Origin of the sequence: Azospirillum sp. B21, assembly GCF_008364825.1 — a bacterium.
Classification (GTDB): domain Bacteria; phylum Pseudomonadota; class Alphaproteobacteria; order Azospirillales; family Azospirillaceae; genus Azospirillum.
In genome coordinates this window covers 1-57075 of the sequence record NZ_VTTO01000015.1, presented here as the reverse complement: position 1 = coordinate 57075, position 57075 = coordinate 1, and the positions used below count along the sequence as shown (strand labels likewise).

The window sequence follows — 57075 nt, the reverse complement described above, 5'->3', positions numbered from 1 at the left end:
CACCGGCAACGCGCTCGGCCTGTTCCTGCTGGGACCTCTGGCGCTGTTGTGGAAACGGCGCCATGAGGTGCTGGCCGCCGGGCCGAAACTGTTGGTGACGCTGGTGCTGGTGCCGCTCCCGGTCCTTCTGTCGACGGTGACGATTCCCCATGTGGCGATCCTGGCTTTCGCCGCGGCGCTGGTGGCAGCGGCACGCCATGGGCTGGCCGGCTCGGTGCTGGCGGTTCTGCTGCTGACCTTGACCACGGTGGGTACGGTGGCAACGAAGGCCGGTCCTTTCCCAAGCGACGAGGCCGGCCTGACCATGTTTGGCTTCTCGCTGGTCATCGTGGTTCTGGGATTGGCCTTTCATTTCGTCGGTATTGCCGTCGATGCCCTGGCTCACCAGCAAGCCAATCTGGAGCGGCTGGTCGCCGCCCGCACCCGCGCCCTGGAGCTCAAGAGCGCCGAACTGGCGGCGCTGGCCGGCCGCAAGACCGCGTTCCTCGGATGGCTCAGCCACGAGGTGCGCACGCCGTTGAACGCCGTGCTGGGCATGATCCGATTGGTGCGCCGGGATGGTCCCGGCCCCGATCAGGACCGCCGCCTGGGCATCGCCGAGACCGCCGGGCGGCACCTGATCCGGCTTCTCGACGATGTGCTGGAACTGTCGCGCCTGGAGGCAGGGGCCGTGACCCTGGCGCCGGAACCGGCCGACCCGCGCGCCTTGGCCGGAGAGGTGGCGGCGATCCTGCAGCCGGAAGCGGCGGCGAAGGGGCTGCGCCTGACCGTTGCGGCCGGTCCCGACCTGCGCTCCGCCTATCTCGTCGATCCGCTGCGGGTTCGGCAACTGCTGTTCAACCTGACCGCCAATGCGATCAAGTTCACGGAGTCCGGGATGATCATGGTGCGCGTCGACGCCGAACGGCGCCCCGACGGTCGAACCGGTCTGGTCCTGGAGGTCGAGGACACCGGCCCTGGTGTACCGGAACCCTTGCAGGGCAATATCTTCGACGCCTACGCCCGCGGCGAGGTGGGGGGAGGGCGGCCGGGTGGCGCCGGTCTGGGGCTCGCCATCGTGCGGGAGATCGTCGAACGGATGGAGGGAACGGTCACCGTCGGAAACGGCCGCCAAGGCGGGGCTCTGTTCCGCCTTTCCTTTCCGGCGGATGCCGCATCGGATGCCGTTGGGGAGCCGGTCCCGATCCGTTCCACGGTCGCCGGGCCCGGCCCGCTGCCGCCGCTGGACATCCTGCTTGCCGAGGACGGACCGGAGAACCGGCTGCTCATTCTGGAATGGCTCGAACCCGCCGGCCATCGGGTGACCTGCGTCGCCAGCGGCGAGGAGGCGGTGCGCGCTGTGGCGGAACGGTCCTTCGACGTGATCCTGATGGACATCCGGCTGGAGGGAATGGATGGCCTGGATGCCACCCGGCGCATCCGCGCCTTGCCGGGCATCGGAGCCCTGACTCCGGTCATCGCCCTGACCGCCAACGCCAGCCGGCGGGACCGCGATGCGTACATGGCCGCGGGCATCGATGAGGTTCTGACCAAGCCCATCGATCCTGATGCCCTGTCGATGGCCCTCGCCCGTCACGCACCGTCATGCGACATGACGGGATCCTCTCCGCCCCAGTCCTCGCCGGCTGCTGCAAGTGTGGAGCGGTTGGATCCCCTCTTCACAGGCGTTGCGCGGGAACTGGAGGGCAGCTTGGATCATGCGTGGGCGGTGGGGAACCGTGAAATGGTCGGACGCATCGCCCACAGGCTGCACGGTTCCGCCGCCACATACGGATATTGGAGCGTGGCCGCCGCAGCCGCGGCTTTGGAAAGGGACGTGGAGTCGGGGGCCGAAGACGTCCAGGTGGCCGACGGGGTGGCGGCGCTCCGTGAAACCCTGCGATCGATTTCCGGGAGATCGATTTCCGGGTAAAGCGGTTCGTTCAACCGATATGCGTATGGGCGCCGATCGGGCTCGAATTTCCTATTACGCGCTCGTAGGCGATGCGAGGACGAATCTCCGACGGACTGATGAAGCAGATGGGCTTGAAGGGAGCGATGCGTGGCAAGGCGGTGCGCACCACGATCAGCGACCGGGCGGCGACCCAGGGCTTCGTCTACATGGCCTTCGTCTTCGACGCCTTCGCGCGCCGCAATCTGGGCTGACGGGTGTCCAGCACAGCCCAGGTTGATTTCGTGCCGGATGCTCTGGAGCAGGCTCTTCACGACCGCCGGCCGGCCAAAGGCAGCGGCCTCATCCACCACTCGGATCGTGGGTCGCAAAATGTCGCTATTCGGTACACAGAGCGCCTGACCGATGCCGGTGTGGAGCCCACCGAAGCGTCGGCGATTCCTGCGACAACGCCTTGGCCGAGACCATCAACGGCCTCTACAAGACCGAGGTGATCCGGCGCCGCGGGCCATGGCGCACCCTGGAGGCCATCGAGTTCGCCACCCTGGGGTAGGTCGACTGGCTCAAACCACCGGCGCCTGCTCGAACTCATCGGCCATATCCCTCCCGCCGAGGCCGAAGCGCGCCACTATGCCCAAGCTGAGGATGTCGCCATGGCGACAAGGGATACGATAGCGCCGCTGTCCGCCGGAAGATCGACTTTGCCCCGTGTCGCCTCCAGGCCCATACCCTTCATCAGGCGGGCCACCGGTGCAGCGTGCCACGTCGATGTCCTCTCGCCGCAACCGCCGCCACACTTTGCATACCCCATAAACCTGGAAGTTTGCGTCCCGGACCCATCAACCGCGCAGCTTGGCGCCATCCATCTACGCGCCTCCAGACCGTCCGGGCATCGATCCCAAGAATGGCATTTCATCGCACATATACGCCTTGAAACGTGTAACAATTCATCACGCAATCGCTCTTGACTCAACAAAATAGCATAGATACCCTTTTTACGCGTAAAAATTTCGAGGTCAAAAATGCAATCTGATCCGTTTGCCACTTTGATCAATCAAATATTGCAAGGCCTGACTCAACAGCTGAATGGGGAGATCGGACCTGCCATCCGGTCGGCCGGGTATGATCCTTACAACAACGTGGCCTCCGGGTCTGCCAGCATCGGGATCGGCAGCGCTTCCTATTCTGTCAGTGACCTTACAGGTGTATCGTCTTTGCAGATCACGGACTTGGTGGCGACCAACATCACCGCCTCCGGGACCAACATCAGCGGTCAGGTGAATTTCCAAGCCGTGCTGAACAGCCCTTTGTGCACGACATTGGGCGGCAGCGTTGAGGTATGGCCGATCGACATCGGCGTGTCGGGCAACATCCGGATCACCGGCTGTTCCATTTCCGGTTCCGCCCAGCTCAATGCCAGCATCAGCAACAATCAACTCTGCCTCAATTCGATCAGCAACCTGAGCGCGTCCTTCAATTACAGCGATGCGTCGATCTGGATCAACGACCTGGGTGTGCTGAATTACCTGCTGTCGCCGTTGGAGAGCCTGATCCTCGACGCCGCGAAGGGTGCGATCCGCAGCCTGATCTCCTCCCAGATCGACAGCATCGTCGCTCAGCAGATCGGCCAGCGCCTGCCGCAGTGCGCGTCGCTGGGATGAGGCTGCGGATCGAGCCCCTGGTCCGGACCGCGCAGCGGATTGGTCCCCTGCACCCGGTTGCGGGAACGGCACCCGCACGGGATGGACGGCAGCTCGAAGTCGCGCTGGAGCGGCAAAGCCGTGGCAACTGGTGCTGGTCCGCCGTCACCTGCGCGGTCGCCGCCCACTACGGCGACCGCTCCTGGACACAGGAACGGCTGGCTTGGCGCATCCTGGCGATCGACGATGTGCGGCCGGACCAGGAGCCGCCGCGGGCCCTGCTGGAAGACGAGAAGTACAACCAGCAGGCAGCCCTGGAGCGCACGCTCCGCTATGTCAACTGCCTGGCCGGCTGGAGCAGCGGCCGCCCGCCGTTCCGACGTCTTATGCGCGAACTGGACGAGGGCCGTCCCGTCGCCGTGGCCATCCGCTGGCGCTCCGGGCAGCAGCATTACGTGCTCGTGGACGGCTACCACCGCGCCGAGCGCGCGATCACCGTCGCGGATCCCCAGCGCGGGCGAAGCGAAGTGTCCTTCGACGACTTCCCGCTCCGGTACCGGGATGGCGGCGATTGGACGGAAACCTATTGGACACGCAGTCCTTACCAGATGCCGCACCAGGAAGGGGAGCTTCACGATGAGTAGCTACGACATCGCACTGGTGTTGGACGCTGGCACCCTGAACACGGGGATGTCACAGCTGTTCGCCAACAGCAGCGCCCAGAAAACCCTGTTTCAGGGAACGGAACCGGTCGGCCAGCAGGGCGTCACCAGCATCGGCTGGCAGATCGACGCCGCACCGCAGTTCGTCATGTCGCCGCCGACGGCGAACCAATGGAACGACCCGAACACCTTCACCCCATCGGGGCAGAAGCCGGCGAATCCGACCGACCAGATGTTCCAGGTGACCCTGTCGTCGGTCTCCACCACCATCAACATGCAACAGGGCTCGCCCGTCCCGCTGACCTTCAACATGACGGTGTTCGCCCAGGTGGGCATCGCCAATGGCCAGGTGCAGCTCAGCAACGTGGCCGTGCTCCCCACCAACCCCACGGCCGTGCAGCAGCTTTTTCTCGAGCTGGCCGCGGGCATCGTCTACAGCAAGGTGCAGGCCCTGCTGCAGGGCTACCAGATCCCGTCGAGCATCCCGGTGGAGGGACAGAGCTTCACCCCGCCGGTGATGTCGGTGACGAACGGATACCTGGTCCTGGCCAGCAACCTGGTTGCCAACGGCACGCCGGACATCACCGGCGTCCAGTGGCCGCAGCAACCGCTGGGCGTGCTGATCGGACGCAGCCTGCTGTCGGCGCTCCTTGCCCAATACAACAGCGCGATCCAGCAGGATCTGAGCAACGCCACGGTCAACGTCAGCAACAGCAACTGGACGGGCAGCTACTCGCTGTCCGGCGGCATCACCAACGCCAGCGTCGCCGTCGCCTCCACCCTGCCCAACGTGAACGTGACGGCGACCTTCTCCGCCACGGCCGACGTCGGCGTGTCCTGGTGGCTGGTGCCGGGCGCCTGCGCCCTGGAAGCCGCCTCCAACCTCCTCTGACGACGGGAATGCCTCCATGGTTGATTTCGCGCAAGCCACATTCTCGACCACCCCGACTCCCCTGACCATCACGGTGGCCCCCACCGTGTCGGGCTCGAACACGGTGCAGCTCCAGCTGCAGCCGCTGCCCAGCTTTCAGATCAACTACGCGCCGTCGGGCAGCGGCTGGCAGAAGTTCAACGCCTCGGTCCTGGAGAACGCGGCGGACACGATCATCGCCGTGCTCACCCCCTTCATCTCGTCCGCCGTCCAGACGGCGGCGCAGAAGCAGTTGAACGAGAAAGCTTCGTTCACCGTGCCGAACATCCCGATCAGCTTCGATGGGATCAACCTGCAGCTGGCGCCATCGAACCTCACCATTTCGACCGCGGACGCCGACCACGTCCTGGTCACGGCAACCGTCAACATCAGCTGACCGCGCGGCGCCAGACCGCATCAAGCAATCCGAATCGGAGAGACGTTCATGAACGCTGACATGCGTGCCCTCGATGCCGGCTGGGATCGGGTGGGCGGTTCCCCCCTGCGTGCCATGCTGCCCAACGGGATCACCCTTGACGACATACCGGCGCTGCCGCTGGCGCGCGCGGCGGACATGCCGGCCCATGCCGGCTTCCCTCGCGGCTCGCTGGGCGTGCAACTGGCCGGGCTGCGGCTGGAACTGGCGGACAGCGCCATATCGGCGCAACGCAGCCATGATTCCCAGGGTCGTGACGTGTTGGAGATCCGCATCCAGGACATCCGACTGCGCGGCCGGCAGACCCTGCAGGGCACGCAGATCTGGGAATCCGGGCTGGATGGCGCCGGCACCGGCCTGCCGCTGAACACGCGGCGGCGCGGCGGCGCCGACCAGGACGCGCACCCCACCTGGATCGCCACCGCCAACGAGCAGCGCGCGGCCCTGCAGAACGTGCCGGGCGGCAACGGCGCCACCCTGCTGTCCACCTATTCCAACCACCGCGCCGCCTTCAACGACGTGTTCACGGACCCGACCGCCTATGCCTTTCAGGCCAACTGGGGCACGCCGGCGATCTCGGACATGGCGAACGACACCAACACCGCCCTGACCAGCGGCGGTCAGGTGAACGACCCCACCAAGACCTACGGGACGACCACCTACAACGGCAATGCGCAGAACCAGCAGCTGGCCCTGATGACCACGCTGGCCGCCATGGCCGGCGTCGCCGATCCGAACAACCCCACGGACCCTACCAACCCCTACAACCAGGCGGCCGCGGCGACGCTGACCTTCTCCAGCAGCATCCTGGGAAACACCCAGACGCAGAAGATCGCAGACGTGCCGTCCATGGACAAGCAGGGCGTCTATAGCCTGGTGCAGAACGGCACGCCGGCCCAGGCGCATTCGGTGGACGACGTGCACGCCCTGCTCAACGGCAATCCCATCGGTGGACGCGACTCCGAGGGCAAGAGCTGGACCATGTGCCTGGGCGAAGACGAGCGGGCCTTCGTCCGCCAGATGCAGGCGGACATCTCCGAGCATATCGCCCGCTTGGCCGCCCAGAAGCCCGTCGATCTGGTCTCCGGGCACCTGGAGGCCGAGCTGGCCTGCTACGTCTACCTGCAGTTCGGCACGCGGGAGGACGGTACGCCCTGCCTGCTGGACGGGCGGGTGGAGCTGGACGGCTTCGACCTGGACATCGACGACGGCGGCTGGGACGCCGCGCTGGGCACCAGCCTGGCGCAGGACGCCCGCGAGGCGCTTGGCGAGGCGCGCTTCGTCAAGAGCCTGCTGCACGACCGCATCGCCGACGCCCTGGAACGCGCCCTCGTGCAGCCGATCTCCAAGGCCGTGCTGGGCAGCAAGTCGTGAGGATCGCCTCGGGGGCCCGCGACCCGGTCGGCACCATCCTGCAGGACCTGATGGCTGCCGACATGGCAGGGTTCGAGCGCGAGCTGTCCGCCGCGCTCAAACCCCAGGAGGGCTATCTGTCCGATGCCGAGATGGCGCTGTACCAGGGCGGGAAGAAGCTCCGCCCGCTGATGCTGCTGCTCACGGCGAGGCTGTTCCAGGCGGAGGGGCCGCTGCCGGTGAAGGTGCTGCGCGCCTCCGCCTCGCTGGAGATGCTGCATGTCGCGACCCTGATCCACGACGATATCGTCGACCACGCCTCGTTGCGGCGGGGCCAGCACAGTGTCAATGCCGCCCGCGGCACCGAGATGGCCATCCTGATCGGCGACATGCAGTTCCTGCAGGCGGTGCGCTGCTTCGTCGACGCCATCGAGGACCAGGAGGACATGCAGCTGGTCAAATGGGTGCTCGATTCCGCCTTCGACATCTGCCGCGGCGAAATCGACGAGATGACCACGCAGCCCTTCTGGCATCCCGACTCCCTGCTCAGCCGCTACCTGACGACCATCGACCGCAAGACGGCGGTGCTGTTCGGCTTGGCCTGCGAGTCCGGCGCGGCCCTGATGCGGGCGCGCACGTCCGAGCTGCGCCGCCTCGGTTCGTTCGGGCGGTACATGGGGCGTGCGTTCCAGATGATGGACGACATCTTCGACCTCGCCCATTCCGACGAGGAGGCCGGCAAGCGCAAGGGGATCGACCTGCACCAGCGGCGCATCACCCTGCCCATCATCCACGCCATGCGGCTGTTCGGCGACATGCATCCCATGGTGCGCTATCTGCGCAGCCAGGACACGCCGCCCACCGAGCAGATCAACGCCTGGGTGGACGAAATCCGCCGCTCGGACGCCTTCACCCTTGCCTACGCCCAAGCGCGCGACACCGCCCTCCAGGCGGTGCAGTTCCTGGAGGGCCTGCCGGCGGGGCCGCACCTGAAGGCGCTGCGCGACATCACCATGCATGCGGTCAACCGACCCTACTGACCTTCGCCCCTGGAGGACGTCATGGGCTTGTATCTGTTCAACTTCGTCTACAACACCTTGATGCAGAAGGCGAACGACAACTCGCCCGGCAACGGCCTGTTCCTGCCCCAAGCCCTCGCGGGAATGAATGGGCCCGGCAACCAGCCCTATCTGCCATTGCAGCAGAACCTCTGGACCCTGAACAACATCGGCGGCGCGGCCGACATCTCCAACGACCTCGCCACCAGCTGGTTCAACGCTTTCTTCCCGGCCTTGGTGCAGTTGAGCCGCAAGACGCCATCCGGCGCCATCACGCAACAGATGATCGACGCCGCGGGCTCGGCCGTCACCTACATCACCCAAAACCGGCTGAACGTGGTGCCGCTGCCCAATACGGGCCCGAACCTGGTCGCCACGAACATCGAAATCCAGGGCTTGGCGAACATCAAGATCAGCGGACAGCCGCCGCTGGTCACCTCGAACAACCAGGGCTACCAGGCACAGATCGCCCTCGGCCTGAACGCCTACCCCTACAATGGCGCCAGCTGGTCGCAGCCCCTGGCCCTGTCCGGGTCCGAGCAGGGCACCGACACCAATAGCGGCTCCGCCTTCCAGGGGTTGGGCTTCGTCCTGACCCAGACGCTCTGTTTCGCAGACAAGTCCGGCAACGTGGTGGCGCTCCCGCCCAGCCTGGGGCTGACGCCGTCCGCGGCGAACCCGAACGGCTTCGATTGCAGCGCCTCCGGCATCGCGCTGCTGACGCTGACGAACGCCCAGGCGGTGGCCAACGGCACGGTCACCGTCGCTTCCCCGCCGGCACTGCAATTCGCGCTCAACTCCCTCAACCTGGCGGCGGTGCAGGGGTCGGTCCCGACCTTCTCCCTGCAGAATCTGGACTACCAGAGCCTGTCGCCCATCCCCTTCCCGCAGGCAATTTCCGCAAAGGCCTTCTATCGGCCCTGGACCGCGTTCTTCCAGCAACTCATCGCCACGAACGACGCGGCGCAGATGCTGACGAGCCAGATCAACGGCGCGCTGATGTCCCCGGGCAACATGGCGCAGGTCGCGAGCCTGCTCACCAGCCAGATCACCAGCGCCCTCGACACCATCTTCGGCAGTACCCAGGTCGCCGACAGCACGGTGGACACGGACGCCAACGACGTCGACAAGTACATCTTCAACCGGGCCCGCGGCGCGCTGAACGACCCCAGCGGCTATGTCTATGTCCCCACCGTGATCCTGGGCTCCAAGTCGCCGCAGCTGGACCCCCTCACGGCGACGAATCTGTCCATCGACGGCCCGTTCAGCACGTCCGTCCTGGGCCAGTCGGTCCAACTGAGCAACATCTCCTTGGCCAATCTGGTGATCAGCGGCCTGTCCAACGTGATCGCCCCGCCGAACAGCACCATCTTCGGCGCCAACCAGCAGGCCACGGCGACCCTGCTGCTGGGCGAAGTCCCGGCGGGGACCAAGGTGAACGTGAACGGCCAGCAGGTTACCGTGCCGCCGCCGCCGGTGACGGCCACGACGCCGTTCAGCCTCAACATCCAGGTGAACCAGAACCAGCCGATCCCGATCAGCGGCACGCTGAACCTCAGTCTGGTCAACACCAGCGGCACGCTCGGTGTGACGACCACGCTCTACTCCGACGGCGACAACCCCCAGCAACTGTCGCTGACCTACACGCAGGTCACCCTGGTGGCGGGCTCCGGCGACGTGACCCTGACCATATCGCTGCCTTCGGAAGATCAGCAGTACCAAATCTTCATCAATGCCTTCCTGGGGCAGGACGCGCTGATCCAGGCCATCATCGGCGCCATCAACGACTACATCGGCCAGAACCTGGGCCAGATCAGTCAGGCCGCGACGCAGTTCGCGCAGAACGCGCTGAACAACCTGGGGAAGTGAGACCATGGCCTCGAACATCTACACGACCCTGCAAGGCCTGCTTCACACCAGCGCCGGCACCCAGGCCCTCCAACTTGCCTATGATCAGTTCCCCGGCCCGGTCCAGACCGCGATCGGCGACTACCTGAACGGCATCACGTTGCAACTGGGCAGCGAGGCGACCCTGAAGGTGGATCCGTCCACCCGGCAGCTCGAACTGCAGGCCCTGGTCGGGACCGCCAGCATCGACCTGCAGGCCACGGCCAGCGGAGCCACCCTGACGCTGGCCAGCACGAAGTACAGCGGCGCCCAGGTGGTGCTGACCTTCAGCGACGTGGACGGGGGCGTGGCGCTGAACCTCGACGCCACCATGGGGAACAGCCTGCAATGGCCGTTGCAGGCCGCTTGGCCGCAGCTTCTGGACTGGGCGCCGGCGAACCAGGCGGCCCTGGCGAACGGCCAACTCCACCTGACCTACGGCAGCGGAAACCTGGACTTCGTCGGCCAGGGCTCGCTGGCCTATGGAGGCCAGAGCTTCGCCGACGCCGAGTTGCGCGTGCAGTACGAGGGCGGCCAGACCGGCGTGCTGGTGGGCGTCGTCGTCCCGCAATGGTCCCCCGGCTCCGTCTGGCCGGCCCTCTCCTCCGTTTCCTTCAGCAACAGCGGGTTGGTCGTGTCCACGGTGGCCGGCAAGTCCACCAGCCTGTCGTCGCTGGGCCTGCTGGACGTGAAGTCCGTTCCGGCCCTGGGGGCGGACTTCGACATCGCCCCCGGATTCCTGTTCTTCACCTCGCTGAAGCTGACCGACAGCCTCAAGGCCATCGCCGGCTTCATGGGCGACGTGTCGCAGCTCGACCTGTTCGCCGCCTATGCCCAGGGGACCGGGGCGACCACGGTGAAGGCGGTGCTGAACGACAGCTTCAGCGCCATGAACAACGGCATCTTCCAGTTCGATGGCTTCACCCTGGAATGGAGCGACCCGGCCCAGGGCAACAGCAGCATCAGCGCCACCGCCGCCGGCACGTTCCACCCCGACGCGGGCACGGCCATCGACCTTTCCCTGACCGGCAGCATCGTGCCGGCCGAGGGCGATTTGAACCTGACCGTCAGCCTGACGAACTGGGCCAAGCCCTTCGGCCTGGAGACGCTGACCATCGTCGAGCTGGACGGTAGCGTCACCGTCGGCGCAGAGGCCGCCGGCGTCACCCTGTCCGCGGAAGGCGACCTGAAGCTGCAGAACCCGAACGCGCCGCAGTACGAGTTCGAGGTCGGCTTCGAGGTCGAGGTGGTCGATTTCGAGGTTCCGAACGGGATCGCGGTCTGGACCAAGGCGGACCAGGACCCGATGACACTGTCCAATGTCCTCGAGGCTGCATTCGCGCTGGACTTCTCCCCCGCCACCCTGCAGGCCCAGGGCGAACCGGAAGTGGCCGACGTGGTGGCCTTCCTGGACGAGGTGATCAGCATCACCCAGTTCACCTTCTGGTTCGTCGAGGGCGCCCAGCTCAAGAAGATCGGCGACCGTGGGCCCTTCCCGGCGGGCTTCGGCCTCCAGGCCCAGTTCACGCTCCTCGGGCAGGAGAACGTCCTGGTCTCGGCGACCCTGGCCGAGCAGGCGAACCCCAAGGCCGGGTTCTCCGGCTACGTCATCCTGCAGCAGCCGGTCTCCTGGGGGTCGGTGTTCATGCTGTCGGGCTGGGACCCCACGGCCCAGAAGCCGACCAGCCAGGGGCCGGAACTGGCCATCGCGGCCACCCCGGCGGGCATCGTGGTGCCGGGCGTCAACAACGGCCAGCCGGTCCGCTTCTACTCGTCCATGTACCTGAAGTTCCTGGACGTGGTGGAGGACCACCTCTACGCCCTTGCCACCACCGACAACCAGTTCCAGCTGGACTATGCGGTGCAGGAGGGCAATCCCGCCGGCGGCTGCGGCACCTGGAGCGGGGACAGCATCACCTTCCTGCTCAACCCCAGCCAGTACCAGCTGGGCGCTTCCTTCGGCTTCAACTTCGGTTGGCAGAACCTGACCTGGGACGGCATCACCCTGTGGGGTGTCACCCTGGTGCCCAAGGTGGCGCTGCCGAACTTCAGCGTCGCGGCCGGATTGGCCTTCCAGGCGTCGAAGCAGAGCCTCGTGGTGAACGGGTACTTCGACTTCGACCTGCTGGGCCTCTCCTTGGCCCTGGGCAGCCAGGCGTCCCCCGTGTCCCTGGTGAACGTCGACGTGCAGGGGGTCATCGACAGCTTGAAGGACGTGGCCGGCCACGTCCTCGACACCGTCAAGCAGGAAGCATCGGCCCTGATGCAGGCGGCACTTGCCGACCTGGATGCCTTCCTCGCCTGGGCCAAGAGCCAGTGGCAGAACCTCGTCGACGGCCTGAAGCTGGTCGGCCAGATCCTGCAGAACCAGTTCAAGCAACTGGGTAAGGACTTGGCGCAGCTCCTTCAGGGGCTGGGCGCGGCTGCGGCCTATGTTCAGCAGGCGATGGTCGCCTTGGGCTACAAGCTGGAGGAGGTGGCCGGCTGGCTGGGCGACCTGTTCGGTTGCCCGATCTCCAAGGCGGCCGGGGCGCTTCCCTGACCATCCGCCTCAATCCGGCCGCGCGCGCCGGCATTCCTTCAGGGATTTGCCGGCGCTGGGGCAGGTGGGTAGGTTGCCTGCCCCGGGGGTCAATTCGGCCGGGCAAACCGTCTGGTCTTGCCCGGGCGTGTTGCCCGGCGTGTTGCAAGGAGGGGAGGGGACTGTAACTGTCATCGGCGTCACCGCGCCGATCAGCGTTCCAGTCATTCTGGATTCCAGTGCCGTTCCGATCAGATCCCGATAGGCGGAGAGTACCGGCTCGTCCGTCTTACGGGATCTGAAGGAGAAGCTCGTCGGCGATGATCGCGCCGCTCGCCTGCATCAGATAAAGCCCGATGTGGTGGGAGACCATCTGCGGGTGGGCCGCGGTGTCGGGCAGGCCGAGGCCGCGGGCCGTGGCGGGCGGCAGGTCGTAGGTGGCGCATCCCGGCTCATACACGACGATCTCGCGCAGCGGCCCGGTCATGCCGTGGTTGCGCGCCGACAGCAGGGCCTGCACCGCCTGGAGCACGCAGATGTCGGTGCAGATGCCGTCCACCACCAGCGTCTCGATGCCGTTTTCGGCGATCCAGTCGAACAGCTGGTTCCGACCGGTCGCGAGGTCGGTCGTCCCGACCACGCCGTTGATGCAGTCCTTGCGCATCAGCGTGACGCCGGGGGCGCCGTCCAGCCAGGATAGCTCCTCGACCAGATCCTCTTCGCCGGTGCCGGCTTCGCAGTGGGGCGGGTAGGGATACTCGGGCTTGCCCGGTTCATGGGTGTCCAGGAACACCGCGATGGGGTGGCCGGCCTCGATGAACAGCCGGTTGGTGCGGTCGATCTCGGCGATCATGCGGGTGACCTGGGCGTTGGCCGATGGCGGCGCCAGATTGCCGCCGCCGATGGCGGCGAACCCCTTCACCGGATCGACGTCGAGCTTTCCAACCCGCTTGCCGGCCAGCGCCACGGTGGTCGTGCGCACCGGCAGTGCGGCGGCGATGGCCTCCAGCGCGGCGGCCGGGCTGATGTTGGATTCGGTCATGATGCGTCTCCTCAGGTTCAGACCAGCACGGGCACGTTCGCGACCCCCTCGGTGCCGAAGATCGCACGGTAGCGGGCGACCTCGAAGGCCGGCCCGGTGGCCTTCTCGTAATTGTCGCTGAGCTTCACGGCCCCCTTCCAGGCGCCGTCCACCTCGACCGCGGTCACTTTGCAGACGAGGCTCAGCGGATCGAGCCCTTGCCCGTTGCGCGGGTGGCAGCCCCGGAAGTCCGAAGTCAACAGGGTGCCCCAGCCGTAGCCGTCGCGGATCCGGCCTCCGAAGGTCCGGTGAAGCCGCTGGATGTCCTCGACGTCCAGCCCGTCGCTGAACAGCAGGCGCTTCTCCCGCGGATCGCGGCCATGCCGCTCCAGCCAGGCGATGTATTCCTCGCCCGCGGCCACCGGCTCCTTGCTGTCCACCCGCATGCCGGTCCAGTCCGCCACCCGGTCCGGCGCGCTTCTGAGGAACTGGGTCGATCCGAAGGTGTCGGGCAGGAACACCAGCATCGCGCCGCCATAGGTCTCTTGCCATAGCCGCAGGACCTCGTACTGTGCGGCGCGCAGCTCGTCTTCGGTCCGCGCCAGCGCTGCGACCGTCGTCGGCAGCTCGTGCGCGTTGGTGCCGATGGCCTCCAGATCGTGCTTCATGGCGAGGTGGGTGTTAGAGGTGCCGATGAAGCGCGGGCCGAGTTCGGCCGCCATCGTCTCCACGACATATTCCTGCCAGAGGAAGCTGTGCCGCCGCCGCGTGCCGAAATCCGAGAGGCTGAGGTCGTCGAGCGGGCGCAGCCGTTCGATCTTGTCCCAGAGGCGGACCTTGGCGCGGGCGTAGAGGATGTCCAGTTCGGTTTCCGTCATGCTCGCCAGCGCGGCGCGCGTCTTCAGTTCGTTGATGATGCTGAGCGCGTAGATCTCCCACATCGTCGTCATCGCCCACGACCCCTCGAAGTCCAGGCGCCATTGGCCGTCCTCCTCCGACAGCCGGTAGTCGGGCAATGCAAACTCATCGGCGAGCCATGCGACGAACTCCGGCCGGAAGATTCCGCGCTGGCCGTAGAAGGTGTTGCCCTGGAGCCAGACCGCTTCGGACCGCTTCAGGCGCAACGAGCGCACATTGTCGAGCTGGCGGCGCAGCTCGGCCTCGTCGATGATCCGGGCGAGCTTCACCGATCCGGTGCGGTTGATCAGGCTGAAGCGGACCTTCACGTCGCGGAAATGCCGCCAGATGAACTGCAGCATCGCCAGCTTGTACCAGTCGGTGTCGAGCAGCGAGCGGACGATGAAGTCGGTGGCGAAATTGTGGTTGTGGGCGCGGCTGCTGAAATTGACGAGCATGGCTGAAACCTTCTGTTCTCGCTGACCGGGGCGTGGCCCATGATGGTTGGCGACCGGCTGTCGCACAGGATCGTTCTCGTCGCCGGCGGATACCGGTGCCGTCCCCGTGTTCCCGGTCAGGCGTCGGCCTGAGCGATCAGCGTCTGGATGATGTGGAAGTGGTCCTCGAACATCCGCTCCGGGTCGATTTCCGCGATCGGCATCCAACGGGCCGATTTTGCATCGTCACCGCCACGCACCTTGGGGAAGCCTTCGTCGGTGGCCTTGAGCTGGATGAGGAAGGCCTGGGTCACCGTGCGCCCGCGCGACGAACGGTAGGGGTGATCGAAGGTCTGGCTGGCGCGGATGCCGCCCTCCAGGAAGCCCGCCGGAATCTTGAGCTTCGTCTCTTCCCGCAACTCCCGGATCATGGCGTCCTTGATCCGCTCATGCTGACCGACGAAGCCGCCGGGCAGGGCCAGCAGGCCGCGTCCGGGCAGGCCCCGGCGCTCGACCAGCAGGACGTGCCCGGACAGGACCACCACGGCATCGGCCGTCAAAAAGGTCGGAGGGTAGGGAGCGTTGGCCCAACCCGACTTGTATTTGGCGATGTAGGCGCTTTCCTCGGCCATCCGCTTGTACTCGTCGGTGCGCGCGAACTCCGCCATGAAGGTGGCGACATTCGCGGGCAGCGCCTCTTTCCATGCCTCCAGCGCCGCCGCCGCGTCGGCGAAATAGGCATCGCGGATGGGCGTGGCAGAAATCCCCCGGCAGTTCATGCATTCCACGGAGCCCCATTGCGGGAACATGCGCAGATAGTAGCTGCTGTGGTCCTTCGAATGGCCGATCAGGCCGACCCTGGGGGCCGAGCCGTCGGCAGGCCGGTGGTGCTGCACGACGACGCCATGCACCGCGCCCTGGACATCGCGGATCCATTCCAAGTCGTTGTAGCGGTCGATGAGGGGAAGCACCGTGATGCGCTCGCACTCTTCCGGTGTGAAGGCACCCGTAATGCAGGAGCGCACCTCTTCGAAGCGGAAGGGATTGCGGTGGCTGCGCGCCTGACGCGACGATCCGACCAGTACGATCAGATGCCGCCCCAGCGACAAGGCCCGCTGCATGACGGCGAGATGGCCGAGATGGAAAGGGCGGAAGCGGCCGACAAAGACCAGGAAATCAAACTTCAGGGCTCCGGACTCGCGTCCGGTGATGGTGATGGGTTGCATGCTCAGCAAGCTCCTTGCTGAAAGAACGCCGCAGTCTATCTGCGGCACACTGACGATACGGCCGAGGAAGACGTTTCTCAAGCCCTGGATATGCTCTTTGGGAGCAATACTGTTGACGGCGCTGCGCAGCCGGGATTCAGAGGTCGCCTGCGCTGAGGATACGGAACCAGGCGGCATAGGGTGTCGTCCGGATCATGTGACGGTTCAGATCCGGCGCACCATCGGACCACCAGACAGGTCCCCGCTCGCCGAGAGCCTGTTTGGCCTGATCGACGGCGGCGTGGGCCGCCGCTTCCGCGCTGCGGTCGGCAGCACGTCTAGCAGCCGCCACGGCCCGGCGCGCCCGCATCAGATCGGCGATAAGGCCGGCGCGGGCCTCGTCGGACAAGGCCGGGTTGGCCGCACGCCACAGACGTCCGCGCACCACGATGTAGCGGCCATCGGGGGTGGTGAGCGGGCTGGGCTTGGTGGACAAGTGAAATCTCCGACGCGTCTGCTGCGTGAACAGCGCGGGCGTCGAAACGGCCCAAAACCGGCCGGCGCATCAATCCGCGGCCCGGTCATCTCTGCTTCCGCCCGGCGATGCACCCACCGCGTCGGCATCTTGTCCAGATGCCGGCTGATCGCCGGTGTTCTCAAGCAGATTGGCTCCCATCCTGCCCATGAAGGCGAGCCGGCGGTCGAATTTCGTCTCCATTACGATGCAGGAGGTGGTGCGGACGACGCCCTTGATCATGTTGATCCGCGTCAGTTCGGTGTTCAGCTTCTCCAGTGTTTCCGTGGCGACATGGATGACGAAATCCCAATCGCCGGAAATGGCGTACACTGCCTGCACCGCCTCCATCGTCCGCATCTGGGCGATGACGTCGGAATAGGTCTTGTTGTTGCAGACCGCCATGGTGAAGCAGTTCACCGTGTAGATCAGCTTGCTGTGGTTGATGCGGACCGAATAGCCCTCGATCACGCCGGCGCTTTCCAACCGTTGGATGCGCTCCTGCAGGGCGGTCCGCGACACGCCGATCTTGCGGGCGAGCGCGGAGGTCGGCTCCCGCGCGTTCTTCTGCAACAGGGCGAGGAGTTGCTTGTCCTTGTCCGTCAGGCGGAAACCCTGTTCGTTGCCCGGCCCAGACATGCCCTCATCCCCTCGCATCGGTGGCCGATCCCTCAAGAGCCGTGGCGCCGGGATCGCGACTCCTGCCAGAAGTCCATCAGGCGCAGTCCCGCATAGACCAGTTCCGCGGCAGGGGGGCCGAAGATACCGCCATTCCAGGTCAAACCGTAAGGGGCGAAAAACCGAATCCGATCGCTTTCGCCGGTGATCGCCTCGGCGACGACGCGCCCGCCGATCGGCGCCGTATTCATGCCGTGCCCGCCGAAGGATGAGCAGCTCCACAACCCTTCTTCAACCTTGGCGATATGCGGCATCTTGTGGCGCGCGTACCCCATCAAGCCCGACCATGCCTTTTCGATCCGCACATCGGCAAGGCCGGGGAAGACCCCGCTGATGTCCCGGCGCAACAGGGCGGCCAAGCGTTTTTCGTCCTGTTCGTAGCGGGTGGTGATCCGTCCGCCCCACAGCAGCCGGTCGCCGTCGACGATGCGGTAATAGTCGGAGGACCGACGGTCGTCGCCGACCGCGTCGGTGGTCGCGACGAAATCCGCCAGCCGGTCGCCCAGCCGCTCGGTCAGCACGACATAGGTGGCGATCGGCAGGAACGCCCGGCGCAGCGGACCGAACTCCGGCCCGCCGTAACCGCCGCCGCACATCACCACATCGTGGCACATGACCGAGCCGTCCACCGTATCCACCCGCCAGCGGCCGCCGGGGCCGGGCGTGTCGGTGCGGCTCATGCCGATCATGGTTGTGTCCTCGAACAGGCGCCCTCCGGCGCCCACGATCAGGTCTGCTAGGCCGAGGCAATAGTTCAGCGGGTGGAAATGGAAGCCGACCGGGTCGCGCAGGGCCTGGAAATAGATGTCGCTCTTCAGCAGGCCGCGCAGTGTCGGGCGGTCGATGTAGGTGAATTCGTAGCCGTAGGTCCGCGCCATGTGGTCGTGGTGGCGCTGCAGCTGGTCCGCCGCTTCGTAGCGGGTGACGCCGAGCTTCCCCGTGGTCGGGTTGCAGCCGGGCAGGGAATGGCCGTTGATGGTGTCGCGGACGATCTCCACGCCTTCCACCGAAAGGCCGAACAGCGCGCGGGCATGATCCCGGCCGCAGCGGGCCTCGATGTTCCGCAGACCCTCCGACCAGCCCTGCAGGACGAAGCCGCCGTTGCGGCCGGATGCTCCCCAACCGATCCGCTGCGCCTCCAGCAGCGCGACCGAACGGCCGCGCCGGATCAGTTCCCAGGCCGTGGACAGTCCGGCCAGTCCGCCGCCGATCACGCAGACGTCGGCCGTCACCGTACCGCGCAGGGAGGCATGGTCGGCCGCCGGACGACGGGTGGCGCTGTAATAGGTGTTCGGGTAGTCACGCATGCCGGGTTGGTTCCGTTTGCCGGATCGGTGTCGGGTTTTCGGGAGGCCGGCCGCCGGGAATGCCGGGGCGGCCGACCTCCAGCGGCGTCATTTGGCGACGGTGTAGTCGATGCCGTACCATTTCTCCGACAGCGACTTCAGCGTGCCGTCCGCCTTCAGGGCGGCCACGATCTCCGTCAGCTTGGCGTTCAGCTCCGCGTCACCCTTGTCGATGGCGATGGCCAGCGGCTCGTGATAGGCCGGTTTGTCGTTGATGGCGCGGATCGGATAGCCGCGCTTTACCGCCGCCTCGACGGTCGGCAGGGCGGAGACGATGGCGTCCACCCGCACGCCGTCGCCTAGCCGCAGGTCGTCCAGCGGCCCGACGCTGTCGCCGTAGGTCTTGACGCTGCCGGGCTTCACGTCGGCCGTGAAGTCGGGGACGCCGACGGCGTCGATCTTCAGCTTTCCGTTGATGTAATCCTCGGAGGTCGTGCCGCCTTCGACCCCGACGGTCTTGCCGTTCAGCGCCGCGCGGCTGTCCAGCTTCGATGTCTTGTGAACGGCGAAGACATAGGGCGTGTAGTAATAGATCGCCGGGAAGTCGAGAACACGGGTCCGCCCGGTCGTCGGCGTCATCGAACCGACGGAGACGTCCCAGCGGCCGTTCCAGTTGCCGGCGGTGATGATGCCCCATTCCGGCGTGATGAAGCGGGCCTTGGCGCCCAGCCGCTTGGCGATCTCCTTGGCCACCTCGACGTCGAAACCGTCAAGCTGGTTGTCCTTGTTCATGAAGGATTGCGGCGGCCAGTTGGCGGCGGTCGCCACCACCATCTCCTTTTTCTGCGTGATGCGGTCCAGCGTGGCGCCTGCAGTGGCGGCACCGGTGGAAATCGCGAGTGCGCCGATGGCGGCGGCGCCGAGGCACAGGGATTTGAGCAGGCTCATGGACGGTCTCCTGACGTGAGGGGAAGCCTTGGCGTTCGGACGATGTGATTTCTTGGGATGAGAGCGGACCGGCTCAGTGGCGGTGGCCGCGCGCCAGACGGCGCTCCAGCCGGGCCTGCAGCTGCTCCAGGACGATGGAGATCAGCCAATAGAGGGCGGCGGCGGTGATCAGCATTTCCAGGTGGCGGAACTCGTCGCGGCCCTGGGTGCGGGCGAGGAACATCAATTCCCACACGCCGATCACCGAGACGAGCGAGCTGTCCTTCAGCATGGCGATGAACTGGTTGCCGGTCGGCGGGATGATCAGGCGCAGGGATTGCGGCAGGATGATCAGCACCAGCGTGTGCATCGGCCCGAAGCCCAGCGCGCGCGCGGCCTCCCACTGGCCCTTGGGGATGCTCATGATGCCCGCGCGGAAGATCTCCGTCATATAGGCGCCGTAGCACAGCGACAGCGCCGCCACGCCGGCCGGAATCGCCCCGATGACGTAGCCGAGCTGCGGAATGCCGAGATAGATCAGGTAGATCTGGATCAGCAGCGGCACGCCGCGGAAGAAGGACGTGTAGAAGGACGAGATAGCGATGGCGAAGCCATTGTCCGACAGCCTGGCGATGGCGCCGACCATGGCCAGCACGAAGGCGATGGCGATGGAAATCGCCGAGATGTACAGCGTCGTGGCGACGCCCTGGGTGATCAGGAACGACAGCTTGCCCAGGATGAAGCTGTAGGACAGGTCGAAACTGTAGAAGAAGACCAGGAACAGGCTGAGCACTTCCAGCCAGACGGCGGCGACCTGCAGCCGAAGGCTGAGCCGGCCGAGAAGATGGACGTTCAGCGTGAGGATCAGCGCAAGGCCGAGAGCGGCCCAGACGGTCACCAGCGCTTCGCCGCCCGGCAGGGCCGCGGTGACCGGCGCGAAGGCGGCGGCAAGGCCGGTGTGCCCGATGCCGCCAAGGATGCCGGCCGCTGTGATGGCGAGCGCCAGCACGCCCAGGAACCACGCCTTGTTCGTCAATCTGTCCCGGCGCACATGGTCATGGTACATGCCTGCGTCTTTCCCTTCCGTGCGTTTCACCCACAGTCCGTCCATCAGCCTGTACCGGCTGTGCGGCGGGCGGTATCCGGCAATCCGCCGGCTTTGGCGGTAAATTGCGGAAAACTGCCGGGTGAGACCCTGCGTTACGACGGCTGGACCCGCCGGATTGAGGGCGGTGGGGCGAGCGGGCGTGCCGCATCCTAGCCCTGCCGACAGCCAATTCGAGGGGGCCCGCATTGAATGTGCCGCTCCCCTGTTGAGGCTATGGCGCCCTTGCCAACCGCACTCACCGGAATCAGCAGTCAGGAGCACCAGCATGTCCAAGGAAGCATTGAAGGATCTCCTCATCGAGGAGCTTCAGGACGCATACAGTTCCGAGACCCAGATCCTCGAGGCGCTGCCCGCGATGGCGGAAGCGGCCTCGTCTCCTCAGTTGAAGCAGGCGTTCCAGACCCATCTCCAGGAGACCGATGGGCAGGTCAAGCGGCTGGAGCGAATCTTCCAGATCCTCCAGGCCGATCCGGCGGGCAACACCTGCGAAGCGACCCAGGGTCTGATCGAGGAAGCCGAGGAGATTATGGACCAGGGCCTTTCGCCGGAGGTTCTCGATGTCGCCCTGATCATGGCCGCCCAAAAGGTTGAGCATTACGAGATTGCCAGCTACGGCTCCCTCAGGACTTTGGCGGAGACGTGCGGAATGACGGACATCGCCAAGCTGCTCGATGAGACTCTCAGCGAGGAGAAGGCGACGGACGAGAAGCTGACCCAGCTTGCCGAGGGCGAGGTCAATCAGCGCGCCTTCAAGGCGGCCTGACCAGTGTGGGTGGCGGCCGTGCCCGATGCGCGGCCGCCGCTTGCTTCGATTGCCCCGCATGCGATAAACCGGGCATGATCGCGTTTTGGAACTTCGGCAGCTTCACCGACTTGGAAAAGGACTTGGAAAAGGACGTGGCGCTTCTCATGACCGACCTGCATCGACGGCTCGTCGTCAGCCAGCGTCCTGCGAGGATCGAGACGACGCGGGCGCAAACACCTTGCTGACGGGACTGCCGGATTTCGCAGCCCAGGGGGCCGCTGTCGCCGCCTTCATCGAAACGCATGCGGACTGGGCGGAAGCCATCATCTTCCTGATGGCGTTTGCAGAGGGGCTGACGCTCGTCGGGCTTCTCATTCCCGGCGTCGTCATGCTGACCGCGGCCGGCGCGCTCGTAGGCGCGGGCGTTCTCGATTTCTGGTCGGTCTATCTGGCGATCACGGGTGGTGCCATCCTGGGGGACGCGACCTCCTATTGGCTGGGCCGCCGCTATGGCGAGCGCATGTTCCGGATATGGCCGTTAAGCAGGCAGCCCGAACTGCGCCGCCGTGGCGAAACCTTCTTCCAGCGCCATGGAAGCAAGAGCGTGTTCCTGGCGCGCTTCATCGGCCCGTTGCGCGCGGTGGTGCCGACGACGGCCGGCATGATGGCGATGCCCCATCGGAAATTTCAGACCTTCAACGTCCTGTCGGCGGTGATCTGGGCTCCGCTGCTGATGTCGCCGGGCCATCTTGCCTGGACCGGCTATGACCTGAGCGGAATAGGCATCCGCACCGCACCGCCCGCTGACGGCGCTGCGGGACAGGGCGCGGCAAAATCCTGTGCGCCCGCTCCACCCGTCGCCGGGCTGCCGGAAAGAGCGGGCTGTTGAGCCCCGTCCTCGGCCTCATGACGACGTCCGTCCGGCCCACTCCGCCGGGCTTCCTGACGCAGGGTAAGCCCTAATCGCGCACACCGGGGGCGTGGGCTACTTTGGCGTGTCCCGCCGTTCCTGGGGATGTTCGGCAAGTGTGTCCGTAGCTTGTTGAAGGTCCCTTAAACGGCGGGGCGCCCTCGTGATCATTTGATGCTGCCTTTTGTGGCGCTGCCGGCAGCCGCAAGTCCAACGGTTCCTGTCCGATGGATCTGGTAAAGGCGCGCATTGACGATTAGCTTGTCAAACAAATGGTCGAAGAGCGTCCCGGTGGCCGATGGCCGCGGGCGTGTTGAAAGGGACGGGCCATGTCGAAAGCGATGCGCATCCATCAGGGAGGCTTCGGCCGCGTCGCCCTGCTGGACATGGACAATGCGCTGATTCACCACGCGCATCCCCATTGCCATGTGCTGATCAAGGCGTCCGGCGCCGACACGCGCTTTGCGGTGGGGGACCGGCTCTACCCGCTTCGCGACGACACCGCGGTGCTGGTCAACAGCTGGGAGGCCCATTCCTACGCCCATCAGCCGGGCGCCCCGCGCACCGTGATCCTGGCGCTGTACATCGAGCCGCGCTGGCTCGGCGCCATGCAGCGGGAACTCAACGCCAGCGGCAATCCCGGCTTCTTCGCGCAGTCCTGCGGCGAGCTGACGCCGTACATCCGCCGGCTGGCCGACCGTATGGCGGCGGAACTGCTGTATGACGACCCGTCGGGCGAACGGATGGAGGAGGCGCTGTTCGACCTGATGATCGCCATCATCGACCGCTTCTCCGAATGGCGGAGGCTGGGCGGCGCGCGCTGTGCCGCCCCGGCGGCCGGCGACTTTCGCATCCGTCAGGCCATCCGTTTCATGCGGGGGACCCTGGGCGAGGACTTCGACGCCGGCCGGGTTGCCGCCGCCGCCGGACTGTCGCGCGCCCACATGTTCCGGCTGTTCCAGCAGACGATGGCGATCACCCCGGCGCTCTATTTCAACGTCCTGCGGATGGAGGCGGCGATCGACGCCATGGCCGCCGGGCTGGAAAGCGCGACCGAGGTGTCCGGCCGGCTCGGCTTCTCGGCGCCCAGCCATTTCAGCCGCTTCTTCCGCAACCACCAGGGCGTGACGCCCACCGAATACCGCCGTGTCGTCAATCTGGTGGACCGACCCGCCGGGAGGCCGCCCGAGGCCGGGCATGCGTGAAAATGAGACGTGCGAAAATGAGACGCGCGAAAATGAGACTCTAGGGTAAATCGCGACACTCCACGGTAAAAGCTTTGCTTGGCGAACGGTCTAGTCTCCTCCGGTAACGGGAGGATGACGATGACCGCCACGCAGACCGCCACGCGGACCATTGAACTTGAAGGCGATCCGGCGCAGTCCGCGGCGGCCCCGTTCGTCGGCCGCGCGATGCCGCGGGTGGAGGATGCGGCGCTGCTGACCGGCGTCGCCCGCTATGCCGACGATCTGCCGGTGAAGCCCGGCACCCTGCACGCGGCGATCCTGCGTTCGCCCCACGCCCATGCCGATCTGCTGGGCATCGACACAGCCGCCGCCCTGACGGTTCCCGGCGTCGCCGCCGTGGTGACCGGGGCGGACGCCAAGCGCCTTGCCAGCGCCTTCCTAGTCGGCATCCGTGCGCCGATGGAGCATTGGTGCCTCGCCATCGACCGCGTGCGCCATGTCGGCGAACCGGTGGCGGTGGTGCTGGCCGACAGCCGCTATCAGGCCGAGGACGCGCTCGACCGGATCGAGGTGCGCTATCGCCCGTTGCCGCCTGTGACCTCGATCACCCAGGCGCTGGAGGAGGGATCGGAGCCGCTGCATCCGGCGGTCGGCTCCAACCTCGTCAACAGCCGCAGCTTCCGTTACGGCAATCCCGAGGCCGCCTTCGCCCGTGCCGCCCGCACCGTGTCGGTCGAGGTCGAGTATCCCCGCAATTCCTGCACCCCGATGGAATGCTTCGTCGTGCTGGCCGACTACGACGCCGCCGAGGATTCCTACGAGGTGCTGTCGAACTTCTCCGGCCCCTTCGCCGTCCATCCGGTGATGGCCCGTGCGCTGAACGTGCCGGGATCGCGGCTGCGGCTGAAGACGCCACCCCATTCCGGCGGCAGCTTCGGCAACAAGCAGGCGGTGTTCCCCTATGTCGTGCTGATGGGGCTGTGCGCCCGCGTCGCCGGGCGTCCGGTCAAATGGGTGGAGGATCGGCTGGAGCATCTGATGGCCGCCACCTCCGCCACCGCGCGCCGCATGCGCATCGACGCGGCGGTTGAGCCGGACGGCCGGGTGCTGGCTCTGCGGATGGAGCAGACCGAGGATTGCGGCGCCTATCTGCGGGCGCCGGAACCGGCCTCGCTCTACCGCAACCACGGCAACCTGACCGGCGCCTACGATATTCCCGATCTGGCGGTGACCAACCGCATCGTCGTCACCAACAAGACGCCGACCGGCCTCAACCGCGGCTTCGGCGGCGGGCAGCTCTATTACGGGCTGGAGCGGCTGATGAACCGGGTGGCGGCGGAGCTGGGGCTCGATCCGCTGGACATCATCCGCCGCAATTTGGTGGCGGCCGAGGCCATGCCCTACCGCACCGCGTCGGGCGGGACGCTCGACAGCGGCGACTACCGTGCGACGCTGGAACAGGCGGTGCGCGAGGGTGCGCTCGACGCGCTGAAGGCGCGGCGCGACGCGCTGCGGGCGGAGGGGCGGCTCTATGGCATCGGCTACGCCGCGGTGGTCGAGCCGTCGATCTCCAACATGGGCTACATCACCACCGTCCTGACCGCCGAGGAGCGGCGCAAGGCCGGGCCGAAGAACGGCGCGCAGGCGACCGCCAGCGTCGCGGTCGATCCCACCGGCGGCGTGTCGGTGACGGTGGCCTCCGCCCCGCAGGGGCAGGGGCACCGCACCGTGCTGGCCCAGGTGGTCGCCGACGTTTTCGGCCTGCGCTTCGAGGACATCCGGGTCAACACCGACCTCGACACCGGCAAGGATGCTTGGTCGATCGCGTCGGGCAACTATTCCAGCCGCTTCGCCGGGGCGGTGGCGGGTGCGGCGCAGGTGGCGGCGACCCGGCTGCGCGGCCGCATGGCGGCGCTGGTCGCCGGGCAGCTCAACTGCCGGGCCGACGATGTGCGGTTTGCTGCCGGCAAGGTGTTCTCCGACGCCAATCCCGACAACAGCCTGTCCTTCTCCCGCGTCGCCGCCGCCGGCCATTGGGCGCCAGGCATGTTGCCGGACGGGCAGGAGGCGGCTCTGCGCGAGACCGCCTTCTGGACACCGGAGCCGCTGAAGGCGCCGACCGATGCCGACCACATCAACAGTTCCGCCTGCTACGGCTTCATCTTCGATTTCTGCGGGGTCGAGATCGACCGGACGACGGGGGCGCTGCGGATCGACCGTTACGTCACCATGCACGACGCCGGCAGGCTGCTGAACCCGCTGCTGGTGGAGGGCCAGATTCTGGGCGGCTTCGCCCATGCCGTCGGCACTGCGCTTTACGAAGAGTACGCCTACGGCGACGATGGCCGGTTCCTGTCCGGCACCTTCGCCGATTATCTGGTGCCGACCGCCTGCGAGGTGCCGGTCCCCGTCATCCTCCATCGCGAAAGCCCGTCGCCGGTGACGCCGCTCGGCGCCAAGGGGGTGGGGGAGGGCAACTGCATGAGCACCCCGGTCTGCCTCGCCAACGCGGTGGCGGACGCCCTGTCCGGCATAGCTGTTGATGAGGTGCCGTCCTTGCCGATCACCCCGGCCAAGCTGGCGGCGCTGATCCATCCGCCGGAGCCGCCGCGTCCGGCCTCTACCGCCGGTTCCGGAGAAAATCCGCCGCCGATCACCACTCCGGCCGGGCGCGGCCTGACCGGTGAAGGCAGCCGCGAAGTGCCGGCCACGCCGGAACAGGTCTGGGCCATTCTGCTCGATCCCATGGAGTTGGCGGCGCTGCTGCCCGGCTGCGAGGCGTTGGAGCTCGTCGGTCCCAACGCCTACCGGGCGGAGGTGGTGGTCGGAATCGGACCAGTGCGCGGCCGTTATACCGCGGAGGTCGCCTTGTCCGACCTCGACCCGCCCAACGCGCTGACCCTGACCGGCAGCGGCACCAGCGCGCTGGGATCGGGCAGCGGCACGGGACATGTCACGCTGGAACGCACGCCCACCGGCACGCGCGTCACCTACCGCTACGGCGCGTCGGTCGGCGGCAAGGTCGCCGCGGTCGGCGGACGGATGCTCGACAGCGCGTCGCGCCTGCTGATCGGCCAGTTCTTCGAAAAGCTGGTCGCCCGTGCCGGCGGCGCTGCTGCCCCGGCCGAACGCCCGTCACTTCTGGCGCGTCTGCTGCGCCTTCTGGGGGTCGCCCGATGAAACCCGCGTCTTTCGACTATCTGCGGCCGGCGACCGTCGCCGACGCGCTGGCAGCGCTGGCGGCGGGGGGCGAGGACGCCCGCGTGATTGCCGGCGGCCAGTCGCTGATGCCGATGCTGAACATGCGGCTGGTCCAGCCGCGCCTGCTGATCGACCTCGGCCGGCTGGAGGAACTGCGCATGCTGCGGGCCGAGGACGGCTGGCTGACCGTCGGCGCCGCCGTTACCCAGGCCGAGGTGCTGGCCCGCCCGACCCTGGCGCAGGAGGTGCCGCTGCTGGCCGCCGCCCTGCCGTGGGTCGGCCATTTCCAGACCCGCAACCGCGGCACGCTCTGCGGCTCCGTCGCCCATGCCGATCCCAGCGCCGAGACGCCGCTCTGTCTGATTGCCACGGGTGGCGAGGTGGTGCTGCGCAACCTGCGCCGCCGCCGGACCGTCGCCGCCGCCGATTTCTTCCTGGGGCCGCTGACCACGGTGAAGGCGGTGGACGAGATCGTCGAATGCGTCCGCTTTCCGCTTGCCCGGCCGGGCAGCGGCCACGCCTTCCGCGAGCAGTCGATGCGGCACGGCGATTTCGCCATCACCGCCTGCGCTGCCACCGTGGATGGACAGTCCGCCAGCCTCGCCGTCGGAGGGGTGGCTGACCGGCCGGCCCTGCGGTCCTGGCCGCTGGTTGCCGGCGGTCTGCCACCGGATCTCGACGAGGCGCTGAACGCCTTCGCCTGGGATCTCGGCGGCGACGACGACCAGCATGCCACCGCGCGCTACCGCCGCGACCTCGTCCGCCGGATCGGCCGCACCGTCCTTGAGGAAGCCCTGTCATGCCGCCGCTGAACTCCACATCGCCGCTGACGGCGGAGACGCGCCACGCCGTCTCCATCGTCCTGAACGGCACGCCGCGCACCGGCCATGCACATCCGCGCCTGCTGCTGAGCGATTTCCTGCGCCACGAGTTGGGCGCCCACGGCACCCGCGTCGGCTGCGAGCATGGCGTCTGCGGCGCCTGTACCGTCCGCATCGACGGCGTGGCCGCCCGCGCCTGCCTGATGCTGGCGGTGCAGGCCGATGGCCGCCGTATCGACACCGTCGAAGGGCTGGCGCAGGCCAACGAGGGGCGGATGACCGCGCTTCAGGAGGCGTTCCGCCGGCACCACGCCCTGCAATGCGGCTTCTGCACGGCCGGCATCCTGATGTCGCTGACCGACTACCTGGGCCGCAATCCCAAGCCAACCGAAGAGGAGCTACGCGACATGCTGAGCGGCCATCTTTGCCGCTGCACCGGCTATGCCGGCATCGTCCGCGCCGTGATGGACGTTACCGGCCGGACGATGAAGGAGGCCGCCCATGTTTGACCTCGGCCGCAGCATCCTGGCCAGCGCGGAGCGCAGCCCCGACGCGCTCGCTATCGTCGACGGCGACCTGCGGCTGACCTACGCGCAATGGCTGGAGCGCATCCGCCGGCTGGTCGGCGCCTTCGACCGGCTCGGCCTGCATCCCGGCGACCGCATCGCCACCGCGTTGCAGAACAGCTGGGAGATGGCGACCCTCCATTGGGCCTGCCAGCTGGCCGGCATCGCGGTCGTGCCGCTGAACTGGCGGGTGAAGGCCGACGAGCTGGACTATTGCCTGCCCAACGCCGACGTGCGCGTCCTGTTCTATCAGGAGGTATCGGCCGACGCCGTCCGGGACTCCGCCGCGGCGCGGGTACTGCCCCGCATTGCTGTTGGAAGTGGCGACGACGCCGACCACCGCTTCGTCGACCTGCTGGAAAGCGAGCCGGCTCAAGCGCACCCCCGCGCCACCGCCGAGGATGTCTCGCTGTTCCTCTACACCTCCGGCACCACCGGCAAGCCCAAGGGCGTGCCTCGCCGCCACCGGACGGAGCGCGCCGCCGCCGTCGCCCATGTCGCGCAGAACTGCTACTGCCGGGGCGAGCGCACGCTGGGGGTGATGCCGCTCTACCACACGATGGGGGTACGGTCCCTGCTGGCGATGGCGCTGATCGACGGCTGTTTCGTCTGCCTGCCGCGCTTCGATACGGCCCGCGCGCTGGAGCTGATCGCGGCGGAACGCCTGACCTGCCTCTATCTCGTGCCGACGCTGTACCACGACCTGCTGGCCGATCCGAATTTCGCGCAAACCGACGTGTCTTCGGTGCGCAAGCTGGGCTTTGCCGGGGCGTCGATGACCGACGGCCTGCTGAAGCGGCTGGACGCCGCCTTCCGGCCCGAGCTGTTCGTCAACCATTACGGTTCGTCCGAGATCTACACCTTCACCATCGACCAGAACGCGCCGGCCAAGCCGGGGTCTGCCGGCAAGGCGGCGCTGAACCAGCGCATCCGCATCGTCCGCCTCGGCAGTTTCGATCCCGACGAGCGGGCCGCCGTCGGGGAGGAGGGGCAGATCGCCGCCGATCTGTCCGGCGACGAAGCGTTCGAAGGCTATTGGAAGCGGCCGGACGCCGATGCCAAGGCGCTGCATGCCGGCTGGTACTTCACCGGCGACATCGGCTTCCTCGACGCCGACGGCGACCTCTTCGTCACCGGCCGGGTCGACGACATGATCATCACCGGCGGCGAGAACGTCTCGCCGGTCGAGATCGAAAGCGTGCTGTCGCTGCATGACGGCGTGCTGGAGGTCGCGGTCGCGGGCCTGCCCGACGAGCGCTGGGGTCAGCGGGTCGTCGCCTTCGTCAAGCGCGCCCGCGGTGTCGAGGAGGCGGATCTCGACGACCATTGCCGCACCTCCGGCCTCGCCAACTTCAAACGCCCGCGCGAGTACGTCTTCCTCGACGAAATCCCGAAATCGCCGGTCGGCAAAATCCTGCGCCGCAAGCTCCAGGCCGGCGAATTCGCGCTCGAACAAAGCTCAACCGAAAACAGCCCAACCGAACACAGCCCGGCCGCCTCCTGAACCCGGTCCCATCCATGGAGTTTCCAATCGTGACCCCCTACCGTTTCGACAGCACCGACCGCCTGCTCGCCAACCTCGACGGTTTCCGCGTGGAGATCGATGAGGCGAAGGAGCGCGCCGACATCGTGCTGCATCGTCCGCCCTTCAACATCGTCAGCATGCTCCAGCGCGACCAGTTCGCCGCCGTGTTCGCGGCGCTCGACCGTGATCACAGGGTGCGGGTGATCGTCCTGCGCGCCGAGGGAGAGAATTTCTCATCCGGCGGCAACATCGCCGGCTTCATGGAGATGCCGGCGGAACATGTGTCCGAACTGGCCGTCAACATCGCCGCCCCCGAACGCTGCCGCAAGCCGGTGATCGCCCAGGTCCGCGGCTATTGCTTCGGCGTCGGCTTCGAGCTGTCGCTGGCCTGCGATTTCCGCATCGCGTCGGAAACCGCGCAGTTCGCCCTGCCGGAGATGCGCATCGGCATGATCCCCGGTTCCGGCGGGTCGGCCCGCCTGCTGCACATGATCGGCATCTGCCGCACCAAGGACATGGTGATGCGGGCGAGGCGCATCTCCGGCCGTCAGGCCGCCGACTGGGGCTTCGTCACCGACTGCGTCGCCGACGCCGAACTGGAAGCGACGGTCGCCGCACTGGTCGACGAGCTGCGCGGCTTCTCGCCGCTGGCCCAGCGCACGATCAAGGGCGTGCTGAACAGCGGCAACAACGTCTCGGTCGACGGCGCCATCGAGATCGAGGGGCAGGCCTACGGCCGCCTGCGCGGTTCGGAGGACTTCAAGGAGGGCGTCGCCTCCTTCCACGAGAAGCGCAAGCCCGTCTTCAAGGGGATCTGACCGACGCTTCCAAGCACGGGCAACAAAGCACGGACACCATAGGGAGGAACCAAAAATCATGACCAAGACAACGCTTCTCGGCACCGCCGCGCTCGTCCTGCTAGGACTCGCCGGCGGCGCGTCCGCCGCCGATCCGATCCGCATCGGGGTGGTGACCCCGCTATCGGGCACTTATGCGCCGATCGGCCAGCAGGTCCGCTGGGGGCTGGAGTTGGCGACGAAGGAGGTCAACGCCGCCGGCGGCATCATGGGGCGTCAGATCGAGCTGCTGTTCGAGGACGAGGAGGCCAATCCCGCCGTCGCCACCCAGAAGGCGGAGAAGCTGTTCCAGGTCAACAAGGTCGATTTCCTGACCGGCACGGTCAATTCCGGCTCCACCCTGGCGGTCGGGCAGTTGGCGGAGCGCAATGGCCGGCTGATTGCCACCACCGTCTCCTTCTCCGACGCAATCACCACCGACAAATGCTCGCCCAACGTCTTCCGTGTGAATGCGCGGGCGGGGCAGCAGTCGGCGGCGCTGGCGGAATGGCTGGCCAAGGACAAGCCGAAGGCCAAGGTCTATTATCTCGGCCCCGACTACGAAATGGGCCGCTCGACCGTCGCGGCCTTCAAGGCGGCGGCGGAGAAGACCGGCGCGCAATCGACCGGCGAGGTGTTCGCGCCGCTCGGCAGCAAGGATTACTCGCAGTATTTCGGCCAGCTCCGCGCCGCGCGGCCCAGCGTGCTCTACACCTCCACCGCCGGCAACGACACCGTGCGCCTGCTGACGCAGATGAGCGAATACGGGCTGCTGCGCAACCTGACCATCGTCGGCGCGTCGGGCACCGTGACCGCCCAGAACATCGGCGCTATCGGCAAGGCGGCCGACGGCTTCGTCACCGGCGTCGGCTATTCGGCGGAACTCGACACGCCCGAGAACAAGGCCTTCGTCGCCGCCTTCCGCAAGGCCTACGACACCGCACCCGACCTCTACGGCGCCGACAGCTACGGCCTGATCGGCTTCTTCAAGGCCGCGGTGGAGAAGGCCGGCGGCACCGACACCGACCCGCTGCGCAAGGCGATGGAGGGCCTGAGCTGGAACACGCCGCAGGGCACCAAGACCATGCGGGCCGGCGACCATCAGGCGGTCCAGGACATGTATGCCGTGCGCATCGCGGCGGACGGCGGCAGCAACCGCTTCGATGTGGTCGGCACCGTTCCGGGCGACGCGGCCATCGGGCCGGACCAGTGCACCCGCTTCTGAGGAACCGCTTCCAGGGAGCCGACGGCCATGGCCGAACTCATCGACTATCTGCAATTCGTCCTGGCACCGCAGGCGCTGAACGGTCTCTCGCTCGGGGTTGCCGTCGTCCTGATGGCGCTGGGACTGACCATCATCTTCGGGCTGCTGGACGTCATCAACATGGCCCATGGCGAGTTCTACGCCATGGGCGCCTTCCTGGCGCTGACCCTGGCCGGGCTGGGGGTGGGCTTCTGGGCGCTGCTGGTGCTGGTGCCGCTGCTGATGCTGCCCATCGGCTGGCTGGCCGAGCGCTGGCTGATCGAGCGGGTCTTCCACAGTCGCGACCGCCACATCCTGACTCTGCTGCTGACCTTCGGGCTGGGGATGATCCTGGAGGATGTGCTGAAGCTGGTCTACGGCCCCAACACCCTGCGGCCCGACAACCCGATCGAGGGCGGCACCGAGATCCTCGGCATGTTCCTGCCGAACTACCGCCTGTTCCTGATCGGCTTCGGCCTTGCGCTGATCGCTGTGGTCTGGCTGGTGGTCTTCCGCACCGGGCTGGGCGCCATGGTGCGGGCGGCCGCCTTCGACAAGGACATGGCCTCGTCGCTGGGCGTGCCGGTGCGCCGGGTCTATGCCGGCACCTTTGCCTTCGGCGTCGCCCTTGCCGCGCTGTCCGGCGTGCTGCTGGCGCCGATCTACTCCGTGTTCCCCACCATGGGGCGCGACTTCATCCTGATGGCCTTCACGGTGGTGATCGTCGGCGGCATGGGCTCGATCCAAGGGGCGGTGATCGCCGGCCTGCTGCTGACTCAGGTGCAGGCGCTGTCCAGCCTCTACATCTCGCCGGTCTGGTCGGACCCGCTGGTGTTTGGGATCATGGTGCTGGTGCTGATGGTCCGGCCGCAGGGCCTGTTCGGGAGGCTTGGACATGCATGAGGCCACCACGTTGCGCACCCTGTCCGACCCCGGCCGCGCCGGGCCGGCTTCCCGGCTTTCCCGTCTGGCTCCGGTCCATTGGCTGGCGCTGGCCTTCCTGGCGGTGGCATTGGGCTTCGCCGCCGTCGCCTGGGCGACCGGCAACGGCTTCTACCTGCGTCTGGCGACCGAGGCGCTGATCTTCGCCGGGCTGGCGATGAGCGTCGACCTGCTGCTGGGCTATACCGGCCTGCTGTCGCTGGGGCAGGCGCTGTATTTCGGGCTGGGGGCCTATGTCTCCGCACTCGTCCTGCGCGACGTTTCTCCCAGCTTCTGGCTGGCGATGGGGGCGGCCCTGCTGTCGGGCGTCCTGGCGGGCCTGATCGGCGGCGTCATCGCCAACCGGGTGAAGGGCGTCTATTTCGCCCTCATCACCTTCGGGCTGGCCCAGGTCGCGGCCAAGTCCGTCTACAACACCCATGCGCTGGGCGCCTCGGACGGGCTGATCGGCATCCCGCAGATCCAGGTCGGCTTCGGACCGTTCAGCCTCGACACCGCCGACCCGCTGTCCTTCTTCCTGCTGGTGCTGGCCCTGACCGTCGCGGCTTATGCCGGACTGGCCTATCTGATGGACGCGCCCTTCGGCCGGACCCTGGCCGCCATCCGCGCCAACGAGAGGCGCGTGCCGTTCCTGGGATTCAACGCCTGGCGCTACAAGTTGGCGGTCTATGTGCTGGCCGCCTGCGTCGCGGCGCTGGCGGGGGCGCTCTACCCGATGCTGCGCGGCTTCGTCTCGCCGGAACTGATGTTCTTCGAGACCTCCGGCAATGCCGTCATCACCGTCATCGTCGGCGGCGTCGGCACGCTGGTCGGGCCGGTGGTGGGCAGCCTGCTGCTGACCGCCCTGCGCTCCGTCGTCGGTTCCTGGACCGAGCATCACCTGATCGTCGTGGGGGTCATCTTCATGCTGTCCGTCATTTTCCTGCGCAAAGGGTTGGTCGGCGCCCTGCTGGCCCGCCTCAGCCGCCGCAATGGGCAGGGGAGGTCGACGCCATGATGGCATCCCCCCTCAAGACCGCGGCGGCCGGTGCGCGCGGAGCGTGCGCGCTGGGCGTGCACGGCCTGTCGGTGAATTTCGGCGGGCTCCAGGCGGTGGCGGGCGTCGGCTTCGAGGCAGCCGCCGGACGGATCACCTCGGTCATCGGTCCCAACGGGGCGGGCAAGAGCACGTTGTTCAACCTGATCAGCGGCGCCATCCGCCCCACCGGCGGCCGGGTGACGCTGGACGGCGCCGACGTCACCGGGTACTCGCCCGACCGGCTGCTCGCCGCCGGGCTGGCCCGGTCCTTCCAGATCACCAACCTGTTCTTCGAACTGCCGGTCCTGGAAAACCTGCGGATCGCGGCACAGGTGTTGGAACGGCCCTGGCACGCGCTGCGTCCGGTCGGCCACAGCCGCCGGGCGCTGTCCAAGGCGGAAGCGCTGCTGGAACGGTTCGGCCTGTCGGCGAAGGCGGGGGAGCTTGCCGGCAACCTGTCGCACGGCGAGCAGCGGCGGCTGGAGATCGCGGTGGCGCTGGCCGCCGAACCGCGGGTGCTGCTGCTGGACGAGCCGACCCAGGGCATGAGCCACGGCGACACGGCCGACACCGGCGCCCTGATCCGCTCGCTGGCCGGCGACCTGACCGTGCTGCTGATCGAACACGATATCGGGCTGGTGATGAGCCTGTCGGACCATGTCGTCGTGATGGCCCAGGGCCGGAAGATCGCCGAGGGACCGCCGGCCGCGGTGCGCGCCGATCCCGCCGTACAGGCCGCCTATTTCGGACACGGGTGAAACCCATGCTTTCCATCGAGAATCTGCACGCGCATTACGGCCTCAGCCACGTCCTGCAAGGGGTGTCCCTGCAGGCCGGTCCAGGCGAGGTGGTCGGGCTGTTCGGCCGCAACGGCGTCGGCAAGACCACCATCCTGAAGTCCATCGCCGGCTGGGTGCCGGCCAGTTCCGGGACGATCCGGTTCGGCGGCGCTGATCTGGCCGGGCAGACCCCCGACGCGATCGCCCGCCTTGGGCTCGGGCTGGTGCCGGAGGATCGCCGCATCTTCCCCGGTCTCAGCGTCGAGGAGAATTTGCGGCTGGGGCTGCACCAATGTCCCGGCCGCGCCCGTCAGGACAACGAGCGGGCGATCGGACAGGCCTTCGCCCGCTTTCCGCGGCTGGCCGAACGGCGGCGGCAGCTCGGCACCACGCTGTCCGGCGGCGAACAGCAGATGCTGGCGATGGCCCGCGTGATGGTGGGCACCGCCAAGCTGCTGCTGATCGACGAGCCGACGGAAGGTCTGGCCCCGATGATCGTCGACGAGATCTTCGGGATCATCACGGAGCTGAAGCGGGCGGGACTGACCATCCTGCTGGTGGAGCAGAACATCCACCGTGCGCTGGACGTCGCTGACCGGTTCTACGCGGTGGAACGGGGACGCATCACGCTTCAGGGCGAAGCGGCCTCGTCCGCCGACCGTGCCCGGTTGATGGAGATGGTTGCCGTATGATCCGCTCGCCGATGGTCATCAGGTGCGATCAGCGGCGGTCGAAGTTGCGATCTACGCTGACATAGCTGTATGGCGCCTGGACGTAGTTCAAAACGCCACCGGTGTCGACATAGGGGGACAGGAGTTTGGTCAGATTGAGCCCGACACCGATGTAGAAGTGCCGTTCGCGTCGGTCGGAGGCAGCCGTGCCGGAATAGCTGTCATAGTTGCGGGCGTAGTAGCCGACGTGGAGTTCCAGATGGCGCAGCAGCGGGTCGGTGACCGCTTCGAACCCATCGGCCTTGACGGCGATAAGGTACTTCAGGCGCTGGTAGTCGGTGGTTACGTCGAACTGCCGCTTGCCGCGGGGGAATGGATCGTATTCGGCGCGGAAGTCGAATTTCCGTTTGATCTCGGGATACTCCCACAATGCATAGCCGAGCGCCGCCCCGGCCGTGTTGAACAGCATGTCCTGGTAGGAGAAGCCGTAATCGTCGCTGAAAGCGTCTCCGATCTCGATCGCCGTCATGACGCCGAGGGACGAGAAGGCTCCGTAGCGGGCCGCGTCCGTCCGTCCATAGCCGAACCGCTCGTAGCTGTGGGCGAACAGGTGGCTCAGCGCATAGCCCGACCAGGCATGGCCCAGCTTGTCGGCGCCGCCCTCGCCGGTGGTGCGGCCGAACCAACCCTCATCCTGAAATCTGGGACCGCCCGAGCCCCAATCCCATGACCATGTGCCCCAGCCCAATGCCACCGCGCCGACCCCCAGGTTCAACCAGAGAGCCTTGTCCGCGCGGGTCATTTCCGCAGACGAAGCCCATCCGGATTGGCAAACGAGGACAAGCGCGAATAGAAATCGAGCCAGATGTCTCATTCCGCCTCACACGAAAAGAGGGCCGAGTTCCGGGAGCGGCTCAAAGAGGATTGCCGCGGAAGCCGGATGTTTGATCCTGGCGGCCGCGGCATCGATTATAACAGGATTGTCTGAATGTCCCTGGCGGGCCAATGCTCATTTGTGTCCGGATTGGCGCGAAAAGAGGCATCACTTAGTACAGTGTATTCCGAGATGCCTCATTAGGGATGGTGTGCAGCGCACCGGCACCGGCGTCTGCCGTTGAGCCAAATCCGCAGGATTCAGACCCCCAGCAGCTTGGTGAGGGCGGGGACCGTAAGGACGGCGGTGTAGTAGCCCATGAACTGGACCCCGGTGTTGAAGCCCAGCGTCCGGTAGAGCAGCCCGCCCACCAGACCGATCGCCAGGATCACCAGCAGGCCCATCAGCCCGCCTTCCCACACGCCGATGACGAGGATCAGGCCGGAGAAGGTGGCGATGATCGCCTCGTGGCTCAGCCGGCGGGCAACCAGGGCCGCGGCACTGCGGGCATAATTCATCGCGAAGGGGTAGGAGACCAGCGCAGCCAGGACGACCGCCAGCAGGCCGTAGCCTAGGAATTCCCAACTGGTCATCAGGTTGTGCAGGTTGTTGACCTGCCCGGTCGCGGCATCGACGGTGAAACGTGGCGGCGCGTTGAACAGGGGCGCGGCAGGGCCGGCGGCGACGGGACTCAGCGGCAGGCCGAAGGCGATCAGCGGGATCAGCGCCTCGGCGATGTAGGTCGATTCCGTGACGCCGTTGCGCGCGGTCAGCACCGTCGTCATGCGATGGTAGACATGGCGGACGCGCGAGCCCACCACCTCGCCGAGCAGAACGGTCATGGCGACCGGGCTGAACACGAAGGTGGCGCTGGAGACGGCGGCGGTGCCCAGCGTCCAGCGCAGTTGGGAGGCATCCAGAACCTTGAAGGGGTTCGGGAAATAGCCGCCCCAACTCTTGACGTCGGGAGCGAGCGCGAAGCTGCGCACCTTGTCGCGGGCGATCCGCTTGCGGTCGACCGGCGACAGCACGGAGAAGAGGTCGGCCACCAGCGGACCGATGGCGATGCCCAGGAAATAGCTGATGCTCAGCTTCACGCCGAACTTTGCGGTCAGCCCCTGCAGCGCCACGATCACCAGCACGAAGGGGAACAGCGCGACGACCGAGGCCCAGCGCCCGGCGGAGAAATAGGCGATGATCACCGCCGCGGCGACGAAGATCCAGGGTGCAGCCTTGGTGATGGCCGGTCCGAATGGAGCCAGCAGCACGGCGAACAGCACCGCCAGCGGAACGGAGACGAAGGCGGCGATGATGGCGCCGGACACCATCTTGCGCAGGGCGATGTGCGGCACTCCGAGATTGCGCAGGACACCGGCCTGCTGCATCAGCGGGATCGCCATGGTGTCGCCGGGGATGCCGAGCAGGGCGGTCGGCACCGCGTGGGTCATGTGCTTGGCAACCGCACTGGCGAGAAAGAAGGTGAAGACGCCGGCCGGCGGCACTCCCAGCAGGACGACCAGCAGGGTCAGCGGCGCAATGGTCGTGGTCTCGTCGGTGCCGGACACCAGCCCGATGGCGGCGAACAGCACGGCACCGAGCAGCCCCATTCCCGCCGCCCAGAGGATGTCGGAAAGAAGGAGTTCCATCACGCCCGCGCCTCCCGTGCCGCCGGTTCGGAGCGAAGGGCATCGGGGCTCTGGGACGGAACGCCGTGCAGAGCCGCCTTGCGGCCGGCAGCGTCCCTTCCGGCATCCTGGGCCGCTTCCTCGGCAGCGAACAGGTCGTAGAGCCCCATCTCCTTCAATTCGGCCACGGTCGGCGCGGGAAGGTCCGCGAGCCGGCCGAACCCGCCGGGTTCCGATCGCAGTTCGGCCATCAGCGTCTCCCGCCAAGCAGGATCGGCGGCACGGTCGATGACCTCCCGCTTGGGCGGGAACAGGCGGGCGCACACTGCGCCGGACACTAGGCATCCCGCCAGCCCGACCAGCATCGAATAGGCGCGCGCCATCTCCGGCGCGGCGACGAGGCCGGCCAGGATGCGGTTGGCCAGCAGAAAGGCGCCGAGGCTGATGGCGCAGCCGATCACCATCGCCCATCCGAGATGGACGCTGTCGACCGTGTCCCCCCAGACCTCAATCAATTGTCCCGTCTTCATTGCGTTTCCTCTTCATCGGGGGGCGGGGTCATGCCGCGGTGGAGCGTCACGACCCTGCCGGTTGCCTGGCCGGGCCCTTCTACGGACCTGCTTGTCGTGGCTTGGCTATTGGGCGGTTGCCCGCATGTCTTCCAGGATCGCTTGGGCGACGTCCTGGCGGACGGTGCCGCGTTCCACCAGGATGCGGGCGACGCGGTCGATCTCCTCGCCGACCGCACCCGCCATCATGGCGATGTTCTGGGCGTGCAGCGCCATGTGGCCCTTCTGGATGCCGGTGGTCGCCAGCGCCTTCAGCGCGGAGAAATTCTGCGCCAGACCGACCGCGGCGATGACGCGGGCCAGACGTTCGGCGCTGGTGACGCCGAGGATCTTCAGGCAGGCCTGTGCCGTCGGATGGGCCTTGGTGGCGCCGCCGATCAGCCCGACCGCCATCGGCAGCTCGATCGACCCGCTGAGATGACCGTCTGCCGTCACCTCGAAGCGGGTCAGGCTGCCGTAACGGCCGTTGCGGGCGGCATAGGCATGGGCGCCGGCCTCCACGGCGCGGGTGTCGTTGCCGGTGGCCAGCACAACGGCGCTGACGCCGTTCATGATGCCCTTGTTGTGGGTGGCGGCGCGGTAGGGATCGGCGTCGGCGAAGTGATAGGCGCTGATGATGCCGTCGCGCACCGCCTCGCCGCCGATCTGATCCAGCGGCCACACCGCATGCGCCCGCGCCAGACGGCGGTCGGCAAGGTTGGACAGGATGCGCAGATAGACGCGCCCCCCGGTCCATTCGGCGATGTGGGGGGCGAGCTTCTCCGCCATGCTGTTGACCGCGTTGGCGCCCATGGCATCCCGGGTGTCGACGATCAGGTGGGTCACCAGCATCGGACCGCCCTGGCTGTCGAGCACGCGGACCTCGACATCGCGGAAACCGCCGCCGAACTTCAGCAGGATCGGGTCGCAGCCGTCGCACACCGCCTTGATCTCGTCGCGCCGGTCGAGGATGCGCAGGCGCGCGGCATGGGGATCGGCGACGCCGATCGCCTGGATCTGCGCGATCATCAGCGTGCCGGACATCGAGGTGGTGAAGCCGCCGGCGTCGTAGCATTGCCGGGCCGCGTTGCAGACCGCGGCGACCACCGACGATTCCTCCGTCGCCATCGGGATCAGCAGGTCCTCGCCGTCGACCTTCATGTTGGTCGCAATGCCCAGCGGGATGTTCATCGACCCGATGACGTTCTCGACCAGCCGGTCGGCGAGGTCGATATCCAGGTTGCCGGTGCCGGGCAGCGATGCCGCCGCCGCCGCGTCGAGCCCGGCGAATTCGGAGACGATCGCCAGCCGCTCCGCCGGCGACTTCTTGTGGAAACCGGAGATGCGGGAGCTGCGATGGGGATTGGTCATTCCTGAACCTTGTCGTCTGTGAGGGCGTTGCAGGCTGGGGACGGCGCCCTGGTTGTCACGTTCGGATCGCCGCGCTCGAACGGATGGCCTCCGCCCGGCACCGCGCATGACGGTGCCTGCGAGGAGGGAGCGGGGGAGGGGACGGCGAGCAGGATGCCGCGGCAAAAGCCGCGACGGCGCTGTTCGCATGCGGAATGATCAGTGATACAAAGGGACAGAGCAAGGGACAGTTTGCCGGTATCTTCGGGACACTGTCCCAGCGTTTTCAATGGGACACCTGACCGGAAGGGCCGGCTGCACGATGACGCGGGTGAACAGCATCGTAGACAAGATCGCCGGCCTGATCGGCGACGGTCTGCTGAAGCCGGGGGAGCGGCTTCTGTCGGTCCGGGCCGGTGCGGTCGAACATGGCGTTTCGAAGAACACCATGGCGGAAGCCTATGACCGGCTGGTGGCGCTGGGCTATCTGGAAGCCAAGCAGGGCTCCGGCTATTACGTCGCGCGGGTCCGCCGCGCTTCGGCCGAACAGCAGCCCGCCCATGTGGCGGAAGCGGTGGATTCCGTTTCGCTCCTCCGCGAACAGCTGGTCCAGACCTGCTCGGTGCGGATCGGCGACGGGCGCCCGCCGCCGTCCTGGATGGAGCGGTTCGAGATCGGCAGCGCCCCGCGTTTCATGGCGGCGGCGCGCGGGCTGGCGTCGGAACATGGATACGGCTCGCCCTGGGGGTTCCTGCCGCTTCGGGAGAGGCTGGCGCTGACGCTGGGGGAACGCTCGATCAAGGCGTCGCCCGACCAGATTCTGCTGACCCAGGGTGCCAACCATGCGCTGGACCTCGTCGCCCGCCAGATGCTGGAGCCGGGGGATACGGTTCTCGTCGACAGTCCCGGCTATTACCCGCTGTTCGGCAAGCTGCGCCTGTCGCGGATCGCCATCGTCGGCGTGCAGCGCCTCCAGGACGGTCCCGACCTGGACGATCTCGCCGCCAAGGCCGCTGCCCACAAGCCCAAACTGTTCTTCACCCAGTCGCTGGCCCACAATCCGACCGGCAGTTCCATCACGCCGGCAGTGGCGCACCGCCTGCTGCAGGTCGCCGGCCAGCATGGATTCTACGTGGTGGAGGACGATCCCTTCGCCGACGTGCTGCCTGCCGCCAGTCCGCGGCTGGCCGCTCTCGACCAGCTGGACCGGGTGATCTACATCGGCACCTTCTCCAAGACGCTGTCAGCCAGCCTGCGCGTCGGCTATGTGGCGGCGAAGCGGCCGCTGATCGACCGGCTGTGCGACGTGAAGATGCTGACCATCGTCAGCACCTCCGATTATGTCGAGCGGATCGTCTACGGCTTCATCGCGTCCGGGCATTACCTGCGCCACCTGCGCAAGCTGAAGACCCGGATCGAGGAGCATGCCGAAACGGCGATGCTGGCGCTCGGCCGCATCGGCGTCCGGCTGCCGCCGACCGTCTCGGGCAGCTACTACCTGTGGGGCGAGCTTCCCGACCATCTCAACGATGTCGATCTGGCGCAGCACGCCGCGGAGCGCGGCATCTTCCTGGCGCCGGGGACGCTGTTCCTGCCGACCAGGATGCCGACCGCGCCGGCCTTGCGGATCAACATCGCCTACGCGACCGACCCCCGCTTCATCGACTTCCTGAAGGACCATCTTGCCCCGCTCGGCGGCGCGGAACGGTCGGCATAAGGCGACAGGGCGCTGTTCTTCATGCCTGGACAGGGCCATGTCATTCACCGGCATCGGCCGCAGGGCTGGCAGGCGACCTTGCGGGCGGTGGATGGCGGCGTCACCGGGAGCGTTGCCGCTCAGGTCCGGCAACTCCCCCCGGATGCCAGCCATCTCGTGGTGAGCGTCGGCGGCAACGACGCCCTTCGGCATTCCAGCATTCTGGATGAGGTTTCGACACGCGTTCCGCTCGTGCCGGGGACGGTGCGTCAGACGGGGGTACGTCCGGGCTCGCGCCAAGTTGCCAGGCGCTTGGTCGAAATGGTCATCGCGGAACAGGTCCATCTCGACTCGTCGGTGATCTCGCGGCCGGAGGTGCCTTGTGCCCAGCTTCCTATGCCCGTTTGTAGACCATCAGGAAGGCTACGGTGCAGAGGAGGGGAAGTCCGACGTCGCGCATTTGAAAATCGATGTGGAGGATGGCGGCATAGAGAACGATGCCGATCGTGGCGATAGCCGGCAACAGGGTGTCGGCGAGCCCGAGTATGCCGCGGCCGTCAAGCCAGGAGCCAGCCGACAAGGCCATGCGAACCAGCGCGATCAGGATGAGGAGGGCGATGCCGGCCATCAGGACATATTCCAGGGTGAACACCGCCGGCAGGTACCCGGCGGGAACCGATCGGGCGAGGATCGGAGCCAATGCGCCATGCGCCGCCGTTACCCCGATGACGGCGATGTAATGCAGCGCCGTCGCCAGCAGCAGATTGCCGGACAGCAACTCCACGGTTCGCCAGGGGAGGAAGGTGGGCCAACGGATACGGTCGAGGACGAGGATGCTCACCGCAGTCCCACTGCCGAAGAGCAGCGCGTAATCGGGCGACAGCGGCCATTTCGACACCCCGTGGCCGAGGACCAGGATGTCGAACAACGCCACCGAGAGGCCCAGAAGGGCGACGATCGCAGTCCGGCGGGTGTGCCGGTGGTGGGCGAACACCCGCCCCGCAACGACGAAGAGGATCCACGGGAAGACAGGGAACCAGCCGGGAAAGGATGGCACGAACAGGCCGTAGATGAAGGGAAGCGGCAAGGCGAACCAAGCGCCGCAAAGCGCCAGAAGGAAAAGGCCGATCAGCATCCGGTTGGCGGCGCCGACCCTGGCGGTGATATCGAACAGCAGCCGGGCGGCAAAGAGAAACATGAAGAAGTCGCTGGCGAAGGGGTTGTTCTGTTGATACAGGCTGTGGATGGCCGCCAGGATGAACAGCTTCAGATGATCCTCGATCCGCCGGCCGAGCGGCTTCGCCAGGAAGCGATCGAGCGTCATTCCGAAGGCAAAGAAGAACAGCACCGGCGCCAGTTCGAAGACGAATTGCAGGATGTTGACGAGATGGTAGGCGTCCGGCATCGCGCGCCCCCAATGGCCTGCCACCATGAACGCAAGGGCGGAGACGCGGATGATGTCCAGGCTTCGGTCTCTGGCTGCCGGTGGGGTCGGCAGTGGCATGTGCTCGCTGCCAAGGACGGGCCGAGCCGAGGCCCGGCTTGTCATGACGAGGGTTTCGGCCGGGCCGGCAGTCATCTTGCGCTCCTTCATGACCGGTGCGGACGGGTGATGCCCAGGCGTCCCGGCACTGCCGCCGCCCATGCGATGACCGCGGCGCGCTCCTCGCGGTCGAGCATCCAGACCATGAAGAGGGTCGCACCCAGATAGAGGGGCAGGGCCGGAAGTGTCTTGGTGTAGAAGGGGTCAAACCCCACTTCGTAGCGCCAGAACGGGACGATCGAGAAAGGGGCCAGCGCCGCGACGCCGAAGATCCAGCGTGAGAACCACCAGGCGGGGACGAGGGCGGCCAGCGCCAGGATCCACAGCATGAACCAGGGCCACATATGGGTGGATATGCTGAAAACCACGGCCGCCATCACCGCAGTGGCGGCCTTCCAGGCATTTTCCATGGTGGGCCGACGGTACAGAGTGGCCAGGGTCCACATGGCGAATGCGGCGAAGGAACCGCGCACGAGCCAGCGCAGGGGAGCGAGGTCCATGCCCATCAGCCTCTCCGCCACGCGGACGACGTCGACTGGTTGAAGCCACTGCTAGCCGGTCATGCCGCGGGCTCCATCGAAGAAGGTGGGAGAGCGGAAAAAGAGGAACCGGACGGCAAGGAAGAGGGCCGCTGCCGGGATTCCACGCAGAAGATATGGAACCAGGATGCTTTTGAAATCCGTGCGCCCGGATTTGCCGACCCTGTACAGCAGATCGACGGAGACCAGGGCTGCGCTGGTATATTTGCAGGCGGCCGACGCCGCCAGCGCCAGCGGACCGGCACGGTCGCCGGAGGGAAGGCGCATCAGCCACAGCAGCATGAAGACGACCATCGCCATGTCGTTGTGTCCCTCGCCGGCCGAATAGATGTGGCCGATGGGCAGCCAGCCGAACGCGACGAGGCCGGCTGCGGCGGTCGCCTCGTCATGGGTCCGGCCGATCCGCCGGACTATGGCGAGCGCGGCAATCCAGGCGCCCCCCAGGACCAGTTTGAACAGAAGCCCGGTCACCCAGACATTGCCGTCGCTGAGAGCCATGATGCCGGCCCAGATGACCGCCCACAGGGGGCCGTAGGTCATCATCGCCGACACCTCGTCGAATGGGTAGAAGCTGGCCTGTTCCGGCGTGAAGGGAACATAGTAAGGGTTGAGGCCATCGATGATTTTTTCGCCCCAAAGCGCGGAAAACCAGAGGTCCTGCGTCATCACCGGAACAGACGGAATGCAGGCGACGGTGAAAAGAACCGGCCAGAAGAAGAGGCGATCCGTCATCGTCTTCGTGACCGGGCCGCTGAAATCGGACAGCCAACGGAACAGCTATGCCGCCACGGCGATCTGAAGGGCGAGCGGGAAGCAATAAGACAGGAAATAAAGACCATCGTGGGTGAAGACGTTGCCGTCGGTGAGTGCATGCGCCAGCGGGATCGGGAAATCTGCGATGGATGCTGCCAACCGAGCGAAGAAAGCGGCTTGATTGGGCAGGCCGACTTCCCCATCTCGTGCATCCGATGCGGCAAGGAAGTAGCTCAGTGCCGAGTAAAGTAACAAGAATGACGTTACAATAAATCCCAGCCTGTTGATAACTGTGCCGATCTTCCTGTCATCAGGGGTGTGTGGCACAGCGCTTGTTAAAGATTTTTTGCTCGCAACACGCACTGACATCTCGTCCACCTGTGTGTTCTTGACGGAGGCGCCGAGCCCTATATTAAGGAAAGCCAGGTAAAATTTGGTTGTTATTCGGTGATACTGCTGGATTTTTCTATTTAGATGCAACCGCTCGTCCTGCTTTGCGCATCAATTTTCTTTGATGTTGCGCATTCGAATGAGGCTGGCGCCACGGCACCGGCAAATGTCTGGTCTGTCGGGAGCATTCAATTCCATCATGAGTGGCCGGAATGTGCATCTGGCTGCGGCAGCAATCATATGGGTGCCCGGCGTCATGCTCATTTGCCGCCGGAACCGCATGGCTCCCGCATTTTTGCTGGCCAAGATGACAGGATGACAAGATGACAGGATATGGCTTTCAGCACTCGCTGATCGGTTTGCGATGAAGAAGATGGCTGCGGCTTTGACCAGGGGGAGACGGCGTGTCGCCGCCCATCGACTGCGGAAGGGCTGTCGTGTTCGAAGGAGCGAGCGCGACGGGAGCGCGGTGGCCGGTCCAGGGGCTGGATCGGACGGTCGAGGTCGCCAGCTTCCGGTGCGTTGGCGTTCGGAGTTTTCACTGCGGCACCTGTGAGTATGTAGGGTTATTCGGCAGTTCAGCCGCTTGAATGCATAACTGTTTCCCTATTTCGGAAATGGGCTTCATCTTGCAAACCTCGTAATTGCGTGGACAGATAACGCCCTCATCAACCTGGGAAATGACAGGAGCGGCAGGGATGCAGCAGCAAGCAAGGCGGTTCGTCGTCGGAATCACCGATCACATGATTCCGCCCCCCGATCTTGAAGCGGCTGTGCTGGATGGTGTCGCCGAGGTCGATTTCCTCGATTGCCGGCGGGAGGAGGATCTCGATCCGGAGCGTCTCGCCCGATTGGACGCTCTGCTGGTGTGGAGCACGCGCATCGGTCCGGCCACGGTCGAGCGGTTGAAGCGCTGCCGGATCGTCGTGCGCTTCGGCGTCGGCTACGACCGCGTCGATGTCGCGGCGCTGGAGGCCGCCGGGATCCCGTTCTGCAACAACCCGGATTACGGGACGGAGGAGGTCGCCGACCATGCCGTCGCCATGATCCTGTCGCTGCAGCGGCGCCTGTGGGAGCATGATGCCCGCGCCCGCGGCTATACGACGACATGGCAGGCCAACACGCTGACGCCGCTGCACCGTTCCAGCGCCGCGACCGTGGGGGTGGTCGGGGTGGGACGGATCGGAACCGCGGTGGTGAACCGCCTGAAGGGCTTCGGCTATCGGATCCTGGGCTATGATCCGTTGCAGCCGGCCGGGCACGAGAAGGCGGTCGGCTACCGCCGCGTTCGCCGGCTGGAAGACCTGCTGGCCGAATCCGACATCGTCACTTTCCATTGCCCGCTGACGCCGGAGACGCGCGGCCTGCTGAACGGGGCGACCCTGGCGGCGATGAAGCCGGGGGCCATACTGGTCAACACCGCACGGGGCGAACTGTTCGCGGGGCTCGACCCGGTGGAATTGGCCCTGCGCGACGGCCGGCTGGCGGCGGTCGGGACCGACGTGCTGCCGGTCGAGCCGCCGGCCCCCCATCCGCTGCTCGACGCCTGGCGGGCGGGGGAGGGCTGGCTGGCCGGACGGCTGGTGGTGACCCCGCACAACGCCTTCCACTCCGATCAGGCGGCCGTGGAGATGCGGCGCAACGCGGCGGAGACGGTGCGGATGTTCCTGGAGGACGGAATGCTGCGGAACAGGATCCGGGCTTGAGCGAACGGCAAGGACGTCGCCACCAGCCGGTCCGGGTGGTGGCGGGTCTCGCTCATCGAGCAGCTTCCCCGAAGGCCGAATAGTCGATGGGCCGGGTGCGGTCCAGCTTGCGGTGCACCGGCGGCAGCGGGTATTTCAGGCCGGTGGCGCAGTTGAACAGGACGGCGCGTTCGTCCCGCCCGACCCGGCCGTCGGCCAGCGCCTGTTTGTAGGCGGCGTAGGTGGCCGCTCCTTCGGGGCAGAGCAGGAAACCTTCCTCGCGCGCCACCTCGGTCAGCGCGGCCTGGATGGCGTCGTCGGGCACCGCGATGGCGAAGCCGCCGCTCTCGCGCACGGCGCGCAGGATCAGGAAATCGCCGACCGCCTGCGGCACGCGGATGCCGGACGCGATGGTGTGCGCATCCTCCCAGCGCGGGGCATGCTCCTCCCCCTGTTCCCAGGCGCGGACCATCGGGGCACAGCCGGCGGCCTGCACCGCCACCATGCGCGGCCGCTTCGATCCGATGAAGCCGATGGCCTCCAATTCGTCGAAGGCCTTCCACATGCCGATCAGGCCGGTGCCGCCGCCGGTGGGATAGAAGATGACGTCCGGCACCTCCCAGCCCAACTGTTCGGCAAGCTCCAGCCCCATGGTCTTCTTGCCTTCGATCCGGTAGGGCTCCTTCAGGGTGGACACGTCGAACCAGCCGACCTTGGCCTTGCCCTCGCCGACGATCTTCCCGCAATCGTCGATCAGGCCGTTGACGCGGTAGACGGTGGCGCCCTGCAGCTCGATCTCCGACACGTTCACTTCCGGCGTGTCGGCCGGGCAGAAGATGGTGGTGCGGATGCCGGCGCGGGTGGCGTAGGCGGCGAGCGCCGCGCCGGCATTGCCGTTGGTCGGCATCGCCATGTGCGTGATGCCGAAGGACTTCGCCATCGACACCGCCATCACCAGTCCGCGCGCCTTGAAGGAGCCGGTGGGAAGCCGCCCCTCGTCCTTCACCAGCAACTCTGCCGCGCCCAGCCTTTTTGCCAGACGGGACAGCGGGAGCAGCGGGGTCACCGCCTCGCCCAGGCTGACGATGTCCTCCACCCGGCGGACGGGCAGAAGCTCGCGGTAGCGCCACAGATCCTGCGGGCGTTCGGACAGCGCGCTCTTGGTCAGCGCCTGCTTCACGCCATTCAGGTCGTAGCGGACCAGCAGCGGCTTGCCGGCGCGCGACAGGTTGTGGACGGTGTCGGCCTCGTACCGTTCGCCGGTGTAGGCGCATTCCAGATGGGTGACGAAGGTGGGGCGCTCGACCGTCAGGTTGGAATCGAAGCGCACGGGATTGATGTCTTGGAAAGCCATTTAGCGGACCATGCCCCATTTGCGGACCGTGTGGACCTCGATCCAGCGGAAGACGACGTTCTCGACCAGCAGGCCGATCAGGATGACGGTGACGAGGCCGGCGAAGACCTTGTCGATGTAAAGTTCGTTGCGGTTCTGGAAGATGAACCAGCCGAGCCCGCCCTTGCCGGACGACACGCCGAACACCAGCTCCGCCGCGATCAGCGTGCGCCAGGCGAAGGCCCAGCCGACCTTCAGCCCGGTCAGGATCGCCGGGAAGGCGGCGGGGATCAGCAGCGTCACGACATAGCGCAGGCCGCCCAGCCCGTAATTGCGCCCGGCCATCCGCAGCGTCTCCGACACCGAGGTGAAGCCGGCATGGGTGTTCAGCGCCAGCGGCCACAGCACGGCATGGACCAGCACGAAGATCAGGCTGACCTCGCCCAGCCCGAACCACAGCATGGCGATGGGCAGCATGGCGATGGCCGGCAGCGGGTTGAACATGGAGGTCAGCGTCGACAGCAGGTCGTTGCCGATCCGGGTCGAGACGGCGACCGTGGTCAGCAGCACGGCCAGCACCACCGCCACCGCATAGCCCTTCAGCAGCACCGACAGCGAGGTCCAGGCCATCGGCAGCAGGCCGTCGCGCCGGATGCCGTCCCACAGCGCCGCCATGGTGTCGGTGAAGGTCGGGAACATCAGCGGGTTGTTCTGCCAGACCGCCGCCGCCTGCCACAGCGCCGCGACCGCGGCGAGGACCAGAAGCCGGCGCAGAGCCGTGACGTTGCTCAGCCGCTCCCACGGGGACAGCGGGCGGGCGACGTCGCCGATGGGGCCGGTGGCGGTGACGGTGCGCTCGTACTCCGGGCGCAGGGGCGGTTCGCGCCGGCCGCCCGGCGGGAGGGGCCGCGGGGAAAAGGACAGGTCGGTCATGCGCTTGGCCTCTTTCCGGTGGCTTGACTGGGGCCTTCCACATCCTCGGCGAACAGCATGGTGTGGATGCGGCCGGCGAGGGTCTGGAACTCCGCCCCGCCGACGGCGCCATGGTCGTAACCGTCGCAGTTGACCTCCGCCTTCACCTGTCCGGGATGGGGCGACAGCACCAGGATGCGCGATCCGACGACCAGCGCCTCCTCGATGGAATGGGTGACGAACAGCACGGTGAAGCGCAGGTCGTCCCACAGTTGCAGCAACTCCTCCTGCATCTTGCGGCGGGTCAGCGCGTCGAGCGCGGCGAAGGGCTCGTCCATCAGCAGGATGTCGGGCTCCATCGCCATGGCGCGGGCGATGGCGACGCGCTGCTTCATGCCGCCGGACAGCATGTGCGGGTGGACGTCGGCGAACTTCGACAGGTTCACCCGGGCGATGCAGTCGAGCGCCTTTTCCTCCGCCTCGCGCCGCCTGGCCTTGCCGCTGGCGAGCAGGGGGAACATGACGTTCTCCTTGACCGTCTTCCAGGGCGGAAGCTGGTCGAATTCCTGGAAGACCATCATGCGGTCGGGGCCGGGCTTCGTCACGGTGCGGCCGTTCAGGCGGATCGCCCCTTCCACCGGCTGGAGGAAGCCGCCGACCGCCTTCAGCAGGGAGGATTTGCCGCAGCCCGACGGTCCCAGCAGGACATAGCGTTCGGACTGGAACACCTGGAAATCGACGCGGTAGGTCGCGGTGACGAGGTGTCGGCGCGTCTTGTATTGCAGGGTGACGCCGGAGACGTCCAGCAGCGGCCGTTCGGACAGGCCGTCGCTGTCGATGCTGTGCGGATAGGTCAGCGCGTTCATCGCGTCAGCTCCCCGCGCCGTCATGCAGGTCGTCGAAGAAATAATCCTTCCAGGAGGCCGGTTTGTTCTTGATGGCGCCGACTTTGTGCATGAAGTCGGCGAAGGCCTCCGTCCGGTTCGGCGTGACGGTGAAGCTGATGTCGGGATCCTTCAGCAGGCGCAGGATATAGGCCTTGTCCAGGCTGCCCTTGTTCTGTGCCAGATAGGCGTCCGCAGCCGCCTCGTGATCGGCGTTGATGCTGTCCATCGCCTCACGAAGCGCGTTCAGGAAGGCCCGGTAGGTCTTCGGGTTGTCGTCGCGGAAGGACTGCTTGCTCCAGATCAGGTTGAAGCTGTGCGGCCCGCCCAGCACGTCGTAGGAGCTGAAGACCTTGTGGATCTTCGGGTTGTCCAGCTGCTGGTACTGGAAGGGTGGGCCGGAGAGATGGGCGGTGATGCCGCCGCTGCCCGACAGCAGGGCCGCCGTGGCGTCGGGATGCGGCATCGACACGGTCAGCTTGTCGAGCACGTCGTGCTTGCCGGCGCCCAGTTCCTTTTCCGCCGCCAACTGCAGGATACGGGCCTGCACGCCGACCTTCACCGCCGGCAGCGCGATCTTGTCGGCGTCGGTTAAGTCCTTCAGTGTCTTGACCTTGGGATTGGCGGTGGTCAGGAACAGCGGCATGTCGTTCAGCGACGCGATCGCCTTGACGTTGGCGTTGCCCCTGGTCCGGTCCCAGATGGTCAGCAGCGGCCCGACGCCGGCGGAGCCCAGATCGATGCTGCCGGACAGCAGCGCATCGTTCATCGCCGCGCCGCCGGACAGCTGAACCCACTCGACGGCGATGTCGAGGCCCAGCGCCTTGCCGTGCTTTTCGATCAACTGGTTGTGGCGCAGCACATGCAGCGGCAGATAGCCGAGCCCATATTGCTCGGCGATGCGGATGCGTCCTTCGGCAGCTGCCGGAGCCGCGATTGCCGAGGTCATCAGCAGACCCATCACCGACGCGGCGATCGCCGCGAAGGCGCGGCGGCTGGGGCGTCTTGGCTGTCGCATGATGGTGCTCCCCTTATGTCCATAAATCTAGTAGATTTATGGTGAACATGAATCCTGCGTAACGTCAACATTGTAAAATACGTTTGTGCGCTGGGAATATTATACAAAACGAAATGAGACTTTTGAGGATGGTGCCGCGGCGACCGTGGCGGCACGTTGGTGATGATGGAGCACACGCCGAGGTCGCGTGGCAGGTGGCGACCGCAGCGGCGTTCAAATATCGAGGTCGTGCCCTAAGTGGTTTTGCGGGAGCAGCGGGGGTACGCCCGCCTTATGGTTTCTCTCGCGACCCATGTCGGCAATCAACCCGTCCTATACCCGGCGATCTCCGGCATGATCGACATCAGCCGGGATCGACATCATCCGGGAAGGGGCGGTTCTCACGACATGTTTTGGTCGGCGTAGCGCTCGGCGATTTCCTGGAAGCGTCCGGCAAGCCGCAGGAACGCGTCGGTGACATCCGGGTCGAAATGGCGGCCCCGCCCGTCCAGGATGATCGCCGAGGCCTGCTCGTGGCTCATCGGATCCTTGTAGACGCGCCTGGAGATCAGGGCATCGTAGACGTCGGCCAGCGCCATCAGCCGAGCCGATACGGGAATGTCCTCCCCCTTCAGGCCGCGCGGGTAGCCGGAGCCGTCCCACTTCTCGTGATGCGCCTCGGCGATCTCGCGGGCGAAGCGCAGGAAGGATGGAGTGTCGCCTTCAAGCCGGTCCTCCGCCCGCGCCAGTGAATCGCTGCCCAGCGTGGCGTGGGTCTTCATGATTTCCCACTCCGCCGCCGTCAGCTTGCCCGGCTTCAGCAGGATGGCGTCGGGGATGCCGACCTTGCCGATGTCGTGCAGCGGCGCAGATTTATAGAGCAGGTCGATGACGCCGTCGCTCAGGAAGGCGGCGAAGCGCGGGTGATGGCGCAACTCTTCGGCCAGGGCGCGGACGTAATGCTGGGTCCGCAGGATATGGCTGCCGGTCTCGTTGTCCCGCGTCTCCGCCAGAGAGGCCAATGCCATGATCGTCACGTCCTGGATCGCCCGCATATGGGCGGTGCGGCGCTCCACTTCGGCTTCCAGGAACAGGTTCTTGTCGCGGATGTAGTCGGCCGCCTCCTTGAGGCGGATGTGATTGCGCACGCGCGCCAGCAGAATGGGCGCGCTGATCGGCTTGGTGATGTAGTCCACCGCACCCAGTTCCAGCCCGGCCTGCTCGTCCGCCTGCTCCGACAAAGCGGTCAGGAAGACCACCGGGATGTCGCGGGTGGCGGCATCGGCCTTCAACTGGCGACACACGGCGTAGCCGTCCATGTCCGGCATCATGATGTCGAGCAGGATCAGGTCGGGAGCCGGAGCGGTTTGCGCGATCCGCAGCGCCTTCTCGCCGCCGCTCGCCACCTTGACGCGGTAGCTCTCCTTCAGCAGGCCGGCCATCAACATCAGGTTGTCCGGTGTATCGTCCACCACGAGCACGAGGGGGCGGCGGGCTTCGGAGTCGGTCATCGCAAGCGGTCTTTCGATCGGCAGGGCGGCTGTGGTCATGGGAATGAGCAGGATCAGCTGGCGGCGGAAGTGGTATTGGCATCCAGGCGGCGGCGCGTGACGGCCAGCCCTTGGTCGAAATCGAAACGCCCGACGGCCGCCGCCAATGTGGCGTAGGCCTCGGATCCCAGCGCTGCGCGCAAAGCCTCCCCCTCCCGCGGGACCAGCTCGTGGGCATCGGCGTCGTCGTCGGCCAGCAGGGTGCCAAGCCGGCGCAGCAAATCCTCCTGCGCAGCACTCAGCGGGGGGAGGGGATCGAAAGCCGCCGGCGTGCCGGGTGGTGCGTCGAGAGAAGCGGCGGAAGACTGCCCGGCGGGACGTGCCGCCCGCTGTGGGATCGCGCGGTCGATGGCGGATAGCGCCCGGCGCAGCGCTTGCGCATATAGGGCGACGAGCCCGTCCGTTTCGGCTCCGGTTTCGCCAGCGCGCAAGGCAGCTTCCAGCGCCGCCGCCGTTTCGGCGAGTTCGCCGGCCCCGATCTGCGCCGACAGGCCCTTGGCGGTGTGAACGATGATCTCCGCAAGGGCGAGGTTGCCAGCGGCGAGCGCATCGGCGATCAGCGCGTCCGAGTCTTCCTGTTCGGCCCGGAAGCGGTCGAGCAGGGAGCGATAGAGCTGCGGCCGGTTCAGCACCCGGTGCAGGCCGGCCGCCGCGTCGATCTCCGGCCCGAGGGCGTCGAAGGGCGGCGGCACGCCGGCCGCCGCACGGCGGACGCTGGGCGCGGCACCGTCCAGGGAGTATTCCGCCGATCCGTCCGGTGCCTCCGCCGCGCGTCCGGCCCAGAGGGCGACCATCGCATACAACTCGTCCGGGTCGATCGGCTTGGAGAGGTGGTCGTTCATGCCGGCGTCCAGGCAAGCCTGACGGTCGTTTGCCATGGCGTTGGCCGTCATCGCGACCACCGGCAGCGTCGTCAGTTCGGGCCGCTCGCGGAGGAGGCGGACGGCGGTCAACCCATCCATCACCGGCATCTGCATGTCCATCAGGACGAGGTCGTAGCGCTGTGCCGCCAGCCGCTCGATAGCGACGGCGCCGTTTTCGGCGATGTCGGGCAAAGCGCCGACGCTGGTCAGCAGCTCGCGGGCAACGTCCTGGTTCAGCGGATTGTCCTCGGCGACCAGGATGCGCAGCCCGGCCAACTGCGCGCCGATCGCGGCGTCGGGCGCGTCAGTCGGAACCGCGTCGGCGCCGACGATGCCGAGCGCGCGGGATGCGGCGTCGAGCAAGATGCTGGGATTCACCGGCTTGACCAGGATCTCGTCGACGCCGGCACGTGCGGCACGGTGCATGATCTCCGCCCCGCCATAGGCCGTGACCAGCACGAAGGCCAGGTCGGCGGCGGAAACCGGGTCCTTGGCGTACAGGGCGCGGATCGCACGCACCGCGTCTATTCCGTCCATGCCCGGCATCCGCCAGTCGACGAAGACGATGTCGAAGGGCTTGCCGGCGGCAAGCGCCGCGCGGGTCGCCGCGACGGCCTCGTTGCCGCCCGCGGCCCCCTGCACCTCGAAGGTCATCGAGCGCAGCATGTCGCAGATCACGGTGCGGGTGCTGTCGTTGTCCTCGACCACCAGGGCGCGGCGGCCGCGCAGCCCGACCGGCGTGGCGGCCTTCCGGTCCGCGGCGCTGGCGGCGACGCCCAGGGCGGCGGTGAACCAGAAGGTGCTGCCCTCGCCGGGGCGGCTCTCCACCCCGACGCTGCCGCCCATCATTTCGGCCAGCCGCTTGCTGATGACGAGGCCAAGACCGGTGCCGCCGAAGCGCCGTGTGGTCGAGGCGTCGGCCTGCTGGAAAGGCTGGAACAGGCGGCCCCGCGCTTCCTCCGACAAACCGATGCCGGTGTCGCGGACGGCAAAATGCAGGCGCACGCGCCCTTCCGCCGGTTCGCCCGCGCCGTCGTCGCGCCGCACCGTCACCTTTATCTCGCCCGACTGGGTGAACTTGACGGCGTTGCTGACGTAGTTCAGCAGGATCTGGCCGAGCCGCAAAGGGTCGCCGACAAGGCGCAGCGGCACGTCGGCGCCGATGTCGACGACCAGCTCGAGCCCCTTCGCCGCCACCTTCTCCACCACCATGTCGGCGACGTCCTGGAGCACCCGCTCCAGGTCCAGCTCGATCGCCTCGATGTTGAGCTGTCCGGCCTCGACCTTCGAGAAGTCGAGGATGTCGTTGATGATCGACAGCAGCGAGCGGCCGGCGTTGAGAATCTTGGCCGCCTGGTCATGCTGGGACCGTTCCATGCCGGCCCGCATGAGAATATGCGCCATGCCGATGATGGCGTTCAGCGGCGTGCGCACCTCATGGCTGACATTGGCGATGAAGGCCGACTTGGCACGGTTGGCGGCGTCGGCGCCGCGCACGGCCTCCTCGAGCTCACGCTGCACGCGCTTGCGTTCGGTGACGTCGCGGACGATGCCGGTGAACAGCATCTCCTCGCCCAGCCGGACCTGGCTGATCGACAACTCCAGCGGGAAGATCTCCCCGCTCTTGCGGCGGCCGACGGTCTCGCGCCCGATCCCGATGATCTTGGCCTCGCCGGTGTCGAGGAAATGACGCAGATACCCGTCATGCGCGGAATGATGCGGCTCGGGCATCAGGAGGGAGACGTTGTTGCCGACGGTCTCCTCGGCGCCGTAGCCGAAAATGCGGGCGGCGGCCGGGCTCCACCGCAGGATGGTGCCGCGCTCGTTGATGGTGATGATGCCGTCGACCACCGTGTCGAAGATCGCCTGGAGCCGCGCCTCGCCGGCTTTGGCGTCCCGCTCCAGCGCGGCGCGGCGGGAGATCTCCTCGCGCAGAGCCTGGGCGGTTTCGACCTGGCGCCCGGCGACGGCGGCGGCCATGGTGGCGGTGGCGAGCGACACCGCGAAGACGACGACCAGCAGCGCGAGCGTCGTCGGCGGCAGCGTGGCGACGAGCGTCTCCGGCTGATCGGCGGGGAAGAAGACCGCGGCATGCATGGCGGTGTAGTGCATGCCGGTGATGGCGCCGCCCATCACGGCGGCCGCCGCCGCCATCGCCAGAAGCCGGCCGCCGGCCGCCTTGGCCCGGCGGGTCAGGCCGCGGATGCTCAGCGAGACGAAGGCCAGCACCACCGCGACCACGACCGACAGCACCACCAGCCGCGCGTCATAACGCAGCACCGCGTCGATATCCATGGCGGCCATGCCGGTGTAGTGCATGGCGCCGATGCCGGCACCCATAAGCACGGCGCTGAGTGCCAGCCGCTTCCGCCCGATCTCGTCCGTCCGTCCGATCACTCGCAGGGCGACGGCGCTGGCCATCATTCCGGGCAGGAGCGACAGCAGCGTCAGGCCGGCGCTGTAGTTGACTCCGCAGGGCAGCGCGAACGCCAGCATGCCGATGAAATGCATGGCCCAGATTCCGCCGCCCATGCTGGCTGAACCGGCGGCGAGCCACACCGTCCGGGCCAGCGGCGCGGCGGTGGACAGCCGTTGGGCGATCATCAGGGCAGCCAGGGAGGCGAAAGCCGCGACCAGGAAGGACAGCCCCACCAACCAGGGGGTGTAGGAACCGACCAACACGGCGTCCAAGGGGCCGGGCGCGGCGGGACGGAACAGGGAATCGAGCCACATGATCATGCTGCGTATCGTGTCTTTCCATGCGATGCCCGGTCACGGCATGGAAGCGCCCCACGTCCCGCATGCGCCTGGAATAGGCCATACGATTAGAGTCAATCCAACCCTTTTGATTGCAACGATCTGAAACAAATTTTTGCGTCCGGCAACCAACGCCGGGACATTGTGCAAGGGAACCGGTCCGATCAGGTGACCGGCGCCGGGTTGAACAGCGTCATCGCGTTGCGGATGCCCCAATGGTCGGCCCAGGTCTTCTTCCGGCCGCTGGCGACATCCAGGATCATGCGGAAAATCTCCCAGCCGATGTCCTCGATGGTTGCCTGACCGGTGGCGATGCGTCCGGCATCCACGTCGATCAGGTCGTGCCAGCGCTCGGCTAGCGCCGTGCGGGTCGAGACCTTGATGACCGGTACCATGGCAAGACCGTAGGGCGTGCCGCGCCCGGTGGTGAACACCTCCATGTTGCAGCCCGATGCCAGCTGCAGCGTGCCGCAGACGAAGTCGCTGGCGGGGGTCGCGGCGTAGATCAGCCCCTTGCGGTCGGCCCGCTCGCCGGGCGACAGCACCCCGACGATCGGGCTGCTGCCCGACTTGGCGATGGAGCCCAGCGCCTTTTCCACCACATTCGCCAGCCCGCCCTTCTTGTTGCCCGGCGATGGGTTGGCGCTGCGGTCGGTCTGGCCGGCCGAGAGGTAACGGTCGTACCAGTCCATTTCGCGAATGAGGGCCCGTCCCACCTCCTCGTCGACCGCGCGCGGCGTCAGCAGGTGGATGGCGTCGCGCACTTCCGTGACTTCGGAGAACATCACGGTCGCGCCGGCCCGCACCAGCAGGTCCGAGGCATAGCCGACCGCCGGGTTGGCGGTGACCCCGGAAAAGGCGTCGCTGCCGCCGCACTGCATGCCGACCACGAGGTCGGCGGCCGGGCAGGTCACGCGCCGGCGCCCGTCCAGTTCCCGGAGGCGCTTCTCAGCCATCTCCATGATCAAGGCGACCATGGCGCCGAAGCCGACATGGCGTTCGTCCTGAAGCGTCATGATGCTGGTGTCGCCGGACGCGCCGGCCGGCAGCAGGCGTTCCGGCTGCAGCTTCTCGCAGCCCAGCCCGACCACCATCACCTGACCGCCCAGGTTGGGGTTGCGGGCGAGGTTCTGCAGGGTGCGGATCGGCACCACCGCTTCGGGGGCGTTGATCGCCACGCCGCAGCCATAGGCGTGTTCGATGGCGACGACGTCGTCGACATTCGGGTAGCGGGGCAGCAACTCCTTCTTGATGCGCTCGATGGCGAAGTCCATCACCCCGGCCACGCACTGCACGCTCATGCTGATGCCCAGCAGGTTCTTGGTGCCGACCGAACCGTCCGGATTGCGGAAGCCTTCGAATGTGTAGCCCTCCAGCGGCGGTTGCGCCGGCGGGACGTTGGTGGCGAGCGGCAGGCTGCCCAGCGCCGGAGCGGATGGCAGCCTCACCAGTGATTCCTCGATCCAGCTTCCGCGGGCGATGTCGCGCGCGGCATGGCCGATCACCTCGCCGTAGCGGAGGATCGGATCGCCCTCCGCCAGATCGGCGAGCACCACCTTGTGGCCCTGGGGCACGAACTCGCGCAAGGTCAGGCCGCAGGGGAACGCCGTTCCTTCCGGCAGGCCCAGGTTGTTGACGATGATGGCGACATTGTCGTCGCCATGCACCTTGATGTAGAGCGGAGTGTCGGACATCGGACGGGTCCTCTCAGGCGTTCGTCTTGAACCTAGCGGCGAGCTGTTCGGAGGTGCGGGCGAGGATGCCGAGGTCGGAGCCGACGGCGACGAAGGTACAGCCGAGTTCGATGTAGCGCTTCGCCAAAGCCTCGTCCGCCGACAGGATGCCGGCCGGCTTGCCGCAGGCGCGGATGCGGGCGATGGCGTCCTCGATCGCCGCCTGCA

The 57075-nt window shown here is 66.9% G+C and carries 49 protein-coding genes and 3 pseudogenes (1 of these 52 only partly in view); 27 read left to right on the top strand and 25 right to left on the bottom strand.

Annotated features, from left to right (window positions below):
* Both FZ983_RS26215 and FZ983_RS26210 read left to right on the top strand, forming a co-directional pair.
* Positions 1-1912 carry the 3' portion of a response regulator gene (locus tag FZ983_RS26215; RefSeq protein WP_188092517.1) on the top strand. It extends 473 nt beyond the left edge of the window, so only the last 1912 of its 2385 coding nucleotides appear in the window; the start codon falls outside the window, past its left edge; its stop codon occupies positions 1910-1912.
* Positions 1913-1995: 83 nt separating this feature from the next.
* Positions 1996-2529: pseudogene (locus FZ983_RS26210) on the top strand (DDE-type integrase/transposase/recombinase); the annotation flags it as partial.
* A gap of 62 nt (positions 2530-2591) precedes the next feature.
* Here FZ983_RS26210 and FZ983_RS26205 read toward each other — a convergent pair.
* Positions 2592-2727: pseudogene (locus FZ983_RS26205) on the bottom strand (IS3 family transposase); the annotation flags it as partial.
* 186 nt (positions 2728-2913) lie between these two features.
* On the opposite strand from FZ983_RS26205, the gene FZ983_RS34320 reads away from it, so the two are divergent.
* Genes FZ983_RS34320 through FZ983_RS26170 form a run of 8 tightly spaced genes read left to right on the top strand, consistent with a single transcriptional unit; the run spans position 2914 to position 12379 of the window.
* A complete protein-coding gene (locus FZ983_RS34320) occupies positions 2914-3552 on the top strand; it encodes a hypothetical protein (RefSeq protein ID WP_188092516.1) in 639 nt (212 codons plus the stop codon).
* Positions 3549-4175: a papain-like cysteine protease family protein gene (locus FZ983_RS26200; protein ID WP_188092515.1), complete on the top strand. Its 627-nt coding sequence runs from the start codon at positions 3549-3551 to the stop codon at positions 4173-4175. Before FZ983_RS34320 ends, FZ983_RS26200 begins: the two co-directional genes overlap by 4 nt.
* Positions 4168-5085 carry a hypothetical protein gene (locus FZ983_RS26195; RefSeq protein WP_149226910.1) on the top strand — a complete coding sequence of 306 codons (918 nt, stop codon included), beginning with the start codon at positions 4168-4170 and terminating at the stop codon, positions 5083-5085. Before FZ983_RS26200 ends, FZ983_RS26195 begins: the two co-directional genes overlap by 8 nt.
* 16 nt (positions 5086-5101) lie before the next feature.
* The gene (locus tag FZ983_RS26190) at positions 5102-5500 is read left to right on the top strand and encodes a hypothetical protein (RefSeq protein ID WP_149226908.1); all 399 of its coding nucleotides are present in this window, start codon (positions 5102-5104) and stop codon (positions 5498-5500) included.
* Positions 5501-5548: 48 nt separating this feature from the next.
* Positions 5549-6913, top strand: coding sequence for a hypothetical protein (locus FZ983_RS26185; RefSeq protein WP_149226906.1), 1365 nt, complete (start codon positions 5549-5551; stop codon positions 6911-6913).
* Positions 6910-7932: a polyprenyl synthetase family protein gene (locus tag FZ983_RS26180; RefSeq protein WP_211102993.1), complete on the top strand. Its 1023-nt coding sequence runs from the start codon at positions 6910-6912 to the stop codon at positions 7930-7932. Before FZ983_RS26185 ends, FZ983_RS26180 begins: the two co-directional genes overlap by 4 nt.
* Before the next feature lie 21 nt (positions 7933-7953).
* Positions 7954-9819, top strand: a complete 1866-nt coding sequence (locus FZ983_RS26175) for a hypothetical protein (protein WP_149226904.1) — start codon at positions 7954-7956, stop codon at positions 9817-9819.
* Between the two features lie 4 nt (positions 9820-9823).
* On the top strand, positions 9824-12379 hold the full coding sequence (locus FZ983_RS26170; RefSeq protein WP_149226902.1) for a hypothetical protein: 2556 nt from the start codon (positions 9824-9826) through the stop codon (positions 12377-12379).
* A gap of 268 nt (positions 12380-12647) precedes the next feature.
* Here FZ983_RS26170 and FZ983_RS26165 read toward each other — a convergent pair whose 3' ends face one another.
* The 8 genes from FZ983_RS26165 to FZ983_RS26130 all read right to left on the bottom strand — a co-directional run bounded on the left by FZ983_RS26165 (position 12648) and on the right by FZ983_RS26130 (position 20389).
* Complete coding sequence (locus FZ983_RS26165) at positions 12648-13400, bottom strand: isochorismatase family protein (RefSeq protein ID WP_149226900.1); 753 nt, start codon at positions 13398-13400, stop codon at positions 12648-12650.
* Positions 13401-13417: 17 nt separating this feature from the next.
* Positions 13418-14734: a nicotinate phosphoribosyltransferase gene (locus tag FZ983_RS26160; protein ID WP_149226898.1), complete on the bottom strand. Its 1317-nt coding sequence runs from the start codon at positions 14732-14734 to the stop codon at positions 13418-13420.
* A 116-nt stretch (positions 14735-14850) separates the two neighbouring features.
* On the bottom strand, positions 14851-16116 hold the full coding sequence (locus FZ983_RS26155) for a bifunctional nicotinamide-nucleotide adenylyltransferase/Nudix hydroxylase (RefSeq protein WP_247883986.1): 1266 nt from the start codon (positions 16114-16116) through the stop codon (positions 14851-14853).
* The gene (locus FZ983_RS26150) at positions 16076-16414 is read right to left on the bottom strand and encodes a hypothetical protein (RefSeq protein ID WP_149226896.1); all 339 of its coding nucleotides are present in this window, start codon (positions 16412-16414) and stop codon (positions 16076-16078) included. The genes FZ983_RS26155 and FZ983_RS26150 overlap by 41 nt, the downstream gene beginning before the upstream one ends.
* Before the next feature lie 69 nt (positions 16415-16483).
* Positions 16484-17071, bottom strand: a complete 588-nt coding sequence (locus tag FZ983_RS26145) for an Lrp/AsnC family transcriptional regulator (RefSeq protein ID WP_149226894.1) — start codon at positions 17069-17071, stop codon at positions 16484-16486.
* 32 nt (positions 17072-17103) lie between these two features.
* Positions 17104-18417, bottom strand: coding sequence for an FAD-binding oxidoreductase (locus FZ983_RS26140; RefSeq protein WP_149226892.1), 1314 nt, complete (start codon positions 18415-18417; stop codon positions 17104-17106).
* 87 nt (positions 18418-18504) lie between these two features.
* On the bottom strand, positions 18505-19344 hold the full coding sequence (locus FZ983_RS26135) for a transporter substrate-binding domain-containing protein (protein WP_149226890.1): 840 nt from the start codon (positions 19342-19344) through the stop codon (positions 18505-18507).
* Between the two features lie 73 nt (positions 19345-19417).
* Complete coding sequence (locus FZ983_RS26130) at positions 19418-20389, bottom strand: amino acid ABC transporter permease (RefSeq protein WP_149226888.1); 972 nt, start codon at positions 20387-20389, stop codon at positions 19418-19420.
* Positions 20390-20696: 307 nt separating this feature from the next.
* Between FZ983_RS26130 and FZ983_RS26125 the strand changes: the two genes are divergently transcribed.
* The 14 genes from FZ983_RS26125 to FZ983_RS26065 all read left to right on the top strand — a co-directional run bounded on the left by FZ983_RS26125 (position 20697) and on the right by FZ983_RS26065 (position 34896).
* Positions 20697-21194: a ferritin-like domain-containing protein gene (locus tag FZ983_RS26125; protein WP_149226886.1), complete on the top strand. Its 498-nt coding sequence runs from the start codon at positions 20697-20699 to the stop codon at positions 21192-21194.
* Positions 21195-21268: 74 nt separating this feature from the next.
* Positions 21269-21421 carry a hypothetical protein gene (locus FZ983_RS34315; protein ID WP_188092514.1) on the top strand — a complete coding sequence of 51 codons (153 nt, stop codon included), beginning with the start codon at positions 21269-21271 and terminating at the stop codon, positions 21419-21421.
* Positions 21415-22065, top strand: coding sequence for a DedA family protein (locus FZ983_RS26120; protein ID WP_149226884.1), 651 nt, complete (start codon positions 21415-21417; stop codon positions 22063-22065). The genes FZ983_RS34315 and FZ983_RS26120 overlap by 7 nt, the downstream gene beginning before the upstream one ends.
* Positions 22066-22415: 350 nt before the next feature.
* Positions 22416-23291, top strand: a complete 876-nt coding sequence (locus tag FZ983_RS26115) for an AraC family transcriptional regulator (RefSeq protein ID WP_149226882.1) — start codon at positions 22416-22418, stop codon at positions 23289-23291.
* A gap of 120 nt (positions 23292-23411) precedes the next feature.
* Positions 23412-26453 (top strand): molybdopterin cofactor-binding domain-containing protein, encoded by a 3042-nt coding sequence (locus FZ983_RS26110; RefSeq protein ID WP_149226880.1) that lies wholly within the window; start codon positions 23412-23414, stop codon positions 26451-26453.
* Positions 26450-27286: an FAD binding domain-containing protein gene (locus FZ983_RS26105; RefSeq protein WP_149226878.1), complete on the top strand. Its 837-nt coding sequence runs from the start codon at positions 26450-26452 to the stop codon at positions 27284-27286. The genes FZ983_RS26110 and FZ983_RS26105 overlap by 4 nt, the downstream gene beginning before the upstream one ends.
* Positions 27274-27804, top strand: a complete 531-nt coding sequence (locus tag FZ983_RS26100) for a (2Fe-2S)-binding protein (RefSeq protein ID WP_149226876.1) — start codon at positions 27274-27276, stop codon at positions 27802-27804. Before FZ983_RS26105 ends, FZ983_RS26100 begins: the two co-directional genes overlap by 13 nt.
* Positions 27797-29365 (top strand): AMP-binding protein, encoded by a 1569-nt coding sequence (locus FZ983_RS26095; protein ID WP_149226874.1) that lies wholly within the window; start codon positions 27797-27799, stop codon positions 29363-29365. Before FZ983_RS26100 ends, FZ983_RS26095 begins: the two co-directional genes overlap by 8 nt.
* A gap of 29 nt (positions 29366-29394) precedes the next feature.
* A complete protein-coding gene (locus FZ983_RS26090) occupies positions 29395-30204 on the top strand; it encodes an enoyl-CoA hydratase-related protein (RefSeq protein ID WP_247883985.1) in 810 nt (269 codons plus the stop codon).
* A 58-nt stretch (positions 30205-30262) separates the two neighbouring features.
* Complete coding sequence (locus tag FZ983_RS26085) at positions 30263-31447, top strand: ABC transporter substrate-binding protein (RefSeq protein ID WP_149226870.1); 1185 nt, start codon at positions 30263-30265, stop codon at positions 31445-31447.
* A 27-nt stretch (positions 31448-31474) separates the two neighbouring features.
* Positions 31475-32368: a branched-chain amino acid ABC transporter permease gene (locus tag FZ983_RS26080; protein ID WP_149226868.1), complete on the top strand. Its 894-nt coding sequence runs from the start codon at positions 31475-31477 to the stop codon at positions 32366-32368.
* On the top strand, positions 32361-33404 hold the full coding sequence (locus FZ983_RS26075) for a branched-chain amino acid ABC transporter permease (RefSeq protein ID WP_149226866.1): 1044 nt from the start codon (positions 32361-32363) through the stop codon (positions 33402-33404). Before FZ983_RS26080 ends, FZ983_RS26075 begins: the two co-directional genes overlap by 8 nt.
* A complete protein-coding gene (locus FZ983_RS26070; RefSeq protein ID WP_247883984.1) occupies positions 33401-34183 on the top strand; it encodes an ABC transporter ATP-binding protein in 783 nt (260 codons plus the stop codon). Before FZ983_RS26075 ends, FZ983_RS26070 begins: the two co-directional genes overlap by 4 nt.
* Before the next feature lie 5 nt (positions 34184-34188).
* Positions 34189-34896: an ABC transporter ATP-binding protein gene (locus tag FZ983_RS26065; RefSeq protein WP_149226864.1), complete on the top strand. Its 708-nt coding sequence runs from the start codon at positions 34189-34191 to the stop codon at positions 34894-34896.
* Between the two features lie 28 nt (positions 34897-34924).
* Here FZ983_RS26065 and FZ983_RS26060 read toward each other — a convergent pair whose 3' ends face one another.
* The 4 genes from FZ983_RS26060 to FZ983_RS26045 all read right to left on the bottom strand — a co-directional run bounded on the left by FZ983_RS26060 (position 34925) and on the right by FZ983_RS26045 (position 39401).
* Positions 34925-35677: a DUF2279 domain-containing protein gene (locus FZ983_RS26060; protein WP_188092513.1), complete on the bottom strand. Its 753-nt coding sequence runs from the start codon at positions 35675-35677 to the stop codon at positions 34925-34927.
* A 332-nt stretch (positions 35678-36009) separates the two neighbouring features.
* Complete coding sequence (locus tag FZ983_RS26055) at positions 36010-37395, bottom strand: tripartite tricarboxylate transporter permease (RefSeq protein ID WP_149226859.1); 1386 nt, start codon at positions 37393-37395, stop codon at positions 36010-36012.
* Complete coding sequence (locus tag FZ983_RS26050; RefSeq protein ID WP_211102992.1) at positions 37395-37904, bottom strand: hypothetical protein; 510 nt, start codon at positions 37902-37904, stop codon at positions 37395-37397. The genes FZ983_RS26055 and FZ983_RS26050 overlap by 1 nt, the downstream gene beginning before the upstream one ends.
* Positions 37905-38009: 105 nt before the next feature.
* Positions 38010-39401: a hydroxymethylglutaryl-CoA reductase, degradative gene (locus FZ983_RS26045; RefSeq protein ID WP_149226857.1), complete on the bottom strand. Its 1392-nt coding sequence runs from the start codon at positions 39399-39401 to the stop codon at positions 38010-38012.
* Between the two features lie 193 nt (positions 39402-39594).
* On the opposite strand from FZ983_RS26045, the gene FZ983_RS26040 reads away from it, so the two are divergent.
* Positions 39595-40989, top strand: coding sequence for a PLP-dependent aminotransferase family protein (locus FZ983_RS26040; RefSeq protein ID WP_149226999.1), 1395 nt, complete (start codon positions 39595-39597; stop codon positions 40987-40989).
* 373 nt (positions 40990-41362) lie between these two features.
* Here the strand turns inward: FZ983_RS26040 and FZ983_RS26035 are convergent, their stop codons facing one another.
* From FZ983_RS26035 to FZ983_RS26020, 4 genes are read right to left on the bottom strand one after another with little or no spacing between them, the layout of a single operon-like run.
* Positions 41363-42547, bottom strand: a complete 1185-nt coding sequence (locus tag FZ983_RS26035; protein ID WP_149226855.1) for a hypothetical protein — start codon at positions 42545-42547, stop codon at positions 41363-41365.
* A gap of 11 nt (positions 42548-42558) precedes the next feature.
* On the bottom strand, positions 42559-43017 hold the full coding sequence (locus tag FZ983_RS26030; RefSeq protein WP_149226853.1) for a hypothetical protein: 459 nt from the start codon (positions 43015-43017) through the stop codon (positions 42559-42561).
* A gap of 45 nt (positions 43018-43062) precedes the next feature.
* Positions 43063-43782, bottom strand: coding sequence for a hypothetical protein (locus tag FZ983_RS34310; RefSeq protein WP_188092512.1), 720 nt, complete (start codon positions 43780-43782; stop codon positions 43063-43065).
* 45 nt (positions 43783-43827) lie between these two features.
* Positions 43828-44181, bottom strand: coding sequence for a hypothetical protein (locus tag FZ983_RS26020; RefSeq protein WP_149226851.1), 354 nt, complete (start codon positions 44179-44181; stop codon positions 43828-43830).
* Positions 44182-44891: 710 nt separating this feature from the next.
* Here FZ983_RS26020 and FZ983_RS26015 point away from each other — a divergent pair.
* Complete coding sequence (locus tag FZ983_RS26015) at positions 44892-45899, top strand: C-terminal binding protein (RefSeq protein ID WP_149226849.1); 1008 nt, start codon at positions 44892-44894, stop codon at positions 45897-45899.
* Between the two features lie 52 nt (positions 45900-45951).
* Here FZ983_RS26015 and FZ983_RS26010 read toward each other — a convergent pair whose 3' ends face one another.
* The 6 genes from FZ983_RS26010 to FZ983_RS25985 form a co-directional block, all read right to left on the bottom strand.
* Positions 45952-47232: a threonine synthase gene (locus FZ983_RS26010; protein WP_247883982.1), complete on the bottom strand. Its 1281-nt coding sequence runs from the start codon at positions 47230-47232 to the stop codon at positions 45952-45954.
* A complete protein-coding gene (locus FZ983_RS26005) occupies positions 47233-48144 on the bottom strand; it encodes an ABC transporter permease (protein ID WP_149226847.1) in 912 nt (303 codons plus the stop codon).
* A complete protein-coding gene (locus FZ983_RS26000) occupies positions 48141-48989 on the bottom strand; it encodes an ABC transporter ATP-binding protein (protein WP_149226845.1) in 849 nt (282 codons plus the stop codon). Before FZ983_RS26000 ends, FZ983_RS26005 begins: the two co-directional genes overlap by 4 nt.
* A 4-nt stretch (positions 48990-48993) precedes the next feature.
* On the bottom strand, positions 48994-50025 hold the full coding sequence (locus tag FZ983_RS25995; protein ID WP_149226842.1) for an ABC transporter substrate-binding protein: 1032 nt from the start codon (positions 50023-50025) through the stop codon (positions 48994-48996).
* Between the two features lie 380 nt (positions 50026-50405).
* Positions 50406-51515: a two-component system response regulator gene (locus FZ983_RS25990; RefSeq protein ID WP_149226840.1), complete on the bottom strand. Its 1110-nt coding sequence runs from the start codon at positions 51513-51515 to the stop codon at positions 50406-50408.
* Positions 51516-51568: 53 nt separating this feature from the next.
* The gene (locus FZ983_RS25985) at positions 51569-55150 is read right to left on the bottom strand and encodes a response regulator (RefSeq protein ID WP_188092511.1); all 3582 of its coding nucleotides are present in this window, start codon (positions 55148-55150) and stop codon (positions 51569-51571) included.
* Between FZ983_RS25985 and FZ983_RS35140 the strand changes: the two genes are divergently transcribed.
* Complete coding sequence (locus FZ983_RS35140) at positions 55149-55280, top strand: hypothetical protein (RefSeq protein ID WP_282187051.1); 132 nt, start codon at positions 55149-55151, stop codon at positions 55278-55280. The two genes, FZ983_RS25985 and FZ983_RS35140, sit on opposite strands and share 2 nt — an antisense overlap.
* Before the next feature lie 58 nt (positions 55281-55338).
* Here FZ983_RS35140 and garD read toward each other — a convergent pair whose 3' ends face one another.
* Both garD and FZ983_RS25975 read right to left on the bottom strand, forming a co-directional pair.
* A complete protein-coding gene (garD, locus tag FZ983_RS25980) occupies positions 55339-56868 on the bottom strand; it encodes a galactarate dehydratase (protein WP_149226836.1) in 1530 nt (509 codons plus the stop codon).
* Between the two features lie 13 nt (positions 56869-56881).
* Positions 56882-57075, bottom strand: a pseudogene (locus tag FZ983_RS25975) (aldolase/citrate lyase family protein); the annotation flags it as partial.

Excerpts from the sequence above, each read along its gene's own strand:
- FZ983_RS34315 (WP_188092514.1), top strand. The coding sequence starts at position 21,269 with ATGATCGCGTTTTGGAACTTCGGCAGCTTCACCGACTTGGAAAAGGAC.
- FZ983_RS26185 (WP_149226906.1), top strand. The coding sequence starts at position 5,549 with ATGAACGCTGACATGCGTGCCCTCGATGCCGGCTGGGATCGGGTGGGC.
- FZ983_RS26115 (WP_149226882.1), top strand. The coding sequence starts at position 22,416 with ATGTCGAAAGCGATGCGCATCCATCAGGGAGGCTTCGGCCGCGTCGCC.
- FZ983_RS26045 (WP_149226857.1), bottom strand. The coding sequence starts at position 39,401 with ATGCGCGGTGCCGGGCGGAGGCCATCCGTTCGAGCGCGGCGATCCGAA.
- FZ983_RS26060 (WP_188092513.1), bottom strand. The coding sequence starts at position 35,677 with ATGACCCGCGCGGACAAGGCTCTCTGGTTGAACCTGGGGGTCGGCGCG.
- FZ983_RS26005 (WP_149226847.1), bottom strand. The coding sequence starts at position 48,144 with ATGACCGACCTGTCCTTTTCCCCGCGGCCCCTCCCGCCGGGCGGCCGG.
- FZ983_RS26165 (WP_149226900.1), bottom strand. The coding sequence starts at position 13,400 with ATGACCGAATCCAACATCAGCCCGGCCGCCGCGCTGGAGGCCATCGCC.
- FZ983_RS26100 (WP_149226876.1), top strand. The coding sequence starts at position 27,274 with ATGCCGCCGCTGAACTCCACATCGCCGCTGACGGCGGAGACGCGCCAC.
- FZ983_RS26110 (WP_149226880.1), top strand. The coding sequence starts at position 23,412 with ATGACCGCCACGCAGACCGCCACGCGGACCATTGAACTTGAAGGCGAT.
- FZ983_RS26050 (WP_211102992.1), bottom strand. The coding sequence starts at position 37,904 with ATGAAGACGGGACAATTGATTGAGGTCTGGGGGGACACGGTCGACAGC.
- FZ983_RS26015 (WP_149226849.1), top strand. The coding sequence starts at position 44,892 with ATGCAGCAGCAAGCAAGGCGGTTCGTCGTCGGAATCACCGATCACATG.
- FZ983_RS26010 (WP_247883982.1), bottom strand. The coding sequence starts at position 47,232 with ATGGCTTTCCAAGACATCAATCCCGTGCGCTTCGATTCCAACCTGACG.
- FZ983_RS26135 (WP_149226890.1), bottom strand. The coding sequence starts at position 19,344 with ATGAGCCTGCTCAAATCCCTGTGCCTCGGCGCCGCCGCCATCGGCGCA.
- FZ983_RS34320 (WP_188092516.1), top strand. The coding sequence starts at position 2,914 with ATGCAATCTGATCCGTTTGCCACTTTGATCAATCAAATATTGCAAGGC.
- FZ983_RS26130 (WP_149226888.1), bottom strand. The coding sequence starts at position 20,389 with ATGTACCATGACCATGTGCGCCGGGACAGATTGACGAACAAGGCGTGG.
- FZ983_RS26125 (WP_149226886.1), top strand. The coding sequence starts at position 20,697 with ATGTCCAAGGAAGCATTGAAGGATCTCCTCATCGAGGAGCTTCAGGAC.
- FZ983_RS26070 (WP_247883984.1), top strand. The coding sequence starts at position 33,401 with ATGATGGCATCCCCCCTCAAGACCGCGGCGGCCGGTGCGCGCGGAGCG.
- FZ983_RS26065 (WP_149226864.1), top strand. The coding sequence starts at position 34,189 with ATGCTTTCCATCGAGAATCTGCACGCGCATTACGGCCTCAGCCACGTC.
- FZ983_RS35140 (WP_282187051.1), top strand. The coding sequence starts at position 55,149 with ATGATCATGCTGCGTATCGTGTCTTTCCATGCGATGCCCGGTCACGGC.
- FZ983_RS25990 (WP_149226840.1), bottom strand. The coding sequence starts at position 51,515 with ATGACCGACTCCGAAGCCCGCCGCCCCCTCGTGCTCGTGGTGGACGAT.
- FZ983_RS26200 (WP_188092515.1), top strand. The coding sequence starts at position 3,549 with ATGAGGCTGCGGATCGAGCCCCTGGTCCGGACCGCGCAGCGGATTGGT.
- FZ983_RS25985 (WP_188092511.1), bottom strand. The coding sequence starts at position 55,150 with ATGTGGCTCGATTCCCTGTTCCGTCCCGCCGCGCCCGGCCCCTTGGAC.
- FZ983_RS26055 (WP_149226859.1), bottom strand. The coding sequence starts at position 37,395 with ATGGAACTCCTTCTTTCCGACATCCTCTGGGCGGCGGGAATGGGGCTG.
- garD (WP_149226836.1), bottom strand. The coding sequence starts at position 56,868 with ATGTCCGACACTCCGCTCTACATCAAGGTGCATGGCGACGACAATGTC.
- FZ983_RS26105 (WP_149226878.1), top strand. The coding sequence starts at position 26,450 with ATGAAACCCGCGTCTTTCGACTATCTGCGGCCGGCGACCGTCGCCGAC.
- FZ983_RS26040 (WP_149226999.1), top strand. The coding sequence starts at position 39,595 with ATGACGCGGGTGAACAGCATCGTAGACAAGATCGCCGGCCTGATCGGC.
- FZ983_RS26145 (WP_149226894.1), bottom strand. The coding sequence starts at position 17,071 with ATGTCTGGGCCGGGCAACGAACAGGGTTTCCGCCTGACGGACAAGGAC.
- FZ983_RS26170 (WP_149226902.1), top strand. The coding sequence starts at position 9,824 with ATGGCCTCGAACATCTACACGACCCTGCAAGGCCTGCTTCACACCAGC.
- FZ983_RS26190 (WP_149226908.1), top strand. The coding sequence starts at position 5,102 with ATGGTTGATTTCGCGCAAGCCACATTCTCGACCACCCCGACTCCCCTG.
- FZ983_RS26155 (WP_247883986.1), bottom strand. The coding sequence starts at position 16,116 with ATGCCGCCTGGTTCCGTATCCTCAGCGCAGGCGACCTCTGAATCCCGG.
- FZ983_RS26035 (WP_149226855.1), bottom strand. The coding sequence starts at position 42,547 with ATGACTGCCGGCCCGGCCGAAACCCTCGTCATGACAAGCCGGGCCTCG.
- FZ983_RS26140 (WP_149226892.1), bottom strand. The coding sequence starts at position 18,417 with ATGCGTGACTACCCGAACACCTATTACAGCGCCACCCGTCGTCCGGCG.
- FZ983_RS26080 (WP_149226868.1), top strand. The coding sequence starts at position 31,475 with ATGGCCGAACTCATCGACTATCTGCAATTCGTCCTGGCACCGCAGGCG.
- FZ983_RS26095 (WP_149226874.1), top strand. The coding sequence starts at position 27,797 with ATGTTTGACCTCGGCCGCAGCATCCTGGCCAGCGCGGAGCGCAGCCCC.
- FZ983_RS25995 (WP_149226842.1), bottom strand. The coding sequence starts at position 50,025 with ATGCGACAGCCAAGACGCCCCAGCCGCCGCGCCTTCGCGGCGATCGCC.
- FZ983_RS26160 (WP_149226898.1), bottom strand. The coding sequence starts at position 14,734 with ATGCTCGTCAATTTCAGCAGCCGCGCCCACAACCACAATTTCGCCACC.
- FZ983_RS26030 (WP_149226853.1), bottom strand. The coding sequence starts at position 43,017 with ATGGGCATGGACCTCGCTCCCCTGCGCTGGCTCGTGCGCGGTTCCTTC.
- FZ983_RS26075 (WP_149226866.1), top strand. The coding sequence starts at position 32,361 with ATGCATGAGGCCACCACGTTGCGCACCCTGTCCGACCCCGGCCGCGCC.
- FZ983_RS26195 (WP_149226910.1), top strand. The coding sequence starts at position 4,168 with ATGAGTAGCTACGACATCGCACTGGTGTTGGACGCTGGCACCCTGAAC.
- FZ983_RS26175 (WP_149226904.1), top strand. The coding sequence starts at position 7,954 with ATGGGCTTGTATCTGTTCAACTTCGTCTACAACACCTTGATGCAGAAG.
- FZ983_RS26085 (WP_149226870.1), top strand. The coding sequence starts at position 30,263 with ATGACCAAGACAACGCTTCTCGGCACCGCCGCGCTCGTCCTGCTAGGA.
- FZ983_RS34310 (WP_188092512.1), bottom strand. The coding sequence starts at position 43,782 with ATGACGGATCGCCTCTTCTTCTGGCCGGTTCTTTTCACCGTCGCCTGC.
- FZ983_RS26000 (WP_149226845.1), bottom strand. The coding sequence starts at position 48,989 with ATGAACGCGCTGACCTATCCGCACAGCATCGACAGCGACGGCCTGTCC.